The sequence below is a fragment of the Chitinilyticum litopenaei DSM 21440 genome, assembly GCF_000428145.1.
Classification (GTDB): Bacteria; Pseudomonadota; Gammaproteobacteria; order Burkholderiales; family Chitinibacteraceae; genus Chitinilyticum; species Chitinilyticum litopenaei.
Map to the genome: position 1 here is coordinate 1 of NZ_KE386630.1, position 52,435 is coordinate 52,435.

Below are 52,435 nucleotides of genomic sequence, written 5' to 3' on the forward strand. Positions count from 1 at the left end.
ATCCGGGCGCGGGCAATCCCCAGCTCCCGGCGGCGTCCCGAAAGCCCATGCTGTCGAGCATCTGCTTGAAGAGCACCAATCCGCCCCAGGCGGTGACCTCGCGGTTGCTGAAACTGATCGAAAACCCATCTCCCTGCAGCGGCAGCCCGGCCATGTCTACCTCTTATGTGGCTGATTCATGAAGGTTATTGCTAATGGAATCCATTAGAAATGCCCCGGCTTGATGCCGTAGCGAAGACCCACTGCCTTGCCGCAAGCTTGCCTCAAATGCTTGGGAAATGGCTAATGGATAATCTGGGTTCAATGTTTTCTGTGGTTTCCAGCTCCTGGCGCAGTTGATCGATCTGCTCCAGCACGTAATCCTCGACCTGTCGCCATGTGGCGTCTCTGGTGATCAAATCCCGCTCCCCATCTGCGCTTTCGTCAGTAGCTCCGCATTGAAGCGCTGATTCGCGGCATCCTCTTTGACCTTGAGCTCGCCCATGCGCGCCGTGGCATCAAACCGTCTGAGCTGCAGATCCGTGCCAAGCTTGCTTTGCGCAATGGCTGCGGTCAGTTGCTGGTTGCTCAGGCTGGTGGACGCGGCCAGTTCTGCACGGCGCAAGTCGTTCTCGCTGTCTTGGGCGGCGACTTGTAACTTGCCCTGCTCCACGGCCAGCCGCTGCTGATCCAGTTGCTGACGGGCCTGCAGCTCAGCCTGGGCCAGCTGCAGCTTGGCCTGCTCGATCTGCAGCTTCATCTGCTCGACGCTCGGCTGCTGCGGCTGATTCTGCTGTGCCTCGGCCTCGGCCTGCATTTCTTCTTCCGTTTTGGTCACGCCATCGGCATTCAAGCCCTGGCTGGCCACGATCTGGCGGAACAATTCCGGCCACTTCACCAGTTGCGCAAACGGCTGCATGCTGCCGGCCAACTGCGCCAGCTGCACCAGACCTTGCGTCTGCTGCTCGCGCACCAGCAGGGATACCGAGCCAAGCGGCACAATGTCGTAGTCGCCCTTCGCTTCGTCATCGTCCGAAAACTCCATGTTCCAGGCGTACAGGGCGCGAATCACCGGGCGGGTAATGTTGTCATCGAAGGCGCGCACCAGTCGGCGCAGGCCGCTGCTGGCGCTATTCATCAGCATCGCCGTACCAGTGGCGGTTTGCGTCACCTGTGGCTCGTCGCCAGTCTGCGCCAGCGTCGGCAGGCCGGATTCGTCTTCCATGCGCTGCACGGCTTTTTCGAACTGCGCCTGCAGATCGCCAATCATGGCCGGGATCGTCACCGCGACAATTGGCGCGCCCTGCAAAGGCATGTCCGACAGCCACAGCTTACCCGGCGCCAGCTCCATGCCGCCACTGGCCGGCCGCAACCCTTTCATGTGCGCCACGTACTGTGGCAGCGCGGCCATTGCGGCGTGATCCAGTCGCAGTCGCAACAGGCTATTGGCCTCGCGCTGGCTACCACGAATACGGCGCGGCAGGCCAGAGCCAAAGATGCCGTGCTCGTCCTCGTCCCAGCAGATCACCGCATAGCGCAGATGGCCGTCAGCCGGGGCGGCCTTCAAGATTTCGTTGTCGCAGAACCAGATTGTTACTTCGGTGGCGTTGCAGCCGCACAGGGTTTGCCCTTCGCTCTCCGGCACCACGCCGTGGAATTCCCACACCTGGTATTTGTTGAGCTCCGTGCTGTCCTGGTAGTCGGCGCTGCGCGCCTTATTCACCGAGCCATCCGCACGCCAGCCGGGCTTGCGCGACAGCACACGCTCCAGCGCCTCGCTATCAAAGCCCGGCAGCTTTGCCAGCTCGCGCAATTGCTTGCGGTTCAACCGATGGCGCTGCAGATTGCTTTCGCTGTGCTCGATCCGATCGGCAGAATCATCGGGGAAGAAATCCCACGGGCTCACGCGCTCGACCGTCGGCGCAAACTGCGTTTCTGCAATCCGCGCCGCCTGAGTAACGCCAGGAAAAATCTGCTGCTGCTGGTAACGGGGGACCGACTTGCTGGTGACTACCGGCCCCTTTAGGATGCCAGTTCCAAGACGCACAGCATCGGCAATCACGCGGCGCAGAATGCGGTTGTAATCAGCCTCGGCCAGCTGGTCGTCGATGATGCGCTGCATCTTCAGTGCGCGCTTTTTGGCCTCGGCCTGCAGCTGCTTGGCGTCCAAGCCGGGAATATCCGGGATCGGCGTCGGCTGGATCGACCAGTTGCGATCATCCGTTGGCAGCACCATTTCACCCCAACGCGCCTCGGCCAGATTGCAGAGCTTGCGCGTGCCGTTGTAGAACGCACGAGACTTGCCCTTGGCGATGCCGCTGGAAATATCCGGATCGTATTCGCCGTTGTGCTGGCGGGTATCCTCCAGCCAGCGCTGCTCCAGCGAGCTGCGCGATGCAACTCGCTTATCGGCCAGCGACTGCAGGCGCGTGGCAATGCCATCCAGCAGGCGTGACTGTTCCTCGACCTGCTCGGGGTCGATCATCATCAGGTCTGTGGTCATCAATATCCTGCGTAGCTGTCGCCAGTGTGCACCGGCAAGGTGGCGTAATGATTCGTGTAGCTCAGGCTGTCCGCGTTCACGGCCAGATAGCGGAAGGCGTCCGAGCTATGGCTGGCCCAGTCGTGCACCGGCAGTGGCTTGAATTCGCCGGCCTTGTCGGAAAACTCGCGGCGGTAGCTGCGCAGGCACTCAATGCCGCGCGCGCACTTCTCCGCATCAAACCAGACTCGCGGAAAAGCCAGCCGCGCCGCGTTGATGCCGTCCTCAATACTCAGTCGCGGCGTGATCTGCACCGTGCGCCCCATGCCGCGCATCACCTCTTCGATGCTCTTGCCGGTGCCTAGCTCGCGGGCACGGGCATCGTGCGGTAGCCAGTCCGTACCCCACACATAGCGGCGCGTGGTCAGCTCCTGCAGATGGCTGGCGATGCTCAACCCATTGGCCTCGTAGTGGTCAATGCAGCGCAGCTCATTGCGCACGGACTGCACCATCCAGACGGCAGTCGCATCGCTGATGCCAATATCCCAAACGGTGTGGACAGGTAGTGCCGGATCGTAGGGCACATGGCCAATACGCCCTTCACTAGCCGCAGCCAGCAGTTCGCTGGTGTAGATCGCGCCGTCGATGATCGTTTTCGGCTTGCCGTTCCAGATGTTTTCGTAGCCGACCGGGTCGCGGGCCAGCGTATCCAGCCGCTCAGCTTCAAGCTCAGGCGGGAACCACGGGTTGTCCGACCAGTTCACCTCCTGCACCCATGCGCCGGCAGGCGGATTCGCCACGAACCGTTGCCAAGTTTCGTCAGTCGGCAAGGCCGGGTTGAACGTGATCCAGATTTCGCTGCCAGGCTTCCGGATGGTCGGCTGCAGCACCTCCCAGCTTTTCTTGCTGACGCTCTGCGCCTCTTCCACCCAGCAGATGTCGCAACCCTCAAACGACTTGATCGAGTCAACCGTGTGGCTCATCAGGCCGGCGAAAAGAAATTGCGTACCGTTCGGGCCGCGAATCTCTGTCTCAAGGATCTGGTACACGCCGCCCAGGCCGAGCGCATTGATCTGGTCTTTCAGCAGCGCATGCACCGAGTCCTTGATCGATTTCTGCACTTCCCGCGCACACAGCACGCGGATCGGCTTCTGGGCGCCCAGCATCACCAACGCACGCGCCACGCTCCAGCTCTTGGCACTGCCACGCCCGCCATACATCACCTTGTAGCGGTTCGGCTTGAACAAGCCCTGCAGCTTGCGCGGAAACTGGACGTCCATCACTTCGGATCAACGAAGCTCACGTTGAGGCTGATCTTCTCGCCGCCAGTTGTGATGTCCGTCTGTTGCTTGTCGGTAAACATCGCCAAGTGCCGACCAATCAGCTCCAATGCCTTCAGCTTGTCGTTCGTCTTGAGCTTCATGCTGCCGCCGGCAGCGGTAAGCGTTTCCGATACCTCCGACACCAGCGCCGCCTGGTCGGCAGTCAGTTCGTCGCTTGGCTTGAGCTTCAACCCATCCGGCCCCCAGCTCATCACATCACGCGCATCGCCAAAAGCAATCTTGGCCAGCTCATTCAGCACGCGATCCTGCGTAATCTCGGTGCGCTCTTCGCGCTTCTTCATCGCCTCTTTGATGGCCTTGCCGACACCAACATTCGCTAACAGCCTACTGCCCTGCTCGTTGGCCGTCTTCTCGCTGTACCCGGCGCGAATAGCCGCTTGCGTCGCGTTCAAGTCCTTCAGGTACTCGGCAACGAAAGCAGCTTGTTTAGGCGTAAGGCTCATGGCTCCAGAAACGACAAAGCCCCGCGCATGGCAGGGCTGAAAATGACGAAAGCCCCGCAACCGCAGGGCTTCTGATGCTGTTTCCGCGCCTGGCGGATCAGTCTAGGCGCACTTATTCACAGTACAGGTTTCTTATACATGAACGCCGGTCAGGTGTCAAGCTGCAGTAGCGCCAAGCGCTCTCAGCCAATAGCGATCAGTCCAATACCAATCATGCGTCCTGTGCGTCAGCAGCATCTTGTCTGCACACTCTGCGCTGATCCCCATGCGTGCGGCGGCTTGCTGGATGGCTGGTGATGGTGGACTGGCGCGCGTGATGATGCGCAGCGGCTCAAATTGCCCGACTTCACATTCTACGTCAACATGGACATAAGGCTGCGCCCGTAGCATCTTATTCAACTCAACAAGCTCCCAAAATCGCTCCTTAATCAACTCCATTGACACCCTCCCACAACTGATCATCGTATGGATTGACGTGTCGCTTGGCCTCGTCGCACGGATGACGCGGCACGCTGTCAACCCACTCCGATCCGTCATGCCAGGCCGGGAAGTACACCCTGCGCTCTGTCCATGCGGTAAACGGTTTGCCTTCGACAGGGCCATATCCGGCATAAAACAGCGCGTCCAACTCTTCGTCGCTCAACGTGCATTGCAGAATGTCCGTCATGGACTCGCCCTGCTTGGTCAGCTCTGCGGTCAGTAGTTCGCGCCAGCTGCTCAGATCCTCAGTTGACATTGATCCATCCTTTTGTGTGCATGGCTGATTCTACCTTTGCCAACCCTCGCTGCTCTATCGCATCCAGCATCAGCTCGGCCTGCTCAACCATGCGCCTGAACGCATTGCGCGGAATGCCATAGTCTTTGCCGATGGCATCAACGTTGATCGCGCCCTGGCCGTCGATGCGCAGCTGCCGCATCACGTAATCCCGATCATGCGGGCGCAGCAGCCACCGGTGGCAGACTTCGATTGCCGGCGCCTGCCCCATATCGTCCACGTTGATTTGATCGTAGAGCGTGCGCGCCGTGGCCTGGCGCTCGATGCTGTCCAGTGTGCGCCGGCCCATCACCACCAATCGCGCCACCGGATCACCACGCAATGCCTCCTCGGCCACGCGGTAGATCATCTGAGCCTGCGCCCGCAGCGATGCAGCCCGGTCGCCGGGCAGTCCGCCACGCGCATCTTTCATGCGTCCGAGCTGTGACTTGGTTGACTCATCGCCAGCCAGTGATTGCGCGGCGAACGCCCAGTGCAGCGCATGCTCGGCGCTCATCCAATTCTCCCGCAGTCTCATCGCTTCACCTCGTCACTCTGGTTGTTCTGGAAAACCGTCAGATCGGTGATGGTCACCACGGCGCACGGCGTGGCCGCATAGCGCTTGCGAAACACCAGGTCCACAGCCTGGGCGTCGTCCTTCCATGCGATCCCGTTCAGCGCATCGCTGATGGCCTTGGCCACATTGTCGGCATCGGGCTTGCCCGTCGGCATGATCTCGCCGGCCAGGGCGGCGGCCTGCTTCTTCTTGCTCCAGCTGGCCGGGATCTGCACGAAGGCATCAATGCGCAGCTGCACCGGACCAATCAACAGCGCTTGGTCACCAATGGCCTGGCGCGCAAACAGCGCGACGCGGTTTTCGTAGCTCGCCGTCTTTTCGTCAGTGTGCATGCGGATGCCGGCGCCAACCCGGACCGCGCGTGGCCTGCCCTTGCCACGGACTTCGCCGGGCACCGTAAACTGCATCATTGGCTTCCCTCCTTGCATTCAATCAGGCCGCGACGGAACAGCTCGCGCAGCGTCAGCACAATCGCCCGATCCATCAGCGCTCGGCGCTGCTCGCGATCCAGCTGTTTGCCGTTGTCAATTTCGTGGTGGCATTCGGAGCAGATGGCTGCAGCCAGCGCATCATCCGTCTTCTGCCCGCGCCCCTTGCCCTCGTTGCGGTGCGCTGCCTGGACGCCATAGCGCCCACAGAGCACGCAGTTTTCGATTGCATGGACAGCCGATAGCCATGTCGAGGATTTGCGCGGCATGGTCTTGGGTATTGCCTTGTGAGTAGCAGTTTTGCTAGCTTGCACGGCAATACCCTTAGCACTACATGCCTGCTGCCAGGCCGGGCGCGGAACAATCTTGCTCGGCGCGCTCATGGACCCACCTCGAACAGCACGCCCAGCTCGCTCGCCGCATCGGCCTCGACCCGCTGCATGTACTCGCTGAACTCGGCCACGGTCATTTCCGTGGTGCTCTTGCGCCGGGTCACCACTTCGCCATTCGGCAGGGTCATGTCCTCGCACACGCCGAACTTGCGCGCGTAATGCTCGTGCCAGACCTCGGCGCTGTACTGCCGGCCAGCCACCCAGGCTTGCTGCGCGATCGGCTGCAACACGGCCTTCCAGTAGCGCCGGTTCTGCTCGTTGTTGCGCTTCTTGTCGGCGGTCGTGACGATCAGCATCAGCGGCTTTCCGGATGCGATGGCCGCTTTCGCGTTCTGCCGGATGAACGCCATAAAGGCCTGCCACACGCTGGGCTGGTTCAGGATGAATTCACGCTGCATTGTTTGCCCCCTCTTCCCATCCATCCGGCTGATACCGGCCATCCTGTTCATCGCACCACTGCTGGCACGCCGCTTCGCTGCGCCACTTCTTGGCCTGATCGCGGCAGCTGGTCAGCGGGTAGCGGGTGTACTTCCCCGCCCACCAGGCGCACCGCGTTGACCGGGCCAGCCAGATCATGCGGCGCGACCCTGCCGCTCATTGGCTGCCTGCACGCCCTGAATCTGCTTGAGCGCCAATTGCGCGGCCGGCTGCAGGCGCAGCATGGCCGATGGCTCAACGCCACCGCTGTACGTCAGTCGGCATTTCGCGGTATCGCCAATCGGGATTGGTGGTGCGATGCGCTGGCCGGCGCCGGCATTCGCTACCTCGAACGCACCAGTCAGCACCTTCGGCCACTCGGCGGGCGGCGTGAACACCATCGCCTGATAGCGCTTCTCAAAGCGCCCCTGCAGAAAGGTGAGCTCGTCAACCGGCGTGGCGCACAGCTCCGGCCATGAGCCGAGTCCGTCCAGCGCGGCATGGATCAAGGGGTCATCGAACACCACGGAATCACCGCCGCCGACACAGCGCATGGCCTTGTCCACCTTCGCCCAGGCTTTAGCAGCGCGGGTCTGGCTGCCGCCATCGACGTAGCGCACTACGTCTGCCGGCTTCGGCATGAACTGGCCGGTGTCCGGGTTGAGCGCATGGGCGTTGAAAGCGCGGCGAATGTCGGCCAGCTCGTACTGCTGCAGGGCGCTCCAGTAAATCGCCATGAATTGCGGGCTGGCAACCTTGCCGTACAGCTCGCAGATGCCGCCCATCAGCTCGAAAAAATGGGCCTGGTCATGTGGGGTCATGCAGGAACTCCGGCCTGGTTGATCAAGCGCATCGCCTCTTGGGCAGATGCCATGTTGTGGTCGTACAGCGAGGGCTTGCCATGTCGCGACATGGCAGCAGGGGAAGCCCTCGGCTGCACCGGCAGTCGCATGTCGGCCATGATCGGCAGCAGGTAGCCAAGGCCAATGCGTTCGCCAGGCTTGCGATCCTTCGCAGTCTGCACGGCAGCCAACCAGTCGGCATCCGGCTGCTGCATGGCTTCGGCGGCGCTTTGCATTCGGCATTGGGCGGCAGTCGCCTCGATGCCGTTTTCTCGCAGCAGCTTGCAGACGACGATTTCGCGGTCAGGCGGCGCGGCAGCGCTTTCCGATTCGCACAACACTGGTTCAGGTTGCCACTGCGCTTCTGGAGATGGAGATGGAGATGGAGATGGAGATGGAGATGGAGCAGAGCTAGTAGCATGCTGCTGGTCTGCTGCTAGCATGCTACTAGCAGAATCTGCACTTTCCACAGTGAGATGCTCAGCAGAAGTGTCGCCTGCTGTGCCATTGCTGTAGCCAAGCTGTGCGGCATAGTCCGGCATGCGCTCAGCAGCACCGGCCCTGCCGTGATGTTTCACCAGTGCATTCCAGCGCGCCTTTTCCTTGCGGCTGTGCGCGTCCGATGCCCACGGGTTGTGCTCACGCCAATCATGAATACTGCGCGCCCCTTCCTCGCCCTCAAGGAAGCCAACCTCGACCAGCGCGGCGACGAACGCACCTTCGGCGCCAGACCAGTCGATGGCCAGCTCAATATCCTCATCGCTCAGGCCCGTCAGTTCGCCAGTGCTGCGGTGCTCGGCAGCCCATAAAAACAGGCAGACCAGACGCCACGCGCCTTCATAGCCGACGCGGCGGATCAGCTTCTTGGTTTTGGGGTGAGCGGCAATGCCGGTGCAGATGCGGGCATCATTCATCTCGCCACTCCGGGCAAACAGACGCGCGCATCTTCTTTGCCCCCGCGCAAAACGCGTGACACGCATCGTTACTGCCGACGAACAGCACCATTTCCAGGCGATTGGCATAGGCAACCCGATCCCCTTCAAGGTGGGCTGCAAATGCGCGGCGATGCTCTTTCTGCAACTGCGCAACCGGGATAACCGAAAAGACGCCGCTCAATCCAGTGGCATCCGGGATGAAGGTGGTTGCCCACAATTCATGCTTCATAATCAGGCTCCGAGATAGCGCAACAGCAGAGCCGTGCCGCGCAACGTAATTTCATGTTGATAAATTCCATCAACCTTTCCGGTGTACTGCAGCAACCCGCGACGAGTCAGGCCACTCAAAGGGAGTGGCGATGCCAGGCAGGCCCGTCGCCGATCAGCCTGGTGTGCAAGCAGCAGCCAGTTCCGGGCCGCAGAAAAGCGACAATTCGGCGTTGCGCCGGCGAATGCCTCAACCAAACGCAAATCAGCAGCAGCGTTGTTCGGCGTCGCATTGATCAAGGTCAGCTTGAGTTCTCTAAAAAGCTTGCGTAGCATTTGGATTGGCTCCTACCTAGCCAGATTGCTCTGAGTGCCTGCCAGCGCTCAGGCCGGAACCCCGCCCAGTGCGGGGTTTTGTGTTTGCAGAAAGCGGATCAGCCCACTCAGGACGGATAGCCGATCAGTAAGCGCCTCGGACGGTTCGGCTGCCAGCCGCGCTCGCGTTTCCTCTGCGATGCTTTCCAGCTCCACCACGGCGCGCTCAACGTGCGCATGACTCAGCAGCCGGCCCGCGCGGGCCAGCGCTTCAAGCTCATCGAATTCACCCGGGCAGCTCACAGCATCCCCTCCAGCGCTGCCCAACAAATCCCGCCCTCCTCATCGCCGGCACGGTAATGCGGTCGGCCAAGCAGCTCTGTGGCTTGCTGCGCGCGCAGCATGACCGGCGCGTCCAGCGTGACTGACTCACCGCGCTGCAGCTGAGCCAGCTGCTGCTGCGCACTGAAGATTTCCAGCGTCACCAGCGCGGCTTTCACATCACCGGCTTTCGTGTCGTTCTGCCGCGCCGCCTCGGCGCCGTAGCGGGCCAGCCGCAGCAGTGCCCGAAACACCTCCTCATCAACGATGCGCAGCGCATGATGACGAGCCATCGTGTCGACCTGATCCAGCCGGAGCCCGCGCTCAAGATCGTAGATTTTCGATACGGTCACCTCTGCCACATCCAGATCCAGCGCCAGGGCTTTGCTGGACACGGACTGACTGCGCTCGATGACGCCACGGTGAAACTGGCCTGCGCTGGCTGGCAGGCTGTGCGTGCGTTCTTTTTTGCTCATGGGAAGAGGGTTCCGTGGGTTTGTCGGGGTCGCTTGGTTACGCTATGGGTGTCGGGCTTTGAGTCCGGCGTTACGAGATCAGGGGCGGGGTGGTTTGGAGGCAACGATTAGCTCCCGCCCGATTTGCGCAAGAAGGCCACGGCCTCAGCCCAGTCGGGTCGCAACTCTTCTACCCGAGGCCCGCCCGCCTGCTCGATTGCAACGAGCAGCGGAAGGTCTCGTGATCGTTTCCGCTTGTGAATGAGGTCAGACAAGAAACTGGCGTGCTTGCCTGTCGCGGCCGCGATTGCTGATGGCGAAAATGAGGTCTTCATGAACACCATGATAACACCATTCGGTGTTGCTTCAACCACCACACGGGGAATTCACTTTTTGGTGAACAAGTCGCACATTTCTGGGATGGACACTTCAGAAATCAGACGCCTGCGACTTCGCAGCCTCGTCGGCGATCAATTCCCTACGGCTCGGGCCCTCGCTGCTGCGATTGACAGAAAGGAACAGCAGGTAAATGACATGCTCGCTGGGCGCAAATCCTTTGGCGAACGGATAGCGCGCGACATTGAGGAAAAGCTCGGGCTTGTGCGCGGCTGGCTCGACTCAAGCGTCGATCAACTCCACCCGAGCATCCCCCCGCAGCAGGAAGCACAGCCTGCCAGCGAGGAGGTGTACGCCATGATTCCGCAGTTCAGTACGCGCGGATCGTGCGGGAGCGGCTATTACAACGACCACGTCGAAGTAGCCGGCGGAATGGCGTTCAAGAAGGATTGGCTTGCACGCAAAGGCCTGGACGAGCACAGCGCCTGCGTGATCTATGCCGATGGTGACAGCATGATGCCGACGATTGGCGACGGCGATGTGTTGCTGCTGGATCGCCGGGAAACCACGCCAGCCAACGGCCAGGTATATGCCCTGCTGGTCGACGAGGAAGTGCTGGTGAAGCGCGTGCAACGCGGCTTCGGCATGATGACGCTCCTGTCCGACAACCCAGACAAGACACGCTTCCGCGACATCATGGTGCCCGCAAATGCTGAGCTCATCGTGATCGGCAAGGTGGTGTGGCGCGGGGGTGGGTTGTAACCGCCGAGACAAATGGAACGAATATGTACGACTTAGATAATGTGATTAATGGCGTCTTGCGAGAAAGGCGATCAGAGATTGAACGACTTTTTACCTGTTCTGTTTTGGGGTACTACGCAGATATTCGTCCGGAATATTTGACCTGGTTTCGTGGCACGCTTGAGATGTGCCACAGAGCAAGCCCAGATCAAAAAACACTCGCAATTATCCTGAATACACCGGGCGGTAGCGTCGAAACCGTCGAACAGATGGTGGTAATGGTTAGGCATTTTTATGAAAAGGTAATTTTCATTGTCCCTAACATGGCCATGTCTGCCGGCACCATTTTTTGCATGTCTGGCGATGCCATCCACATGGACTATTCGTCAGCTCTCGGCCCTATTGATCCACAAGTACAATCAAGGGAAGGCCATTGGGTGCCAGCGCTTGGCTATTTGGATAAATACGAAGAAATCCTTCAAAAGTCAGCCGATGATAAATTGACAGGTGTCGAGTTCGCTATTGCTCAGAATCAGGACATGGCGTTGCTACGTAGATATGAACAGGCAAGAGACCTGTCCGTCTCTTTACTCGAAGAATGGTTAGTTAAATATAAGTTCAAAAGTTGGCAGACACATTCTTCAAGTGGCGAGGCTGTCACTGATGACGAACGAAACAGGCGCGCTCATGAAATCGCCGCCCAACTCGGCGACAACAAAATATGGCACTCCCACGCCCGCCGCCTTGGGATTGACGTTCTGCGAAGCAAGTTGCGTCTTGAGATTAATGACTATAGTGAACAAGATGATGTTAGGGGTGCGATAAACGCGTATCATGACCTGATCGCGGACTACATGGCTCAGAAAAACTGGTCGGCCTATATGGACTGCACGGGTAGATAAGAGGGAATGATCATGAGTATCAGTGAAAATTTGGAGAAAATGCTGTCTAGCCATCACTCTCTGACACCCGAGATGCAGAAAATGCAAGATCAGTACAGGCAAATGCTCAGTAGCGGCCTCATCCAGAAGCAGGTTTACGATCTACCCTTAGCCAATGGCCTTGGCCCGTCTCATTTTCAACAAACCAATGCGTTTCATGGTCGATAAGACCCTTTGCTCCCTTGCCCAAACCCGCCTCGGCGGGTTTTTCTTTATCTGCACAAGCTCTCGCACGGCACGCCATCCCCGGTAGACTTGCCGTGTGTAAACAATCTGTATACACTCTCAGCATGATCCTGTCCTTCCAGCACAAAGGTCTGCAACGCTTTTTCGACAGCGGCAGCGTCGCTGGCATCCAGCCGCACCACGCCGGCAAGCTGCGCGAACTGCTCACCGCCCTGCACGCCGCCAACAGCCCGGACGATCTGGCGCGCCCCAGTTGGCGCTACCATCGGCTCAAGGGCGAACTGGGCGAATACGCCTCACTCACGATCAACGGCAACTGGCGGCTGATTTTTCGCTGGCATGGGCAGGATGTCGAGCTGCTCGATTACCTCGACTACCACTAGGAGACCCTCATGGACATGCACAACCCCGCCCACCCCGGTGAATTGCTGGCTGGCTGGCTCACCGACCTGCATCAGACCATCAGCGGCTTTGCCCTGCACATCGGCCTGTCGCGCGTACTGCTGTCGCGCATCATCCACGGCCACGCCGGCGTCAGCGCCGATCTCGATCTGCGCCTGGCCGCCGCGCTCGGCACCACCCCCGGCTACTGGCTGCGCCTGCAAGTCCAGCACGACCTGTGGCAAGCCCGCCAGCGCGAACGCCCGCCCATCCAGCGCCTCGCGGCCTGATGCGGAGATCGCGCCATGACCGACGCGCCATCCAGCAAGACACTTGTTCCAGTACGACCGGCGATGATCGACAATGAGAGCCTGGTTTCCCGCTCACAGGCGCGCCGGCTGGCGGCCCGCTTCGAGGGATTCAAGATGGTCGTACTGGACTTCGATCAAGTTGAAGAAATTGGGCAGGCCTTTGCCGATGAGATTTTTCGCGTGTTTGCCAGTGACCATCCGGATGTGCGACTGCATACCCTGAATGCCAATACGGCGGTGCAGCGCATGATTGGCAGAGCATTAACCTAGCGCGCCGCCCTTAACCCCCAAACCAACCCGCCTACACGGCGGGTTTTTTGTTGCCCTCAGGCAGCTCAACACAACTTTAAAAATCAATAACTTATGCAAACAACACCAAAAATAACACTATTGAGTGTTGCATTTACCAACACCATTTGGTGTAATTCAACCACACCGCAGCAACACACCGCTGCCCCGCTCTTTACCACCGACACACGGAAACAAACTCTCGCCCCGCTACCTGGATGCGCGGCATGCACGGCCTACGAGTGGCACGGCATGCCGATGGCAACGGCCTTAAATCGCAGAGGAAGGGCAAGGACGAGACGGCGCCAGCCTGGGGCGCGAGATACCGGGACGAGATGGCAGGCATCCGTGATGCCTGTGTCCCGGTTCTGGACACGATCAGAACCCTTCGCTCTTGGTGCTCACGGCTAACGCTGCGGGATGGGCCTGCAGAGAGCATCAAGATCGAAGTGCCGCCACATCATTCCCCTGCGCAGGGCGGCTCTGGGCGGGAAAACGGAGCCGGTTAAACCGCCGGGGCGTGGCCCGGTCGCGCATTCCACGAAACCGCGCAGCCAGCGCGCCAGCTGATCGGCGTGTAGTCGGATGGTTGCAGCAGCGAGAGCTGGCCGTGATCCGCAGCGGTAGCGCAGTGCGGCAGAGGCTGATGAGGCTGGAGCCGTTTCAAGCACGGCAAGGTGACTGCGACCTGAAAGGCGGACTTGGCCCGCTGGGAGCCTATCCCAGCGCCAACACGCAGCACAGTTCTGGCCCGCTCCGGACGGGAGGCATGATCTGCCGAGCTGTGCGCCGTGTTGGTCAGCCGTACGCCGGGGGTTCTCGGCGGGCAACATCGTGAAGCGCAGTAGCAGGAAGGGTGGAGGTGCACCGAAGCCCGGAGGCTCGTGATCTGCGCGTGCTGGGGTAGAGTCCAGCGGCCAGCAAGCGCTACCCGGCGCGTTACCAACGGGCGCGGCGCCAACCGCGTTACCAACCACGCTGCTCGCAGCGTCCTGCCTGCTCACCGTAGATGGTCAGCCGATTGCAATCGCTGACGAGTAGGCAGGACGGTGCGTGCAGCACCAGTGAGTTATCAACTCCTCATCCTCCTGTGCCCTGCCCCGGTTCGCCCGCGGCGGGGCTTCTTTTTGGAGAAGCGCCATGAACGCACCACTCCCCGGGCAGGCCTTGTTCGACCTGGCCGCGCCGCCCGATTTCAGCAGCCCCGCCGCCGATGCCGCGTATTGCCAGCAGGCCGACGAGTACCAAGCCGACCCGCTGGCCGGTGCCGGCTTCATCGCTGGCGAATTCACCGCCGAGTGCGAGCGCATCCTCACCCTGCTCGACACCGACCCGGCCTGTGCCGCGGCGGAATGGGCTGCACTCAAAGACCGTGCTTTCACCACCTGGAGCGAGCGATGCACGCACTGATCAGCCTCTGGCACAACGACGGCCCGCTGGCCGACTTCACCGCCGCCGCGCGCGCCGCCGGCTACCGCGTCACGGCCGATTACGACCGCATCAACCACATGCCGCGCCTTGCGCGCATCCACTAAGGAGCAACGAAATGGACAAGCAAGAACTGGAAGAGCTGCTGGTCACGCTGTTTCTGTGCGCACTGGTGCTGCTCGGCTACCTGGCCGTGAGCTGGCTGGACTGGCAAGCGAAGGAAGCGGCGCTGCAGCAGGCCGCGCAGGCGCAGGCGAACGGTTCGCGGGGTGGGAAATGAGCGACCAACAACACACGCCGGAGCCTTGGATTGGAATGACCGATGGGAAATTCAGCCATGCGCATGAATGGGAACTGGAATGTCTTAGCGAATTTGCACTATCGACTGGCACAGCCCCAATTACCGCAAATGGCAAAGTGATTGCATTCGTCGTTACCGAAAACTATTTCAGCGGCGGCAAGGAAGAACTGATTGCCAACGCACGCCGCATCGTGGCCTGCGTGAATGCGTGCGCTGGCCTGGGCACGGACAACCTTGAGAACAACATACCCCTCAAGGAGGGGCTGCATGGCTTGAATCAGCGTATCCGCGATGCAGAGGCGCAGAGCGACACACTGCTAGCGGCGTTGAGGAGAATTGCCGATGGCAGCTTTCATGATCAATTTGAGGTTGCGGAGCTTGCACCGTACATGCGCGAGATAGCCCGCGCCGCAATCGCCAGCGTGGAGGGTAAATCGTGACCCGCCCGCTCACCCTGCAGCAGCGCCTGCACTTCCATGCCGCCATCGCCAGCGACAAGGCCAAGCGCGAATCGCTGAAAGTGACAACGACACGGCAGGATCGCGCCAATGCAGCCGCCCGGCGCGAGCTGGAGTATCAGCGGGACCTGCGCCGGGGCGGCCATGCCTGAGCGCCACCACTTCCACCTCGACGGCTGGCCAATCTCCGCCTCCGGCCCCTACCCCGAAGCGCTCGCGATTGCCGAGCGCTTTTTTCTGATCAAGTTTGGCCGGCTGCCGCGCGTTGTGGCGCCGGCTTAGGAGGATGCGATGAACGCACCTTTAGTGGGATGGCAAGGCGCATCAGTAAAGCATGACGCCAAAATGCACCCGACTTTGCGCGGGCACCTGAATGTGCCGCACGAGCAATACCACGGCGGCCCTGGCATTTCCAAATCCAAGCTGGATGAATTTGCAGTTTCCCCGCGGCATTTCTGGCTGCGTTACGAGCAAGAACAGCCGGCGCCCGAAGAAAAGAGTGAGGCGCTTGTTATTGGCGCGGCATCGCACTGCGCGGTGCTTGAGCCTGACCTTTTTGCTGCTCGCTACATTGCCGAGCCTGAGAATGCGCCCAAGCGACCAACCAAGGCGCAACTGGACGCAAAGAAGCCGAGCGATACCGCGCTGTACTCCATCGAATACTGGCGTGAACTTGCAGACGCGCACATCGACAAAATCATCCTGACAGCAAGCCAATATCAAGAATGCCTGCAGCTGCGCGACTGCGTGTGGAATGAGCCATCTGCTGCCAGTCTGCTCAAGTATGGAGTGGCCGAACAGTCATTCTATGCCGAGGACCCGCTGACCGGATTGCTGCTCAAGTGCCGGCCTGATTTTTTGACCGATGGCGGCATGTTTCTTGACCTGAAGTTTGTGCGTGACGCATCGCCAGGCGGTTTTGGCCGCGCGTGCGCGAATGATCGCTATGACGTGCAATCCGCGTTTTACCCCGAAGTGGCGCAGATGGCCGATGCACCAGTAGACCCTGACGTATTCGCTTTTATCGCCGTAGAAAAAAACCCTTACGGCCCGGTCTGCGCAATTTATGTTGCCGATGTGGAAATGCGAACGTCTGGCAGCAACAAATGGCGGAGCGAAGTATCCCGCCTTGCTGAGTGTTACCACTCCGGAAACTGGCCAGCCTATACCCCGGAGCCAATGCCGATCCGTTTCCCTAATTATGCAAAGGTGCTTTGACATGACGACCGAACAAGCCCTGAAATCCGTAGCAGGAAGCCGCGACAAACCTAAATCGCTCAAGGAGCAACTGGTAAGCCCCCAATTCAAGACCCAGTTGGCCCTGGCGCTACCCAAGCACATGAACAGCGAACGCATGGCGCGCATCGCTTTGACCGAGATTCGCAAGGTGCCGAAGCTGGCCGAATGCAATCAGGCGTCTTTTATGGGCGCCATTATGGTTTGCGCCCAGCTTGGACTTGAACCAGGCTCCGCCCTTGGTCACGCCTACATTTTGCCGTTCGACAAACGGCAGAGAGTCGGCGGGCAATGGACAACCGTCGATACCGAGGCCCAGCTGATTATCGGCTATCGCGGGATGATCGACCTGGCGCGTCGCTCCGGACAGATTCTGTCTCTGGAGGCGCGCGCAGTCTTTTCCCGTGACAAATTCGAAGTGCGGTTTGGCCTCGACTCGACGCTGATCCACGAGCCTGACTGGGAAACCGCAGATCGTGGGGAGCTGCGCTTTGTATATGCGGTGGCCAAGCTCAAGGATGGTGGCGTGCAGTTTGAAGTGATGAGCCGGGCAGATGTGGAGAAGATTCGCGCCCAGTCCAAGGCCAAAGATAACGGCCCGTGGGTGACACACTTCGAAGAAATGGCGAAGAAAACAGTGATTCGCCGTCTGTTCAAATACCTGCCTGTGTCTATCGAGCTGCAAACTGCAGTAGGCATTGATGAGCGCGCAGACGAAGGCATTGGGCAAGACCTTGGCGATTTTCTGCAGGGCGAATATGCCGTTGTTGATCCCGTAGAAGTAACCGAGCCCATCAGCCAGAGCGAACAGCCCCAGCAGGCCGTGCGCGATTTTGTTGATGAAATGGAGCAACAACAATGACCACCGAAATCGCAGAAGTGCAGGAAAAAGAACAGACCGCCCTTGTGGTTATTGAGTCGCTGGCAATTCGTGATGTGCTCAAGGATGCAGAAAAAACAGCACAGCTGATCGATGAAGTTCGCAGGCTGGCAACCAGCTACGTTGCTGATGTAACAACAGCTGACGGACGCAAGACTCTTCGCTCGCTGGCGGTCAAAGTTGCACGCACAAAAACATACCTTGATGACATGGGCAAGGAATACGTGGCGGAGCTCAAGGACTTGCCGCGCCTGATTGACGGCAACCGCAAGGCGATACGGGAGTCGCTGGACTTGCTCAAAGAGGAAGTGCGCAAACCACTGACCGAATGGGAGGCCGAGCAAGAGCGAATCGCCGCTGAGAAGAAAGCCGCCGAAGAGGCTGCGGCCCTGGCCGAGCGTATCGAGCTGGATTGGGAGCTGGCCGATCTGATGAACCGCGAATTTGACCGGCAGCGCGCCGAGGCCGAAGAACGCGCCGAGCAAGAGCGAAAAGAGCGCGAGGCGCGCATTGCCGCCGAAGCGGCGGAACGTGCAAAGCGCGAAGCAGAAGAGAAGGCTGCACGTGAGAAGGCAGAGGCAGAGCAACGAGCTGCCGAGGCCAGACTTGCCCAAGAGCGCGCCGAGCGTGAGGCGGAAGAAGCAAACAAACGCGCAGCCGAAGCCGAGCAGCGAGCGGCGCGCGAAGCCGAAGAGGCTGCGCGAAAAGCCTGTGAAAAGGCCGAGGCCGAAACGGCAGAAAGACAGCGGCGCGAGGCGGCGGAAGCCCAGGCGCGCGAACAAGACAAGCAGCGTCGGGCGACTGTGCATAACGACATGCTGGCCGACTTGCAAGACTACGCGAACTTGTCCGAGGCTCAGGCAAAAGAGGTTGTTGTTGCGCTCGCTCGAAAGCAAGTCCGTCACGCCTCGATTGCCTACTAACCCACCAGCCCCGCTCACGCAGCGGGGTTTTTCATGGAGAACCACATGCAACAACTTCAACTTCCGCCGCTCAACGAGGGCGAAATCTACGTCGGCGCCATCGGCGATCAGTCCGGCGATGTCTACCACCTGATCCTTTTGCCCGGCGACCACGACGAGGACGATTGGCAGGCCCAGATGGACTGGGCCAAGTCCATCGGCGGCGATCTGCCCAACCGCATCGAGCAGGCCATGTTGTGGGCCAGGCTCCGCGATCAGTTCCAGGAAAACTGGTACTGGAGCAACGAAACACATCATCGCGACGCCGGCTGCGCCTGGTATCAGTACTTCCACGGCGGCTACCAGAGCAGCCTCCACAAGGGCTACGCGCTCCGCGCGCGTGCCGTCCGCAGATTGCCCATTTAACCCTTCATCCATTTGAGGTGTGCAATGCCCATCACGCTCGAAAGTATTCAGGCCAAGCAAGACGAACTGGCCGCCATGATTGCAGCCCTTCAGGGGCAGGTGAAATTCGAAGCCATGTTCCCGATCGAGGTTTCGGCTCCGCAGCTCCCGATAACAATCTAGTGGTCGTGCACGTTGCTGTGCGAGGACGGCAAAACCAAGTACCACCTGATCTTGCTTCCCGGCGACAGCGATAGCGCCGAGTGGCAGGAGCAGATGGACTGGGCCAAGTCCATCGGCGGCGATCTGCCCAACCGCATCGAGCAGGCCATGTTGTGGGCCAGGCTCCGCGATCAGTTCCAGGAAAACTGGTACTGGAGCAACGAAACACATCATCGCGACGCCGGCTACGCCTGGTCTCAGGACTTCAGCTACGGCCACCAGGGCAACGACCGCAAGAGCAGCGCGCTCCGCGCGCGTGCCGTCCGCAGATTGCCCATTTAACCCTTCATCCATTTGAGGTGTGCAATGCCCATCACGCTCGAAAGTATTCAGGCCAAGCAAGACGAACTGGCCGCCATGATTGCAGCCCTTCAGGGGCAGGTGAAATTCGAAGCCATGTTCCCGATCGAGGTTTCGGCTCCGCAGCTCCAGCCCGGCGAGAAGTGGGCGTGCACGTTGCTGTGCGAGGACGGCAAAACCAAGTACCACCTGATCTTGCTTCCCGGCGACAGCGATAGCGCCGAGTGGCAGGAGCAGATGGACTGGGCTGTCGAACAAGGCGGCGATCTGCCGGACTGCGTCGAACAGGCTGTGCTGTTCAAGTACCTGCCCGACGAGTTCAAGAAGGAGGCGTACTGGAGCAATACGCAGCACGCCACAGACGCCGGCTACGCCTGGTATCAGAACTTCAGCTACGGCACCCAGGGCATCAACCGCAAGTTCACCGCGCTCCGCGCGCGTGCCGTCCGCCGCATCCCGGTGAGCGACCGTCATGGCAACGATTGAAAGCCTGCTGCGAAAAACCACCCCGGCTGGCGACTGCCAGGAGTGGGCCGGCTACATTGCCAAATCAGGCTATGGCCTGGTTTGGCATTCCGGCAAAACGCGGCAAGTCCACAGGGTTAGCTATGAGTTGCACAAGGGGCCGATTACCGACGGACTGCACGTCATGCACATCTGCGACAACCGGAAGTGCATCAACCCTGGCCATTTGGTTCTTGGCACGCGGGCCGACAATATGGCCGACATGATTGCCAAGAAACGCGATGTCAAAGCAAAGGGGGTCAGCCATCCCAATGCCAAGCTTAGCCCTGAGATTGCGGCGGAAATTCGAAGGCGCTACATCCCCTATGACCGCACCAACGGCTCGTCCGCCCTGAGCAGAGAGTTTGGCGTATCGCAGGGAGCCGTGTACGCGTGCATTCGCGGTGTAACGTGGCAACCGCCCGTGAGTGCGCCTCTTGTCGGCGTGACGCAATTGGCCTATGCTCCTTTCGTTGCGGTCAATCCCGCAACCGGGCGTGGAAACCCGGATTTAGCAAAGGCGCACCAGCGCCGCACGGCGCTTTTTTGTCGCCGTTGATTTGGCAATGGTGCGCGCATGGCTCTCCAATGGGTGGGCTGTGTGGGCAGCTTCGGCTGGCCGGTTCCTTTGCTCCGGTATTTCCACCCCGCACAGTCCCGCCCCCCTTCCGTGGAAAGAAGGGGGCGGGTTAAACCCAGCAAAGGAGTATTGCCATGAACACCACGCAACTCGTTCCCGTTTTCACCGCCGAACTGAACGGCACCCCCGAACAGCTCTGCAACGCCCGCGACCTGCACGCCACGCTGCAAGTTGGGCGTGACTTTTCCAACTGGATTAAAGACCGCATTGAGCAGTATGGCTTTGTCGAAGGCGAGGACTATTCGCCGGTTTTGGCGAATAGGTCTGACGGCAAGCCCGGCAAGGGGCGCACTGACTACCACATCACCCTCGACATGGCGAAGGAACTGGCCATGGTCGAAAACAATGAGATGGGCCGGCAAGTGCGGCGCTATTTCATTCAGATCGAGCGCGAGGCAAAGAAAGCCGGCGTCGAGCTGCCGCTGTTCATCACCCCCGCCCAGCAACGCCAGTTGCAGGACGCCATCGCCGCCCGCTTCCCGGACGGCAAGCAGCGCCCGTATGCCTGGAGCCGCTTCAACAAGCACTTCCAGCTGGGCAGCTACAAGCAACTGCCCGCCGACCAGTGCGACGAAGCCCTGGCCTACATCGCCCAGATGCCCAACAGCGACGGCAGCCCGCGCCCCGGCGAACTGAACGAGTACGCCATGGCGCAGCTGCAGAGCGCCCGCTTCTGCCTGCACTTCAACGAACAGGGCCGCATGCTGCTGATGGACATCCCCGCTGACGCCGTGATGGTGACGGCGCAGCAACTGCCCAAGCTGCTGGCCGACCCCGGCTGCGCCGCGTTCCGCAGTGCCGACATGCCCGACATCATTGCCGCCGCTGCAACCCGGCTCAAAAAAGCCGCCTGATACACACAACCCTATCGCCATGCAGGCTTTTATTATCAAAGCCTGCAGTCGCATACCCAACCAAGCCCGCCACATCGCGGGCTTTTTCACGCCCACGATAATGAGGACTCCCCATGCTCTGGTTCCGCAACCTGCAAATCTACCGCCTCAATCCCGACCACGGCATGAGCGCCGACAGCATCCGCGCCAGTCTGGAGAAAAAGCCCTTCGTCCCCTGCGGGAGCATGGACATGAACAGCGCCGGCTGGATCGCGCCGGCCAAGCACCGCCCGGACGATCTGATCTACACCCAGCAGGACGCCGTGCTGGTTGCGCTCAAGACCGAAACCAAGCTGCTGCCCGCCATCGTCATTCGCCAGGAAGCCGACGAGCGCATCCGCCACATCGAGGAAGAGGAAGCGCGCAAGGTCGGCCGCAAGGAAACCCGCGAAATCCGCGAGCGCGTCGCCGAGGAGCTGCTGCCGCGGGCCTTTGCCAGGCAGGGCGTACAGCGCGCGATCATCGACCTGCAGAACAATCTGGTGCTGGTGGAAAGCGCCTCCGCCAGCCGCGCCGAGAACCTGCTGTCCGACCTGCGTGAAGCGCTGGGCAGCCTGCCGACACGCCTGCTGCAGACCAATACCACGCCACAGACGGCCATGACGATCTGGCTCGAGCACGGCGCACCGGATGGGTTCACCCTCGACGCAGACGGCGAGCTGCGTTTCCCGGGTGACGGCGGCGCGGTCATCAGCGTGAAGCGCCAGGATCTGAATGCCGACGAGGTGCGCAAGCACCTGGAGAGCGGCAAGCTCGTGACCAAGCTGGGCATGAGCTGGGACGAGCGCATCAGCTTCCAGCTCACCGAGAAACTGGAGCTCAAGCGCCTGGCCATGCTCGACGTGCTGCAGGACGACCTGAAAAACGCCGACGCCGACAGCCAGGACGCGCTGTTCGAATCGAGCTTCGCGCTGACCGTGGGCGAGCTGCGCCAGCTGGTGCCGGCGGTGATAGAAGTGCTGGGCGGGGAGTTGCCGTCATGACCACGATCAGAATTGACGTCAATATTGATGAGGTTCTCGATGAAATTGACACCGAAGACCTGATCCAAGAGTTGGAGCACCGCGCAAGACGCGGCGGGCGCGATTATCCAGGCAGCTTTGACATTGCCAGCGATGAAGAGGTTGACCGCGCGCTTGAGCTGCTGCGCCGTGCAGCCGAGCTTAATGATGCCCATTTGCTTCACGAAGCCGCGCGCGATGTCCTTTGGTGCACAAAAGGACAGCTGATCAACTGATGACCCGCCGCACCCTTATCCGAACCATCCAACGCCAGCGCCGCGCAAGCACGCTGGCGTTTTTACGAGGTAAACGCCATGAACGAACTAGATCAAGCCAAAATCCGAATTCAGCAGCTGGAAGCCCTGAATCAGGCACTGGCAGACGCGAACAAGCGCCTGTCTAACCGTGTGGTGACCATGGCCCACGATCTGCAGGAAGCCAATAACCAGCTCGACGACCTGCAACGCAGGGCGGCCTGACCGTGCCCGCACCCAAGCCCATCCCCTGCCCGGACTGTGGCGAACGCATGGAGCGCTACCGCCGGATCGACCCCGCGAACAGCCCACCGGGCTCACTGGTCCGCTGCAGCTGTGGACTGCACGCCTACGCCTGGGACAGCGGCGAGCTGGAGCGTCGCGAGCCGGGCAGCAAGAAGCGCCACCGCACCGCGGCCAAGCGCCAGAAGATGCTGGCCCTGCTCGCTACCCATCCCAAGGGCCTGACGCTGGAAGAGCTGGCGGGGCTGATGCACCGCGAGCGCGCTGGCTTCGATGGCGACATGCAAGAGCTGCACGCCGCCGGGCTGGTCCACATCAGCGACTGGCGCAGCAATGCCCAGTCCGGCATGGGCCGGCGCGCTGCAGTGTGGTCAGCCGGCGCCGGCAAGGACAAGGCCTGGCAACCGATCAAGCAAACCTACCGCCGGCACAGCGAGCACATGCGATATGGCCACGCGCTGGCCAATGCCGTGCGCCGTGCCCGCCAGGACGGAGCCAGCCGCCTGATTGTCGACGGCACGCTGATCTGGGACCGGCAGACGAAGTGGAACCCTGATTTGAGGAAAGCAGCATGACACCTGAAGAGATCAACGAGCTGCGCGAGATGGCGCAACAAGCGACGCCTCAAGCGTTCGACACCGCGAACCCGCAAGCCATCCTCGCCCTGCTGGACGAGCTGGAACGGCTGCAGTCCGAGCTGCGTGATTCGACAACGCTTGTTTTTGATCTGACCGCAGAGCGCGACGATCTGGCTGCGAAGCTGGCCGCGCTGGAGCAGCAGGAGCCGGTGGCATATGTGTCTGATGCTGTAGCGTTCACACTAAAACTGAAATCCAACCATGCCACCGCAATCAGCACGCTTATTTCATGCAATGCGCGAGGAGATGCAACTGTCCCACTCTACGCCGCCCCCATCCCCGCGCCCGTGGCCGACGAGCGCGAGGCGTTTCTGCTTGGTGGACGCCGCTTCAAAGTCAGCCGGCATAGCCCGGTTGACTACGGGATCAGCGGTCTACCGGCGTCGCTTAACGGCCAGTGGATTGCGCTTGTTGACGCCACCAACGACGTACACATGCAAGCCCGCGCCGCCCTGCAACCGGCGCAGAGTGCGTAGACGCTGACCTCCGGGTACTTCGCGTATGACAGTGACAACGGTTTCGAGCTTTTTGATACCTCCGAAAAGCAAAAAGCTGGGCGCAAACGACACTGGACGACTTCCGCAACGATGCGCGAAGTGACGGCGAATGGCATGACGATGTGGATAGCATCCGATGGGGTGTTGTACTTGGCAAGATCGAAGAAATCGAGCTGCCGGATGATGGATATGACGGCAGCCAAGGCTTAGCGGGATACAGCAAGCCGGTTGATTACATGCTGGTCGATTGTGCGCAGCCTGCGCAACCGGCTGCCGTGCCTGTTGATGAACAAGAGCCTGCTGCGTATCTGCACCGCATGGAAAAAACCACGGAGCTATCATTCTGGGGTGAGGACGCAGAATGCACAGGGCGCAAGGACTGGATTGGATGTGCCCCGCTATTCCTTCACCGCGACAAAGGCTATCTAGCCTCATTCGCGCAACCGTCTGCCGTGCCGGATGGGTGGCAGATTGTGCCGAAAGAGCCGACGCCAGAAATGGTGCGCGCCGCCGACGATGTGAACGAATGCGAGCGCAAGGAATTCAAGGCGAATGCTGTACCGGGCGACGCTTGGGGGCACATCACATTCGCCTGCGCATACCGCGCCATGCTCGCCGCCGCACCGCAGCCCGACAACAAGGAGAACGGCAATGCTGAGTGATGAACAAATTTGCCAAATCGCGAAGCATTGCCGTGCCGTGGAGGGCGAGAATTTTCTTCCTGTAACCTTCGCCCGCGCCATCGAAGCAGCCGCCCGCCGTGAGCGCGTCGCGCGCGTCACTAGCAAGGCTGCCCCATGAGCTTGCTTTTCCCCCGTTGCTTGGGCTACAGTGCCGGTGTCACGTTCAATAGCGTGACCGGGCGTGGAAACCCGGATTTAGCACAGGCGCACCAGCGCCGCACGGCGCTTTTTTGTCGCCGTTGATTTGGCGCAAGTGCGCGCATGGCTCTCCGATGGGCGGGCTGTGTGGGCAGCTTCGGCTGGCCGGTTCCTGTGCTCCGGTATTTCCACCCCATGCAGTCCCGCCCCCCTTCCGTGGAAAGAAGGGCGCGGGTCAATCCCAGCCAGGAGTATTGCCATGACCACTTCCGCACCCGCTGTTCCCGCTGTATTCAACTTTGCCGACAACCTGCCGTTGCGCGTTACCACTGACGAGCACGGCGAGCTGTGGTTTGTTGCCGCCGATGTTTGCGCGGCAATAGAAATTCAGAACGTCACTCAGGCCGTGGCTCGGCTTGATGAAGATGAGCGGTCTATGTTCAACATAGGTCGTCAGGGTGACGCCATTCACGTCAACGAATCAGGCTTGTACTCGCTGATTCTCGGCAGCCGCAAGGCCGAAGCCAAGAAGTTCAAGAGGTGGGTTACATCTGAAGTCCTGCCCACCATCCGCAAGACCGGCAAGTACGAAGTCCCGCAGGCGCCGACCATCACCCCCGCCCAGCAACGCCAGTTGCAGGACGCCATCGCCGCCCGCTTCCCGGACGGCAAGCAGCGCCCGTATGCGTGGAGCCGCTTCAACAAGCACTTCCAGCTCGGCAGCTACAAACAACTGCCCGCCGACCAGACCGACGAAGCGCTGGCCTACATCGCCCAGATGCCCAACAGCGACGGCAGCCCGCGCCCCGGCGAACTGAACGAGTACGCCATGGCGCAGCTGCAGAGCGCCCGCTTCTGCCTGCACTTCAACGAACAGGGCCGCATGCTGCTGATGGACATCCCCGCTGACGCCGTGATGGTGACGGCGCAGCAACTGCCCAAGCTGCTGGCCGACCCCGGCTGCGCTGCGTTCCGCCGCGCCGACATGCCCGACATCATCGCCGCCGCCGCAACCCGGCTCAAAAAAGCGGCGTAATACCCAGCACCCCACCAGCCTGCAGCCTTTCCAGTGAAATGGCTACAGGCGGATACCCACCACCCCGCCGCGCGCGGGGATTTTTACGCCCGGAGCGTCCATGACCACCCACACCCACCAAGCCCGCGTCTATCTGGCGCAGGCCCGGCACGTTCGCATCAAGCAGCCACAGCATCAGGACTGGTACTGGACGCTGATCGGCTGGGCGGCGAAGTGCCGGCGGGCGGCGATGACGCCTGAACCTTCCGGAATTTCCGGAGAGTTGCCCGCGCAGCTCGAACTGTTTTGAACACCAGCCCGCAGCAGCGGGCTTTCTCTTGGAGGCAGCAATGCGAATCACCCTGACTGAATGGGCGCGGCGCAACTTCGACCCGCCGCCGACGCGGCAGACGCTCTACAACTGGCGCGAGGCTGGGTTGATCAACCCGGCGCCCAAGTTCATCGGCCGCAGCTACTGGGTGGAAGAGGATGCGCAAGTCATCGGAGCGCGTACCTGCGCCCCGAAAAAGAAACGTAAACTGGAGGGCAAGGCAACTCGCCTTGTTGATCGGATTGGCTGAAATGGTTGGAAGGCGGCAGAGGGCCCGACGCAATTGGCCGGACTACCTCATTGCAAGGAAGAAGGCGCAAGGGCTGTACTACTACTGGCGCGACCCGCGCACCGGCAGGGAGTACGGCCTTGGCTATGACTTTGCCGAGGCCGCCAGCCAGGCGCGCGAAGCAAACAGCGCCATTCTGGCTGAGCGCCAGGCTCCCGTTGCCAGACTGGCGGACCGGCTGTCCGGCCAGAACGGGCAGACAATGGCGGAGTGGCTGGACAAGTTCGATGCCATCCTGCTGCGCAGACCCGGCAAGCGCGGCATGGAGCGCAGCCCCAACACACTCAAGACCGACCGCAGTCGCATCAAGCACCTGCGCGAGCACTTCGGCGAGGCCCTGCTTGCCGGCATCACCACCAAGCACTGCAACGACCTGATCGAGCGCTTCATCGCAGAGGGGAAGCAGCGACAGGCGCAGTCGATGCGCTCATTCATGATCGACTGCTTCAGTGAGGCTGAGGCGGCAGGCTGGATCCCGCGCGACAGCAATCCCGCATCCATCACCCGGGCCCCGCAGGTCAACGTCAAGCGCGCGCGGCTCACGCTCGAGCAATTCATGGCGTATCTGGACCAGGCGAAGTCAGGCTATCCGTGGCTGGTTCACGCCCTGCAGCTCGCAATCCTGACCGGACAGCGCATCGGTGATGTGAGCAACATCAAATACAGCGATGCACATGACGGCTTCCTCCATGTTGTGCAGGACAAGGAGGGTCACAAGCTACGCATCCCGTTGGCTCTTGGGCTGCCGCAGATCGGGCTGACCATCGAGCAGGTTATCCAGTCCAGCAGGCGCTTCGGAGTCGTCGGCAGCAAGTACGTCCTGCACCATACCGTGGCGCGCACGCTCTGCAAGCGCGGTGATCGAGTGCATGAACAGGCCATCAGCAAGGCCTTCTTGCGGCTCACGCAGAAGATCAGTGACGAGCAGCGAAAAGCCTGGTGGGGCGACAAAGACCCGCCGACCTTCCACGAACTGCGCTCGCTGTCGAAGCGGCTCTACGACGAAATCGGGGTGGACACCAAGACCTTGCTGGGTCACTCGTCCGAGGAAATGGCTGCCAAGTATCGGGACATGCGCGGCGACTGGATGACGGTCAAATTGCCAGAAATCAAACAGGCATAAGTGACATCATCATTGACACGCTGAGTGACACGCCAGCATTTATGCGGGTTTGCGGCTAGTTGCAAATGCTGCCGGTGCAGACCATCAAAACGCGGTAAGGCTTGCTCATTGCTCAAACTCCCGGGCAGGAAAACGCCGATTGTAACGAAATTTCCAGCGGCACATTTGATCAGGGCCAGATTCTGCCGCAGCCGGCACGACCATGCGGGCCGGGAAGCTGCGCACGGAGATAATCCACCCGGCAGACCGGTACGCGCCTATACTCGGCATCCGACATCCCGTTTGGGCGTGTCATCAAGGAGTAAGGTCGTGGGCAAGCTGAAACAAAGCAACAAGGAAGCCAAGAAACAACCCCTTCTCACCCAGAAAGAAAAAAAGCACGCCAAGCAGGTCAAGAAGCTGGCTGCCGGCATTACGCCACTCCTGCCCCACTAGGCACAGCCAGCGGCCAGCAACGCGCCGCCACTGCTGATCCAAGCCCCGCCCGATCGCGGGGCTTTGCTTTGCAGCCAACAGAGAGGGTATACGGCTGAAGCCCTTCGCCCAAGTAGGACTGTGAGACAATACCCCCAAAGCCAACTGCCCGCAGGCAGGCTCAGCCCTCGCTGCGGCGCACCAGCAGAATCACCGGCAACAGGCCGGCCAGCACGATGAAGAGACTGGGCAGCGCCGCGCGCTCCCACATGCCTTCCGAGGTCATTTCAAACACGCGGACCGCCAGCGTGTCCCAGCCGAAGGGCCGCGTCATCAGCGTGATCGGCATTTCCTTCATCACGTCGACAAACACCATCAAGAGCGCGGTAAACAGGCCGCCGCGCAAGAGCGGCACATAGAGGCGCCACAAGAGCGCACGGCCACTGCAGCCAGCCAATCGGGCAGCGTCTTCCTGATTGCGGGTGATGCGCTGCATCGCGCTTTCCACCGGCTGATGGCCGACCACCAGAAAGCGCGCGGCCAGCGCCAGCAAGAGCACGGCCAGCGAGCCCTTGAGCACCTCGACACCGCTGAAACCCAGCGGTTGCAGCCAGGCCAGCAGCAGGCCGTCCAGCCAGGCCACCGGAATGAAGACGCCAACCGCCAGCACAGTACCCGGCACCGCATAGCCCAGCACCGCCAATCTGCCCATGAGCTGTACGAGCATACCCCCGGAAACGCCGCGATAACGCCGCTGGACAAAGCCCAGCCACAGCGCCATCAGCGTGATGACCAGCGCAGCCAGCGCGCCCAGCAAAAGGCTGCGGCCGATAAAGCCCGGATAGCGGTCATCGAAATCCTCGGCCCAGACGCCCTTCACCCACAGCAGCAACTGCAGCAACGGGATCAGGAAAGCCACCAGCAGCACCAGCCAGCAGCAGCCGGCAGCCAGCGCGCCACGCCAGCCCTTGAGCGCAATGCGCGCCCGGCCGGCTGCGCGGGCGTGATACTGGCGCCGGCCGCGGCTCTTCTGCTCCACGACCGCCAGCACCAGCACCAGCAACACCAGCAGCGAGGCCAGCTGCGCGGCGGCGGGCAGGTTGAAGAGCGCAAACCACGATTTGTAGATGGCGGTGGTAAAGGTGTCGTAGTTGAACACCGACACCGTGCCGAAATCGGCCAGCGTTTCCATCAGCGCCAGCATCACGCCGCCGACGATCCACGGCCGCGCCAGCGGCAGCGCCACGCGCCAGAAGGCCTGCCAGCGATTCAGCCCCAGCGTCTGCGCGGCCTCAAGCGCACGCACGCCCTGGGTCACGAAGGCATTGCGCGCCAGCAGATACACATAGGGATAGAAGGACAGCGAGAGCACGAGAATGACGCCGCCGGTCGAGCGTATCGGCGGAAACCAGACCGGCCCGCCGAACCAGGCGCGCAATTGCGTCTGCACGGGGCCGGTGAAATCGAGCAGGCCCACCTGCACGAAGGCCAGCACATAGGCCGGCATCGCCAGCGGCAGCATCAGCGCCCAGCCAAAGAAGCGCCGACCCGGGAACTCGCACACGGCAGTCAGCCAGGCCAGCGGCACGCCCAGCAGCAGCACGCCGGCCGAGACGCCAATCACCAGCCACAGCGTGTTGAGCAGCACGCGCGGCAGCACGTACTCGCTCAGGTGCGCCCAGATTTCCGGTTGCGGATTGAGAAAGGAAGCCAGCACCACCAGCAGCGGCACAACGGTGAGCAAGGCAATCGGCAAAAGGTAAAGCGGCCCCTTCAGGGCGGAAAGTCGGGACATGCGGCAGAAGTTCGGGCGTGTTGCGGTGCGTGGTCACAGGGGCTTGAGCTGTTCGTCAGCCAGCCCGGCCAGAAGGCTGCGGCCTTCCTTGGAGACGCGCAGTATCGCATAGCGCGCCCTGCTGTAGCGCTCCGCCTCGCCTTCGCCAAAGAAATAGGCATGGCTGGGCAGCATGATGCGGTAGCCGTTGACAATCTTCACGCGCAGGCGCAGCTCGTCATGGCCCGGCTCGGGCGCGCCGGTCCCCACCCAGACCGGCGTGCCGACCCGGCGTGCATCCAGACGCAGCAGCACTTGCAGGGTGCCGTAATCCGGCCAGTGCCGACCGGCGTGCTGCTGCAGGCTGCGATCGACATCCCGCACCAGCGCATAATTCAGCGCCATATAGTCGCCCTGCAGCAGGGAGCGCGGATCGACCGGCGCCAAAGGCAGGTATACGACGCTACCCTTTTGCAGCAATTGCTCGTGGCGATATACCCCAATATTCAGTACCAGCAGCGTGGCGATGATGGCCAGTACGGGAAGCAGCATCCGGTTCATTGCAGCGACTCCTTGCGCAGCAGTCCCGCCAGACCAAGCAGGACGAAGCCGACGACGATCAGCACCAGTCCCTTGTAGAGCAGCGGCCAGTCCAGCAGGTAATAGAAACGACTGAATGCATAGACGGCGCCGCCGCCACCAAGGAGGGCCAGCAGGCGCTGCCGCCCCGGCACCAGCATCGCCAGCCACATGAGCAGCACCGGGTAGAGAAACAGCTCGCTCATCAGCAACAGCGGCAGCACGGCCAGCCAGGGCAAGGCCCAGCGCAGCGGCACCCGCTCGCGCCGCAGACCGTGACAAACGGCAAGCACCAGCGCCAGCACCGGCAGCGCCTGCTGCTGCACCACGCCAGCCATATGACCCGCACCCTGCCAGGGCAGATTGGCGCTCATCCACAGGTAATGGCGCTCGGCCAGCGCCAGCCCCAACGCAACGACCGCCAGCGCCAGCCGCAAGGCTGGCAGGCGTTCGCCCCAGGGCGGCGGCGCCAGCCACCACCATGACAGGAGCAGCACCAGCAGTGTTTGCCGCAGGATGGCGCCGAAATACGATACCCACGCTCCCTCGTCCAGCCAGCTCACGTCCAGCCCCAGCCAGTACCAGACGATGGCGGCCAGCACCAGCGCGGCGGCAAAGCGCAGCGCTGGATTGCGGGAAAACCACCAGATGGCTGCCGCCGGCAGCACGTACACCAGATCGAGGTATTGCCACCAGCGGTAGCTGCCATCCTGCAGGGCGTCGATGGCCAGCGGCAGCAACCCTGCCCCCGCCATGCACAGCGGCACGCCCATATCGGCCAGAAAACTGCCGGACTGCCGCCCGGCCAGCCAGTAACCGCTCAGGCCAAACAGCGGCGCCAGCAGCAGGGCGCTGGCCTCGCCGGAGAACGATAGCGGGCCGATGGCCACGGCGATGATCAGCAAGATGGCGCAAAACCAGGCCCCCAGCGCCTGCAGCATGCGCACCGTCAGTGGCAGCGTAGCAGCGGCCCCTCCAGAAGCATCACGATCAGTCATGGTGCGGCTCCCTGCGCCCGGTCATTCTCAGCCAGTAGCCCAGCCCCGCGAAACTGCCGACTGCCAGCAAGGCCAGCAGCAGCAGACCGCCACGGGAGTCGAGCGCGCGCCCGAGCGCGATCAGCCCGCCCACCCACAGCGAATAAGCGGGACAGGCCAGCCACAGCAGCGGGGCACGCTGGCGAAAACGCCACAGCGCAGCGACGTTGAGGCCGAGCCAGAACAGGATGGACAAGCCCGGATGGATGGCCAGCCAGGCTCGCAGCGGCACGGCATCGCCCCGCCAGTCGAGCACGGCGGCCCAGGCGGGAATGGCGAGCACAAAGGACGCCACCAGCAGCACACCATGCGCAAACGGCCCCGGCTGCCCGGCCCGGAACACCAAGTACCAGCAGGCTGCCAGCCAGAGCAGCAACAGTGGCCAGAGCCCGGCCTGCGGCCAGTAGGCCTGCCAGCCCGCCGTCTGGTTGTTGAACAGGATGATCGCCGTGCTGGCCAGCAGCAACCAGAATCCCCATAGCGGCTCATGGCGCGCCCAGAGCGTCCAGGGCAGCGCCAGCAGGGCCCAGGCAGCAAAGAGCTCCCAGGCGTCGGCGCCGGTCTGATAGGTTTGCCCGATCACCGCCAGCCAGGCGCCGGTCAGCACCACCACGGCCAGCGCAGCCCAGGCGCCGGCCGGTCGCTGGCGCAGCACAAACCAGGCCAGCACCGCCAGCAGCCAGACCCCCTGCGCCAGCGCGACGCGCGCCAGTGCTGGCCAGGTCCACCAGTTGGCGGCAAACACCATGATGATGCCCGCCAGCACGCACAGGAGCCCGCCGACGGCAGGTGTGCGCCACAGCCAGCGCCGCCAGCCGGCCAGATCGGGCAGCTCGCCTGCCGCACGGGCAGCAGCCAGGTAGTCATCCTGGCTCAGCTGACCAGCCAGTACAGCCTGCTCGGCAGCAGTTACGTCGGAAGCCTGCATGATCACTCCATCCCCAATCCGGTATGTGCAGCCTACGCCGCCTGGCAGGCAAGCAAAAGCCCGGCATGGCCGGGCTCATTGCGTGCACCTGTCGGGTGCGGAAAGTGCACTGCCTACGGTTGCGCAACCGGGCGCATGTCTCTGGCATGAAACACGCTTGCCCGGCGCTGCGGCCGCTCAGCGGTAACCGGCGCGATCCATCAGCTTGGTGGCTTCAGCCTGCAGTTCACCCGCCTTGGCCACATTGATGGTGTCCTGCTTGAACGGGCCCCAGGACTTGATGACCGAATCAGGCTGGATCTTCGGGTTGGCCGGGTATTCCAGGTCGCGGTCGGTATAGATGAATTGCGCCTTGTCGGACGACAGCCATTCGATCAGCTTCTGCGCACCGGCAGCATTCTTGGCATGGCGGGTCACGCCGGCGCCGGATACGTTGACGTGCGCGCCCTCTTCCTTCTGGTTGGCCCAGAACACGGTAACCGGGAAATCCTTTTCCTTGTCGATGATGCGGCCCAGATAGTAGGTGTTGGCGATGCCCACCTGGCACTGGCCGGCGGCAATGGCCTTCAGGAGCGCGGTGTCGTCGGCGAACACATCGGTCGCCAGATTGGCCACCCAGCCGCGCACGATGGATTCGGTCTTTTTCTCGCCCAGCTCGGCCATCATGGTGGCAACCAGCGACTGGTTGTAGACCTTCTTGCTGGTACGCAGGCAGAGTTTGCCCTTCCACTTCGGATCTGCCAGATCGGCATAGGTGGAAAGCTGCTCGGGCTTCACCAGCGTCTTGTTGTAAACGATGGTGCGTGCCCGCACGGACAGGCCGAACCATTCATTCTTCGGGTCGCGCAGGTGGGCCGGGATATTCGCTTCCAGCACCGGCGACTTGATGGCGCGCAACAGGCCCATGTTCGACGCCTGCCAGAGGTTGCCGGCATCAACGGTAATCAGCACATCGGCGGGGGTATTCGCACCTTCGGCCTTCAGGCGCTCCATCAGCGGGCCTTCCTTGTCGCTGCGCAGCTTGATTTCGACGCCGGTTTCCTTGGTGAAGGCATCGAACAGCGGCTTGATCAGCTGCTCGTTGCGGGCGGAATAAACGGTAACGGTTTCGGCCGAAGCGGCGCCGGCCAGGGCCGCGAACAGCAGGGAAGCAAGAAGACGGGATTTCATGAAATGCCTCGCGCAAGGAAGAAGGAGTAAGAGTCGGCCGCAATGATAATCCAAACAATAGCCATTCTCAAATCGGCACATGCTGCCGCAGCGGCCGCCCGGTACTGACTGCACGCCCCGGCGACCAGACTGCCGTGGCGTGCGGCAGGACTGCTGAGCCGGCACTGCGCACGCCGCCCGAACACCACAGCGAATTGCCGCTCCGGCCTGTCCTCGCACCGGCGCTGCGGCTACAATCTGCGGCCATTGTTTTCGCATTACCGAAAGGACATCTCATGCTGTGGTTCCGCAACCTGCAAATCTACCGCCTCAATCCCGACCACGGCATGAGCGCCGACAGCATCCGCGCCAGTCTGGAGAAAAAGCCCTTCGTCCCCTGCGGGAGCATGGACATGAACAGCGCCGGCTGGATAGCCCCGGCCAAGCACCGCCCGGACGATCTGATCTACACCCAGCAGGACGCCGTGCTGGTGCAACTGAAAACCGAAACCAAGCTGCTGCCGGCCATCGTCATCCGCCAGGAAGCCGACGAGCGCATCCGCCACATCGAGGAAGAGGAAGCGCGCAAGGTCGGCCGCAAGGAGACCAAGGAAATCCGCGAGCGCGTGGCCGAAGAGCTGCTGCCGCGCGCCTTTGCCAAACAGGGCGTGCAGCGCGCCATCATCGACCTGCAGAGCAACCTGGTGCTGGTGGAAAGCGCGTCCGCCAGTCGGGCCGAAAACCTGCTGTCCGACCTGCGTGACGCACTGGGCAGCCTGCCCACGCGCCTGCTGCAGACCAGCACCACCCCGCAAACTGCAATGACCGTCTGGCTGGAACAGGGCGCACCCGATGCCTTTACGCTTGATGCCGACTGCGAGCTGCGTTTCCCGGGCGACGATGGCGCGGTTGCCCGCTTTTCGCGCCAGGATCTGAACGCCGACGAGGTGCGCAAGCATCTGGAGAGCGGCAAGCTCGTGACCAAGATGGGCCTGTCCTGGGATGAGCGCATCAGCTTCCAGCTCACCGAAAAGCTGGAACTCAAGCGTCTGGCCATGCTCGATGTGCTGCAGGATGACCTGAAAAATGCCGACGCCGACAGCCAGGACGCGCTGTTCGAATCGAGCTTCGCGCTGACCGTGGGTGAGCTGCGCCAGTTCGTTCCCGCCATCATCGCAGCGCTGGGTGGCGAACTGCCGGCCTGAGGCTGGCAGGACGCCGGACATACACACACCCCTATTGGCATGCAGCCCTTTACCATAATGGGCTGCAAAGCCATACCCAAGCAGGAAGCAAGTACATGGAATTCTGGAGCAGCCTTAGCGTCGTCGGCGCCATTGTGTTCAGCCTGGGCGCCGCGATGGTGCTTTACGCCACCTTCAGCGCCATCCTGATGCTGGCCGGACGCAAGGAGAAACGCTGGCTGACCGGCATTGGCCTCTTGGGTGTCCTGATCGGCCTGGCCATCGCCATTCCGGCCCCGGCACGCCATGCCGACAAGGCCTGGCTGGGCGGCGTGGTACTGACCTTCGCGCTCATCGCCCCCGTCTACGCCTTCCGCCAGCGGGCGACGGAAGGCTGGCTGTGGACGCTGTTCTGGCGCGGCTGGTTGCTGACACTGATCAGCCTGCCGATGATCTTCGGCTGGCTGCTGCAGGCCGGCCGGGCGCTGGCGGCCTGAACGCCATTCAGCTTCGGCAAGGCAAGATTACTCGCCCGGCTTGGCCGGGGTATCCAGCGGCAGCACGGCCACTTCGTCCTTGTTGTCGGCGAGGATGTTGAGCGTCACCCGGCGATTCTTGGCGCGGCCTTCGATGCCGTCGTTGCTGTCGATGGGCCGGTATTCGCCATAGCCGATGGCAACCATGCGCTGCGGGGCGACGCCGGCCTGCACGAAGACGCGCACCACGCTGGCCGCGCGCGCGGCCGACAGCTCCCAGTTCGACGGAAATTGCGCCGAATTGATCGGCGCATTGTCGGTGTGGCCCTCGATCTGGATCAGATTGTCGGTGTCCTTCACCATTTCGGCGACGCGCGACAGACCGGCCACCGACTGTGGCTGCAGGTCGGCGCGGCCGGTGTCGAAGAGCACCGAATCGCTGATTTCGACGGCGATACCGCGCTTGGATTGCGTGACGCGCACCTTGCCCTCGTCGATCAGCTGATCGAGCGAGCTTTTGATCTTGCTCGCCATGTCCTGCATCTTCTTCGCCTGCTCTTCGGTCGCCTTGTTCGGCACCGGCGGCGCGGGCAGCGCGATGGGCTTGGCTGGCGCCCCCATCACCGTCTGGTTGCCGATCTGGATCACCTTGGTCGACGTTGGCGGCTGCTTGAAGGCCTGCACCAGCGAATCCGACAGGACACGATACTTGCCCTCGTTGACCGAGGAAATCGCGTACATCACCACGAAAAAGGCGAACAGCAGCGTGATGAAGTCGGCGTAGGACACCAGCCAGCGCTCATGGTTGTCATGATCGTCGTGCCTGAGCCTGTCCCTGGCCATGCCCGTCTCCTGGTGCCCGCCTCAGCGCAGCTGGAACTGCAGCTGCGTGCCGAGGTGGTTTGCCGCGCTCACGCCGATCTGGCGGGCGATACGGTCAGCAAAGCTGGCCTGCGGGGTAAAGTCCACCAGTTTTTCGACCTTCACGACGTCGCGCGCGACGCTGGCGACCGAACCCATGCCGTCGACGAGGCCCAGCTTCTGGCCGGCTTCGCCGCTCCAGACCATGCCACTGTAAAGATCCGGATCATCGACGAGCTTCTTGCCGCGGCCGTTCTTCACCGCATTGATGAATTGCGTGTGAATTTCGTTGAGCATCACCTGCGCCTTGGCCTTCTGGCTGTCATCCAGCGGCGAGAACGGGTCGAGGAAGCCCTTGTTGCTGCCGGCGGTGAGCAGGCGCCGGTCGACGCCAAGCTTTTCCATGGTGCCGGTAAAGCCGAAACCGTCCATCAGTACGCCGATCGAACCGACAATCGACGCCTTGTCGGCGTAGATCTTGTCGGCGGCGGCAGCGACGTAGTAGCAACCGGACGCGCAGACATCCTCGACCACGACATACAGCGGCACCTTGGGGTGCGCCTTGCGCAGCCGCTGCATCTCGTCATAAATGATGCCGGACTGCACCGGGCTGCCACCCGGGCTATTGGCCTGGATGACGACGGCGCGGGTATTCTTGTCGTCGAAGGCGGCATTCAGCCCGTCAACGATCAGCTGGCTGTCGACATTGTCACCCCCAGCGGCAATCACGCCGTCCAGCCTCACGAGCGCAGTGTGCGGCTCGGTACTGAGGTTTTCGCTTTCGCGCGCGCCGATGGCGGCAAACACGCCCAGCACCAGCACGCTCAGATAGGCAAAGGTCAGCAGCTTGAAGAAGATGCCCCAGCGCCGCGCGCGGCGCTGCTCTTTCAGCGAGGCGGTCAGCAGATCCTGCAGCGCCTGGCGTTCCCAGTTTTCACTCATTGGTACAATCCTTCCTTCAGCCACAGCTGGCCATCACGTTCTTCGACCGGCAAGCCGTGCAGGCGCCGCCCCGGGCAGGGGCCGCCGACGCACAGGCCGGTATGCGGAAGATAGTATGCGCCGTGGGTGGAACATACAAGGTATTCGCGGCTGAGGTCGAAAACGTCGCCGGGGTTGAAATCGAGCTCGATCGGCACATGCGCACACTCGTTCAGATAGGCATACACCCTGCCTTCGAAACGCAGCGCGATGGCCTGGTGCTCGACGCCCTTGTGGTCGGTGACGGTGAATTTCAGCGCCAGCCCGCGCTCGAGCAGCTGCGCAGCGTCGCCAAGGCAGCGCTCACTCATGCGCCAGAATCCAGTCGGCCAGCGCCGGGAAGTCGTCGAAGATCGCCAGCGGCTTGAGTTCCTGCAGCGCGCCGACGTCATGCGCGCCGTAGGTGAGTGCGGCGCTCGCGGTGCCGGCGTTGATCGCCAGCTGCAGGTCGTGCGTGGTGTCACCGATCATCAGCGCGCGCTGCGGCGCGACGCCGGCGAACTCCAGCAGGTATTCGAGCATGGCCGGGTGCGGCTTGGAAAACGACTCGTCGGCAGTGCGCGTGGCAAGGAAATAGCGGCCCAGGCCGGTGGCCTCCAGCACGCGCTTGAGCCCCGCGCGCGACTTGCCGGTGGCGACGCACATCGTATAACCAGCCGACGCAAAGCGCTCCAGCGCATCGAGCACGCCGTCGAACAGCACCAGCTGCTGGTCGCGCGCCAGATAGTAATGCCGGTAGGCATCGACGACGCGGCGGATTTCGTCGGCACTGGCCTCGGGCGCCAGGTGCTGCATCGCCTCGTTCAGCCCGTAGCCGATCACGTAGCGCGCGTCGCGCTCGCTCGGCACGGGCAGGCCGACATCCTCAAAAGCCTGGCGGATCGCGTAGGTGATCGTCGCTGTCGAATCCATCAGCGTGCCGTCCCAGTCGAAGACCAGCAGGTCAAAGCGTTTGTTCATTGCCGTTTCCGTATTCATTGATTTGATCAAGTCGGGAGCATGCGCAATACATACACCCCTATCAGACCGCAGCCCATCATCATATTGGGCTGCAACAGTATACCCGGCAGCACATCAAGGGCTTATGCCTGCACCCAGACTGTCGACATAGGCCTGCAGCTCGGCAGGCAGCGGCGCCTCGATGGCGAGCGGCGCATCGGTCAGCGGGTGCCTGAACGCCAGCTTCCAGGCGTGCAGGAACATGCGCTTGAGCCCGGCGCGCTGCAGCGACTTGTTCAGTGCGAAGTCGCCGTATTTTTCGTCGCCGAGAATCGGGTGGCCACTGGACGCCAGATGCACGCGGATCTGGTGCGTGCGGCCGGTTTTCAGTTCGCACTCGAGCAGCGAACAATCGCCCCATTTGCGCAGGCGGTTCACCACCGTGTGCGCGTCGGTGCCATCCGCGGTGACGCGCACCCGGCGCTCGCCGTCCGGCGTCGTGTATTTGAAGAGTTTCAGACGCACATGGCTGCGCGGCTCGGGCCACACATCCTGAACCAGCGCCAGATAGCGCTTGTCGAGCCGGTGATGGTCGCGGAACATCTCATGCAGTTTCACCAGCGCGCTGCGCTTTTTGGCCACCAGCAGGATGCCCGAGGTTTCGCGGTCGAGCCGGTGCACGAGCTCAAGGTATTTGGCCTGCGGGCGCTGCGCGCGCAAAAGCTCGATCACGCCAAACGACACGCCCGAGCCGCCATGCACGGCAATGCCGGCCGGCTTGTTGATGATCAGCAGCGCGTCGTCCTCGAACAGCACTTCCAGCTCCACGCGCTGGCTGGCCGCCTGCGCCGGTGCCGAACTCGGAACCGCCGCCACGCGCACCGGCGGCACGCGCACCACGTCACCGGCTTCAAGACGGCGCGTGACGTCCGCCCTGCCCTTGTTCACGCGCACTTCACCGGCGCGCACGATGCGATAGACGTGGCTTTTAGGCACCCCTTTCAGGCGCTTGAGCAGGAAGTTGTCCAGCCGCTGGCCCGCCTCTTCCTCGCCCACCGTCACCCATTCAACGGATGCTTTGCTTGTTTGTGACATCTTGACATATACTCGCTGTTGCACTGCAGCCAAGATGCTGCGGTCGATTTTCAGTTTTTGCGGCCCGGATTCCATTGGGCCGCGCGGACCAGATGCTGCATGCCGAACGGGCACACCGCAGCGGTTCGCCACCGCAGGCAAGCCTTGCCTGCCGGTTTTCCCGCTCTTTACCGCTGCACACCCTTTCGGTGATGAACAACCCGCCGTGACGCTTTGGTCACTGGCCGCCCATCAGGCTGGCCTCTTGTGCGCGGGACTCACCAGGCCGGTGGGCATCGGTCAGGCAGGGAAGCGGTTAATGATGCTCACCGCGCGCCTCTGAAGCGCGAAAGCAGCGATGGTAATTGATTTAGATTGTCAGCGCACTTCCCGGATTTCCGCGCCAGCCTTGAACGAGCAAACTTGCCGCAAGGATGGCTTGAATACAGCAAACTACTTTTAAACCCTGATCGCTCACTGGCAAGCGTGATGACGACAAGGTGACCGGCGTGACCATTTTCGCCGCAGCAAGAACTCCCTGGCATGACCATGGATGACCGGCTGGCGATGAAAATGACCGCGCAGCACCCGTTGGCGCCCGCACTGGCTCGCAGAGCCGGCCAAATGAATGACCCGGGGATGACCGAACACTGGAGCTTTTTTTCGCCAAGCCGGACTGATATCGCCTGAATTGATCCATCGCCCTGCCCGTGCGCGGACAGCGGCCATGCCCAGACCCGATCTCCGGAACTAGCGGAACCCCAGTGGTTTGCCGCGGACATCCTGCAGTGCGTTTGCAGGAGCCCCGATACATGAAACGCATGTTGTTCAATGCAACGCAGGCCGAAGAGCTGCGCGTTGCGATTGTGGATGGCCAGAAGCTGATCGACCTCGATATCGAAACGGTCGGCAAGGAACAGCGCAAATCCAATATCTACAAGGGTGTCATCACCCGCATCGAGCCCAGCCTCGAAGCCTGCTTCGTGGACTACGGCTGTGACCGCCACGGCTTTCTCCCCTTCAAGGAAATCTCCCGCGCCTATCTGGGTGACGGTGAGGGCAATGGTCGCGGCCGCGTGCTCGACGCCCTCAAGGAAGGCCAGGAACTGATCGTCCAGGTCGAAAAGGACGAGCGCGGCAACAAGGGCGCTGCCCTGACCACCTACATCAGCCTCGCCGGCCGCTATCTGGTGCTGATGCCGAACAACCCGCGCGGCGGCGGCGTTTCGCGCCGTATCGAGGGTGAAGAGCGCAACGAACTGCGCGCCGCGATGGACCAGCTCGACACCCCGTCCGGCATGAGTCTGATCGCGCGCACCGCCGCCATCGGCCGTGCCGTCGAAGAACTGCAGTGGGATTTCAACTACCTGCTGCAACTGTGGCGCGCCATCGAGGGTGCCGCCACCTCGCAGACCGGCGCCTTCCTGATCTACCAGGAATCCAGCCTGGTGATCCGCGCGATCCGCGATTACTTCCAGCCGGAAATCGGCGAAATCCTGATCGACAAGGTCGACATCTTCGAACAAGCCCGCCAGTTCATGAGCCACGTGATGCCGGGCAATGTGAACCGCGTCAAGCTGTATCAGGACGACGTCCCGCTGTTCTCGCGTTTCCAGATCGAGCACCAGATTGAAACCGCCTTCGCGCGCGACGTGATCCTGCCCTCGGGCGGCGCCATTGTCATCGACAAGACCGAAGCGCTGTACTCCATCGACGTGAACTCGGCGCGTGCCACCAAGGGCAGCGACATCGAGGAAACCGCACTGCGCACCAATCTGGAAGCGGCCGACGAAATCGCCCGCCAGATGCGCCTGCGCGACATCGGCGGCCTGATCGTCATCGACTTCATCGACATGGAAAACCCGAAGAGCCAGCGCGACGTGGAAAACCGCCTGCGCGAGGCCCTTCATCATGACCGCGCCCGCGTGCAGACTGGCAAGATCAGCCGCTTCGGCCTGATGGAACTCTCCCGCCAGCGTCTGCAGCCGTCGCTGGAAGAAACCACGCACATCGCCTGCCCGCGCTGTCATGGTACCGGCTTCATCCGCGGCATCGAGTCGTCCGCACTGCACATCCTGCGGATCATCCAGGAAGACGCGATGAAGGAAAACACCGGCGCCGTGCACGCGCAGGTGCCGGTTGACGTGGCCACCTTCCTGCTCAACGAGAAGCGTCACGAACTGTTCGCGCTGGAAGCACGCCTCAAGGTCAGCATTGTGCTGATCCCGAACATGCACATGGAAACGCCGAATTACAGCGTGACCCGCCTGCGCCATGACGAAATGAACCACATCGATGATGCTCTGCCGTCCTATCGCATGGTGGAAAGTCCGGCCGAAGAAGGCTACCAGCCGCAAAAGGCCAAGGACGAACAGGCCAAGCGCCAGGAAGCCGCCGTCAAGGGCATTACTCCGGCGCAACCCGCACCGGTTGCCGCCGAGCCGCGCCCGGTCAAGAGCAGGCCAGCCGCCGCAACGCCGGAAGCAGCCCCCTCGCTGTGGAGCCGCATCATCAGCTGGTTCAAAGGCGAAGCAGCAGCCGAGGAAAGCGCACCGGCAGCACGCAGCAACACCCGTCGCAACGAACCGCGCCGCCGCGGTGAGCGCAGTGACCGTGGCGAGCGCGGCGAACGCAATGCCGATCGCAAGGGCGGTGATGACAATCGCCGCAATGGCGGCGGCAAACCGCGCATCGAGGAAGACCAGAAGCCGGCACGCGAGAACCGCAATGAGCGCGGCAATCGTGACCGTGGCGAACGCGGTGAACGCAACGAGCGCAGCGAAAACCGCGAGGCGCGCGACACGGCAAGTGCAGCAATCGAAGCGCCGGCCAAGCAGGAAGGCCGTCGCGAGCGTCAGCCGCGCGGCGAACGCCAGCCGCGAGGCGAGCGCCAGGCCCAGCAAGCCAAGCAGGAAGAATTGCTGCAAGCCGCCACCGTCGCCGAGACCGAACTCCCCGCAATTGAAAGCACGGCGGGCGCGGAAACCGCGCAAAACGCCGAGCAGGGCGAAGGTCGCAGCCGTCGTCGTCGCGGCCGCCGTGGTGGCGAACGCCGCGGTGAGCGCAATGCGCCGGTAGAAGCCCTGGAAAATGCCGAGAGTGAACGCAGCACCGGCCCGGTCGGCGCCGAGAGCGAGCCCGCCCCTGCCGTAGCACTTCCAGTGGCCAATGTCGCAGCGGATGCTGTTGCAGTCACGACGGAGGCGGCCAGTGCCGAGCCGGCGCAAACCGTCGCAGAGCCCGCAACGGTGGCGCCCATCGTGCACGCAGCACCTGCACCGGCCACGCCCGACGAAGAATCGCTTGCCGGCAAGGAAGCACCTGCAGAGACGCCCGCAGAGACTGTCGTGGCTGCAGCAACTCCGGCAGAAGCAACTCCGACTGAAGCCGTGACCGAGGAAGCAATCAGCAACGACGTGGCAGACAGCACCGACAATACCGGGCAGCTCGCCAGCCAGCAGGCCGAGGAAGCAAGCGCCAGCAGCACTCCGGTTGCGACCCAGCCGGCCGAACCGCTGGATGTGGCAAGCATTGCAGCCGAAGCAGGCCTCGTGCTGGTCAATACCAGCGCAGCGCCGGCCGTAGCGGCAGAGACCGCTGAAGAAGCGGCGCTGCAATCGTCCCGTCGCCGTCGCCGTGACCTGCGCAATGAAGCGCCGGCGCACAGCGGCAGCAACGCCGAACCGCTGCAACTGGTGCAAACCAGCCAGGCGGCGGCGGCCCCGGCGGAAGACATCATCGTTGCCGTGCCGCAACGCCGTCGCCGTCGCGACGTCCTGGCTGACAATGGCCAGGCCGCCGAAGCGAGCGCCCCGCTGGCGCAGGTGGAGACCGGCCTCAAGGCGCAGGACGACGCCCAGCAGTAAGCAGTACCCGGCAGCAGAAAAAGAACTCCGTCACGACGGAGTTCTTTTTCATTGGCCGACCGAAAGACCAGAACCGACCTTAAGGCATCTTGCGGGCGCGGGCTCAGTGGCCACTGCACACCAGCCCACCGACTCAGAGCCGAACGCAGCCGAGAAAAGATCGCGAACAGGTTCTAAGATACAAACGCAGTCCCACCGGAGAACACCATGAAGCTGGATGATGTGTTCGAGCAGACGCACCGTCTGCCAACCATCCCGAAGATCGTCCAGGAACTGATCGACAGTTTTAATGACGATAGTGTCGACATCGGGCGCATTGCCCAGAAAATCGCGCTGGACCAGGTGATTACCGCCAAGGTGCTGCGCCTGGCCAATTCGGTACACTTTGGCGCCACCCGCCGCATCGGCACCGTGCAGGAAGCCGTGGTGGTGCTGGGTTTCAACACCGTCCGCACGCTGGTGATCGCCTCGGGCATCACCGGTGCCTTCATTGCCACACCGGGCTTCGACCGCAAGCGCTTCTGGCAGCGCAGCCTGATCGTCGCTTCGGATGCCCGCTGGCTGGCCACCCAGGCCCGCATTCCGCCCGAAATGGCGTTTACCTGCGGCATTTTGCACAATATCGGCGAAATGCTGATCCATGTGGTATCCCCCGACATCGCCAGCAAACTGGACCGCTGCCTGCAAGAAGGCGGCAACCTGCAGGCACTTGCCAGTGACGGCATTGATTTTGACTACACCTCGGCCGGGGTCGAACTGGTTCGGCGCTGGAACTTTCCGGGCGCCATCGTCGATGCCCTGCGCTTTCAGCACGCACCGACCGAACAGATCCCGCCCGATCCGCTCAGCGCCATCCTGAACCTGGCCATCCGCATGCGCGATTGCGCCAACGAAGCAGCGGCCCTCGAAGAAGTGCTGGCCGGCATACCCGACGCGCTGCTGACGCTGGCGCGACTGGAGCGCGGCAGCCTGCAGGAAGCCCTGCCGGAATTGCTGTCGCTGCGCGGCGCCCTTGACGAACTGGTGAATTGAAGCGGGGCCATTGGCGCCAGCCGCGCTCAAGCGATCGAATCCTAGGTTCTGTTGACGTTTTGTTTGCGTTCCCGCTGGCGCACTTTTTGCGCCGAATCAAGGCGTTGCGAGCGCCGCATAACCGGTTATGTCAGCGAAGCAACAACGCAGAGTCGGCGCAAAAAGCGCCCAGCCCTCCGGGTTTGGCTGTTTTTGGCCTGACACGGCGTTGCAAAGCCCTTGCATAGAATGACTATGCGGCGGGCTTCGCGCCTTGTTTCAGGCCAAAAACAGCACAAACGGGCAGCGCACACAAAACGTCAACAGAACCTAGGGAAAAACCTGATTACCCGCCCAGTGGCTGCAGACCTAGGATGCGTTACGGGTGGCCAGTCTGCCCACTGAGAGGAGAAAACAATGAAAGCAGCATGGATCGTTGCAGCGCTTGCCGGAGGCCTCATGCTGGCCTCGGGCGCCCAGGCCGCCAAGGTCTACCAGGTTGGCACCGACGCCGCCTATGCCCCCTTTGAATCGGTCAACGAGAAAAAGGAAGTGGTCGGCTTTGACATCGAAGTCCTGTCGGCGATCGCCGCCAAGGCCGGCATCGAAGTGAAATTCATCAACACCCCGTGGGAAGGCATTTTCGCCACGCTGGCCAATGGTGAGCGCGACATCGTGATCTCGGCCGTCACCATCACGCCCGAACGCCGGCAAACCATGGATTTCAGCGAGCCCTATTTCGAGGCCAAGCAGCTGATCGCCGTGGGACCGAACAGCAAGATCAGCAAATTCGCCGATCTGAAAACGCTGAAAGTGGGCGTGCAGACGGGCACTACCGGTGACGAGGTCGTGCAGAAGCTGCAAGGCAAGACCAGCGCCAACATCAAGCGCTACGAATCCACCCCGCTGGCACTGAAAGAGCTGCTCAATGGCGGCGTCGATGCCGTGGTCGCCGACAATGGCGTCGTGGTGAACTTCATTGCCAACAACAAGGGCAGCAAGCTGAAAACCATCGATGACTCCTCGTTTGCCAAGGAGTATTACGGCATTGCCGTCAAGAAGGGCAACAAGGACCTGCTGGCCAAGCTGAACAAGGGCCTGGCCGCCATCAAGGCTGACGGTACCTACGACAAGATCTACAAGAAGTATTTCGGCAAGTAAGCCTGCTCCGGGCAGCACGCGAAGCGCAAACGGCACGCCGTTTGCGCTTCTTTTTGACTCATCTGGCGCAATCGCATGGATTTCAATTCTTTCTGGTCATCCGCACAGGATGCCGTTCCCCTGCTGCAGAATTTCCAGCTGCAAATCGTCTGGGAATACCGCGACCTGTTTTTCGGCGGCATGAAGATGACGGTCGGCATCACGCTGATCGCCGTCGTGCTTGGCACCCTGATCGGCCTCTTTGGCGGCATGGCGCGGCTTGCCGAGGTGAAGCACGGGCCATGGAAATACCCGGTGCTGCTGCTGATCCGCTGGCCGGCCACCGCCTATGTTACGTTTTTCCGAGGTACGCCACTCTTTGTGCAGATCCTGCTGACCCACTTCGCCGTCATGCCGCTGCTTGTCCACCCCGAGGGCGGACTCTTGATCAGTGGCGATTATGCGGGCGAACTGCGTTCGGAATACGGGGCCTTCATGTCGGGCCTGGTGGCGCTGACGCTGAATGCCGGCGCCTACATCACGGAAATCTTCCGCGCCGGCATCCAGTCCATCCACAAGGGACAGTTTGAAGCCTCGCGCTCGCTGGGCATGAGCTATGGCCAGACGATGCGCTTTGTCATCATTCCGCAGGCGTTTCGCCGCATGCTGCCGCCGCTGGGCAACGAGGCCATCATGCTGGTGAAGGACAGCTCGCTGGTGTCGGCCATCGGTCTGGCCGAAATCGCCTATGCTGCACGCACCGTGGCTGGCGCCTATTCGCGCTACTGGGAACCCTATCTGACCATCTCGCTGATCTATCTGGTGCTGACGCTGGTGCTTGCGGCCGGGGTCAATCATCTGGAAAAACGCTTCAAGGAAAGCGGCGGGATACACTAACCCCCCCACCCTATTGCCCTGCAGCCATTTATCATGATTGGTTGCAGGGCAATACCCCGGCCTTAGCAAGCAACAACAACCCCAAAGATCCGGACTTGCCCGGCCCCCGCCAGTCTCGTCCCTGCCCGGCAGGCTTACAGCACGAAGGCCCACCAGTCGGCGGCAAACCACAAGAGCACCAGATCCTTGCTGGCGCCGCTGTCCTGCTCCAGCCGCACGCGCAGCACGGCGGGAACGTGCCTGGCCCTGTCGCTGACCCGGCTGCTGATGTCCACCACCCAGGCCCGCCCTTGCGGCAGCTCGAAACGCCGCGGTTCCGGGCTGGGCTGATAGCCGGCCAGAAAGGCCAGCGGGTATTGCGAGCGATAGGCTTCCTGCAGCGCGATGTGGCAGTAGCTCATCAGCTTTTGCTCGTAATGCCCCTTGTAATCGCAGAGCTGGGCATGCAAAGCCCGGCCGCGCAGGGGATGCTGCCCTTCCGGCAGCGCATGGTATTGCCACATGCCGGCCAGCTGGCGCTCGCTGGCGACCGGGCTGCGGCGCTTGGCCTCGCGCAGAAAGGCCTGCTCGTCCTCGCTGGCGGGCGCCGGGCCGGCCAGCGCCAGCAGCGCCAGACCCAACCCTGCCCATTGCTGTTTGTTCACTGCGCATGCTCCGCGTGGCCGGCATGCCGACCGGGTTGACTGCTTACTTACGGAAACAAGTGTAACACGCGAGCGCACGCCACCCGGGCGTACACTGGCGCTTCAGGAGAATCGCATGTCCCCCGCCCTAGCCGGCCACCTGCTGGCCCTGTTTGCCGTGTCCGTCTGGGGCACGACCTTTGTCTCGACCAAGCTGCTGCTGACTCAGCTGGGCCCGGTTGAAATCCTCTTCGACCGCTTTCTGCTGGCCTGGCTGGTGCTCTGGCTGATCCACCCGGTCTGGCGCCGCCCGGAAGGCTGGCGGCGCGAGCTGCACTATCTGGCGCTGGGCGCCTTCGGTGTCACCCTGTATTTCCTGACCGAAAACTATGCGCTGACGATGACGCAGGCCAGCAATGTCGGCCTGCTGGTGTCCTCCGCACCACTGCTCACCGCCCTGTTTGCCCACTTCTTCACCCGGGATGAGCGCCTGTCGCGCACGCTGCTTGCCGGCAGCCTGATTGCCTTTGCCGGCGTGGGCCTGGTGATGTTCAATGGCAGCGTGGTCTTGCGGCTCAACCCGCTGGGCGATCTGCTGGCGCTCTGCGCCGGTGCGATGTGGGCCGTGTATTCCATCCTGCTGCGCCGCATGAACCAGCCGCACGGCCTGCTCTACCTGACGCGCAAGGTGTTTTTCTACGGCCTGCTGACCATGCTGCCGGCGCTGTGGCTGAGCGGCTACCGGCTCGCCGGGCCGGTGCTGGCCAGCACGGCGGTCTGGCCGCAACTGCTGTTTCTCGGCCTGATTGCCTCGGCCCTGTGCTACGTGGTCTGGAATGCCGCCGTGCAGCGCATCGGCGCGGTAAAGGCCAGCAATTACATCTACCTGATTCCGGCGATCACCATGCTGACCGCCGTGCTGGTGCTGGGCGAGCGCATCACGCCGCTGAGCATGGCTGGCGCCGCGCTGATTGTGCTGGGTGTGTATGTTGCCGAACACGGCTTGCCGAAATGGCTGCGGCTGCGCGCAGCTGAATAGCATGTATCTAGATGCAGCCCTTTACCAGCAATGCTCTCAGGGATATACCCATGGAAAACCTCATGACGGACACACAGAGATGCAAAGCAAATCACTCGCATCTGGGGGCTTTTCTCAGCGCCTCAGCGCCTCTGCGTTGAAGCCATTGATCCTTGCGTCGCCAGACCGACGCGAGTGAGGCGACACCAGCCAGCAGCCAGCAGCCAGCAGCCAGCAGCCATCTGATTGGAAGTCCTTCGCAGCAAACCACAAGAACCATTTGAACAAAACCCATTTGAACCACAGAGACACAGAGGTCACAGAGAAAGCAAAACCCTGAGAAATGCCGATGACGTGCTCCCGATTTTCTCTGTGTTCTCTGTGTCTCTGTGGTTGATTTGGGGTTTGCCGAGAAGTCTTACCAATAAGGTGCGGCCATGAGGTGGCTGGCATGGCGTGCAGGCTTGATCCAGATCGAAGCGAGCCACCGGCGCGCTGGCGATACTGCCCGCATGCGTCCCGCCACTCCCTTTGACTGCCGTGCCGGCCAGTTGCCGCTGGCCTGCCACGCCCTGAAAAGCTGCGCGCCCTGTGACTGCAGCGATGCCGAAATCGCCATGCGCCATTACGCCAGCCCGCGGCATGCGCTGCCGCCGATGAGCGAGGCGCAGCGCCAGTGGTGCATCGTGGAAATCCGTCGTCAGCCGGCCAGCGCTCAGCCCGACCCGACTGCCCTGCCCGACGACGCACTGGCAAGGCAGGTGCTGAAAGCCTGGAGCAGGGCGGTGCGCTTTTAGCTTCCCTGCTGCCGCGCCTGATGAGGTCCTTTTGCGCTCAGTCCAGCAATGCGCGATAGCGGCGCACCGTTTCTTCCAGCCCCAGATACAGCGCATCGGCAATCAGCGCGTGGCCGATCGACACTTCCTTGAGCCCCGGCACCTGCTGGGCGAAATAGCCGAGGTTTTCCAGGCTCAGGTCGTGGCCAGCGTTGAGTGCCAGCCCCACTTCCTGCGCGGCGCGCGCGGCAGCGACGAAGGGCGCGATGGCCGCGGCGCGGTCTTCCGCGTAATGCGCGGCATAGGGCTCAGTGTATAGCTCGATACGATCGGTACCTGTTTGGCTGGCGGCGTATACCTGCTGCACTTCGGCATTCAGGAAGATCGAGGTGCGAATGCCGGCCGCCTTGAAGCGCGCAATCACCAGCTGCAGATAGGCATGATGCGTCACGCAATCCCAGCCGGTATTGCTGGTCAGCGCCTCCGGCGGATCGGGCACCAGCGTCACCTGCTCCGGCCGCACCTCCAGCACCAGTGCGATGAACTCCTCGTTCGGATAGCCCTCGATATTGAACTCGGTATTCACCACCGGGCGCAGTTCGCGCACGTCGGCGTACTTGATGTGGCGCTCGTCGGGGCGCGGGTGCACGGTGATGCCCTGCGCGCCGAATTGCTGGATGCGGATCGCCGCCTCGACCACGTTCGGATTGTCCCCGCCGCGCGCATTGCGCAGCGTGGCGATCTTGTTGATGTTTACTGAGAGCTTGCAGCCGCTCATGCCAGGATCTCCTTCAGCGCCGTCACCAGTGCCGCGCATTCCTCGGGCGTGCCGATGGTGATGCGCAGGAATTGCGCGATGCGCTCGGGGCGCTTGAAATGGCGCACGATGATGCTGCGCTCGCGCAGAAGAGCGGCCAGCTCGGCAGCATCGCGCTGCGGGTGACGGGTAAACACGAAATTGGCCTGTGAGGGCAGCGTCTCGAAGCCCAGTTGCGCCAGCTCATTGGTAAACCACTCGCGAGTAGTGATCACCTTGTTGCGAGTCTCGTCGAACCAGGCCACATCCTCGAACGCCGCCACCGCGCCCGCTTGCGCGACGCGGTCGAGCGGATAGGAATTGAAGCTGTCCTTCACGCGCACCAGCGCCTCGATGAGGTGCGGCTGGCCGATGGCCAGGCCGACGCGCAGCCCCGCCAGCGAGCGCGACTTGGACAGCGTCTGCACCACCAGCAGATTGGGGTAATTCGCGACCAGAGTGACGGCCGTCGCGCCACCGAAGTCGATATAGGCCTCGTCGACCACCACCACGCAATCGGCGTGACGCTTGAGGAATTCCTCGATCGTGGCCAGCGGCAGGCCGACGCCGGTCGGCGCATTCGGATTCGGGAAGATGATGCCGCCGCAGGGCCGGTCATAATCGGCCACATCAATTTCGAAGCGTGCATTCAGCGGCACGGTCTGGTAATTGATTTCGTACAAGCCGCAATACACCGGGTAAAAGCTGTAGGTGATATCGGGAAACAGCAGCGGGGCATCGTGTTTCAGCAGCGCCGGGAACAGCAGGGCCAGCACTTCATCCGAGCCATTGCCCACGAACACATGATCCACCGGCACCCCGTAATGCTGCGCAATGGTCTGCAGCAGCGGCGTGCTGGCGGCATCCGGATACAATTTGAGTGTGTCCGCGATCTGCGCCTGCATGGCGGCCAGCGCTTTCGGCGACGGGCCGTAGGGGTTTTCGTTGGTGTTCAGCTTGATCAGATTGGTCAGCTTGGGCTGTTCGCCAGGCACATACGGGGTCAGCGTGTGTACGATCTTGCTCCAGAACTGGCTCATGGGCGGCTCTCGCGGCTTGGGGTTAGAATCGCGCCTATCTTACCAAGAAAGCCCTGTTCACCGGGCAACACCAGGTGATGAACCCCGCCACCCTGCCTGACTATATCGAATGCATTGAAACCGGCCTGCTGCCCGCCTGGCAGCTCCTGAGCGTGCACGAGCACGAACCGGTGCAGGTGCTCGCCCTGCCCGCGCCCTGGCAGCTGCTGGGCTGCGGCAACTATGCCGCGGTGGTGGTCCACCCGGACTATCCGGACTGGGTGGTGAAGCGCTATGCACCGGGCCGGCCGGGCCATGCGCAGGAAGCCGATGTCTACCGCCGGCTGGGCGAACATCCGGCGTTTTCCAGCTGCCTGCATGCCGGCGCCGATTACCTTGTCCTGCGCCGCATCCGTGGCAAGACACTCTGGCAATGCTGTCTGACGGGCGAGAGCATCACGGCCCGGACCATCGCCGACATCGATGCGGCCATGGTCTGGGCGACAGCCCGCGGGCTAACGCCGCACGACGTGCATGCCAAAAACGTGATGCAGCACGAGGGCCGCGGCTACATCGTCGACATTTCGGATTTCTACAAGACCCAGCCCTGCGCGCGCTGGCAGGATTTCAAGCGGATTTACGACTGGCTCTACGTGCCCCTGCTGCGTGACGACCCGGTGCCGCTGCCAGTTTGGCTGATGGATGGCTTGCGGCGCTGCTACCGGCGCTGGCGCCGCCATAAACGTCACACCGTATAGCCCTGCAAGCCATTATTAAAATAGGCTTCATCCATATACCCCTCTTGACGTTGCATAGCAATCGCACCGTTGCTCCTACTCCAGCCAGGCCCCCGGCATGCCCGGCTGCGGATCGCCGCAGGCGCGATGAACGGCACTGTAACCGCAGTGCAGCAGTTTCTTACATTTCCATACGCCATGTTGCCGGGCCCGCTGGATGACTGCAGCCCGGCAGGCCAGCCCGGCCCAGCCGAATGTTGCATCCAGACGACAAATCCTGGCGTTGCGAGACGCCCCGGACTGCGGGCAAGGCCAGCAAATCCGCTGGCTGCCGGGCATCCCAAGTGCATACTGCCGAAACACCCTAGCGGATAGACCCTACTAGCCACTTCGACAAGGCAGCAGGAATAATTCTTCCAAAATCATTGGCTTGACTGGTATCAACCGGCAGGAAGCAGCAGTGCTCTTGCAGGCAGTCAGGCCAGCCGGTCTTGCCGCAGGCGGCCGGAAAGCACTTAATCAATCAGCATTACCAAATATTTGAATTTGCTTTTTGACGCATCGCAACAACCGGAACGGGCGCACCGTCACAAGCGGCCAGCGCCCCGAAAAGCTTACAAATTACTGATAAAACCCATGAAAACCGCCACGCGTCCCCGCACTCTTGCTCTTGGTGTTGCTCTCGCCTTTGGCGGCCAGCCCGGCCTGGCCGCCTCGCCCTATCCGGCCCTGCCGCCGACGCTGTCGACCTCGGTACCCCCCAACGTGGTGCTGTTCATCGACAACTCGGGCAGCATGCTGCAGGACCGCAACAACAACTGGCTGCGCAGCGATCTGTGCAACTTTGCGAACAACTGGTCCAACTGCGTCAACAACAACGTCAACAATGCGCGCCATGTGCTGGACGATGAAAACCAGTCGCCCAACACCAAGATGAATATCGCCAAGCGCGTGTCGCGCCGGCTGATCGACAGCAATCCGTCCTTGCGCTGGGGGGTGTTTTCCTTTCACGTGGGCAATGAAAATACCGTCGGCGGCAACGAGCGCGGGCAATCCGGCGTGCTGCAGGCCGGCGTGGGTCAGGGCAATGCCGCCGCGCAGGCGGCCATTTCGCGGCTGAAGGCGCGCACGGCCACGCCGCTGGGCGAAGCACTGCTGGAAATCAGCCGCTATTACGAGGGCAAGCCATCGCTGTATGGCAAGAGCAGCAACAGCTACACGAGCCCGATCCAGTACCGTTGCCAGAAGAATTTCGCCATCGTGCTCACCGACGGCGACGCCACCGACGACGACGACCTTCCCGGCAGCGGCAAGGGCGCACTGCCCTACACCTACATCGATCGCAACAACAGCAGCCAGACCGGCAATTTTTCGGTCTGCACCACCAGCGATAACGGGTTTTGCCCGGCCAAACTCGAAGGCAGCAACAACAGCCCCGGGTTTGGCGACAGCAAGAACCGCTTTCGCGCGCTGCGCGATGTGGCGAAGTACGCCAACGAGATGGACATGCGCAGCGGCGGCACCGACCTGGACGGCAAATCGTTCGACGATCCGCGCTTCCGGCAGCAGAACATGCAGACCTACACCATCGGTTTCTCGGTCAACAACGAGGTGCTGCCGGCAGCGGCCAAGGCAGGCGGCGGCAAGTACTACACGGCCGACAGTGAAGCGGCGCTGAACCAGGCGCTGACCAATGCGGTG

73 protein-coding genes (1 of these 73 cut by a window edge) are annotated in these 52,435 nt (G+C 62.0%); 44 read left to right on the forward strand and 29 right to left on the reverse strand.

Features of this window, described 5'->3' with window-relative positions; genetic code table 11:
• Positions 1-394: 394 nt before the first annotated feature.
• The 16 genes from C515_RS0117350 to C515_RS0117420 form a co-directional block, all read right to left on the reverse strand.
• Complete coding sequence (locus C515_RS0117350) at positions 395-2,482, reverse strand: portal protein (protein WP_028456531.1); 2,088 nt, start codon at positions 2,480-2,482, stop codon at positions 395-397.
• Positions 2,482-3,741, reverse strand: coding sequence for a PBSX family phage terminase large subunit (locus C515_RS21795; RefSeq protein WP_051305067.1), 1,260 nt, complete (start codon positions 3,739-3,741; stop codon positions 2,482-2,484). Before C515_RS21795 ends, C515_RS0117350 begins: the two co-directional genes overlap by 1 nt.
• On the reverse strand, positions 3,741-4,247 hold the full coding sequence (locus tag C515_RS0117360; protein WP_028456532.1) for a terminase small subunit: 507 nt from the start codon (positions 4,245-4,247) through the stop codon (positions 3,741-3,743). The genes C515_RS21795 and C515_RS0117360 overlap by 1 nt, the downstream gene beginning before the upstream one ends.
• A 156-nt stretch (positions 4,248-4,403) precedes the next feature.
• Entirely contained in the window at positions 4,404-4,685 is a 282-nt protein-coding gene (locus C515_RS23820; protein ID WP_028456533.1) for a hypothetical protein, read from the reverse strand.
• A complete protein-coding gene (locus tag C515_RS21800; protein ID WP_051305068.1) occupies positions 4,672-4,983 on the reverse strand; it encodes a hypothetical protein in 312 nt (103 codons plus the stop codon). The genes C515_RS23820 and C515_RS21800 overlap by 14 nt, the downstream gene beginning before the upstream one ends.
• On the reverse strand, positions 4,973-5,518 hold the full coding sequence (locus tag C515_RS0117375) for a hypothetical protein (RefSeq protein WP_028456534.1): 546 nt from the start codon (positions 5,516-5,518) through the stop codon (positions 4,973-4,975). Before C515_RS0117375 ends, C515_RS21800 begins: the two co-directional genes overlap by 11 nt.
• Positions 5,519-5,535: 17 nt before the next feature.
• On the reverse strand, positions 5,536-5,988 hold the full coding sequence (locus C515_RS0117380; RefSeq protein ID WP_051305069.1) for a RusA family crossover junction endodeoxyribonuclease: 453 nt from the start codon (positions 5,986-5,988) through the stop codon (positions 5,536-5,538).
• Positions 5,985-6,389 (reverse strand): DUF1364 domain-containing protein, encoded by a 405-nt coding sequence (locus C515_RS0117385; protein ID WP_245575058.1) that lies wholly within the window; start codon positions 6,387-6,389, stop codon positions 5,985-5,987. Before C515_RS0117385 ends, C515_RS0117380 begins: the two co-directional genes overlap by 4 nt.
• Positions 6,386-6,796 (reverse strand): recombination protein NinB, encoded by a 411-nt coding sequence (locus C515_RS0117390; RefSeq protein WP_211234106.1) that lies wholly within the window; start codon positions 6,794-6,796, stop codon positions 6,386-6,388. Before C515_RS0117390 ends, C515_RS0117385 begins: the two co-directional genes overlap by 4 nt.
• On the reverse strand, positions 6,786-6,974 hold the full coding sequence (locus C515_RS24290; protein WP_169719584.1) for a hypothetical protein: 189 nt from the start codon (positions 6,972-6,974) through the stop codon (positions 6,786-6,788). The genes C515_RS0117390 and C515_RS24290 overlap by 11 nt, the downstream gene beginning before the upstream one ends.
• Positions 6,971-7,636, reverse strand: coding sequence for a DUF6475 domain-containing protein (locus C515_RS21805; protein ID WP_051305070.1), 666 nt, complete (start codon positions 7,634-7,636; stop codon positions 6,971-6,973). Before C515_RS21805 ends, C515_RS24290 begins: the two co-directional genes overlap by 4 nt.
• Positions 7,633-8,571 carry a hypothetical protein gene (locus tag C515_RS23825; RefSeq protein WP_144290537.1) on the reverse strand — a complete coding sequence of 313 codons (939 nt, stop codon included), beginning with the start codon at positions 8,569-8,571 and terminating at the stop codon, positions 7,633-7,635. Before C515_RS23825 ends, C515_RS21805 begins: the two co-directional genes overlap by 4 nt.
• Positions 8,564-8,821 (reverse strand): hypothetical protein, encoded by a 258-nt coding sequence (locus C515_RS0117410; protein WP_028456540.1) that lies wholly within the window; start codon positions 8,819-8,821, stop codon positions 8,564-8,566. Before C515_RS0117410 ends, C515_RS23825 begins: the two co-directional genes overlap by 8 nt.
• A 2-nt stretch (positions 8,822-8,823) precedes the next feature.
• Positions 8,824-9,135 (reverse strand): hypothetical protein, encoded by a 312-nt coding sequence (locus tag C515_RS23830; RefSeq protein WP_144290538.1) that lies wholly within the window; start codon positions 9,133-9,135, stop codon positions 8,824-8,826.
• 48 nt (positions 9,136-9,183) lie between these two features.
• Positions 9,184-9,417 carry a hypothetical protein gene (locus tag C515_RS0117415; RefSeq protein WP_028456541.1) on the reverse strand — a complete coding sequence of 78 codons (234 nt, stop codon included), beginning with the start codon at positions 9,415-9,417 and terminating at the stop codon, positions 9,184-9,186.
• Positions 9,414-9,911, reverse strand: coding sequence for a hypothetical protein (locus C515_RS0117420; protein WP_028456542.1), 498 nt, complete (start codon positions 9,909-9,911; stop codon positions 9,414-9,416). The genes C515_RS0117415 and C515_RS0117420 overlap by 4 nt, the downstream gene beginning before the upstream one ends.
• 312 nt (positions 9,912-10,223) lie before the next feature.
• Between C515_RS0117420 and C515_RS21810 the strand changes: the two genes are divergently transcribed.
• The 33 genes from C515_RS21810 to C515_RS24840 all read left to right on the forward strand — a co-directional run bounded on the left by C515_RS21810 (position 10,224) and on the right by C515_RS24840 (position 27,890).
• Positions 10,224-10,988, forward strand: a complete 765-nt coding sequence (locus tag C515_RS21810; RefSeq protein WP_158380868.1) for a S24 family peptidase — start codon at positions 10,224-10,226, stop codon at positions 10,986-10,988.
• 23 nt (positions 10,989-11,011) lie between these two features.
• Positions 11,012-11,869 (forward strand): SDH family Clp fold serine proteinase, encoded by an 858-nt coding sequence (locus tag C515_RS0117435; protein WP_028456544.1) that lies wholly within the window; start codon positions 11,012-11,014, stop codon positions 11,867-11,869.
• Between the two features lie 12 nt (positions 11,870-11,881).
• Complete coding sequence (locus C515_RS24165; protein WP_158380869.1) at positions 11,882-12,076, forward strand: hypothetical protein; 195 nt, start codon at positions 11,882-11,884, stop codon at positions 12,074-12,076.
• Positions 12,077-12,198: 122 nt separating this feature from the next.
• Entirely contained in the window at positions 12,199-12,477 is a 279-nt protein-coding gene (locus tag C515_RS0117445; RefSeq protein ID WP_028456546.1) for a type II toxin-antitoxin system RelE/ParE family toxin, read from the forward strand.
• A 9-nt stretch (positions 12,478-12,486) separates the two neighbouring features.
• The gene (locus tag C515_RS0117450) at positions 12,487-12,765 is read left to right on the forward strand and encodes a HigA family addiction module antitoxin (RefSeq protein ID WP_028456547.1); all 279 of its coding nucleotides are present in this window, start codon (positions 12,487-12,489) and stop codon (positions 12,763-12,765) included.
• Positions 12,766-12,780: 15 nt separating this feature from the next.
• Complete coding sequence (locus tag C515_RS0117455; RefSeq protein WP_081687044.1) at positions 12,781-13,056, forward strand: STAS-like domain-containing protein; 276 nt, start codon at positions 12,781-12,783, stop codon at positions 13,054-13,056.
• Positions 13,057-14,214: 1,158 nt separating this feature from the next.
• Entirely contained in the window at positions 14,215-14,484 is a 270-nt protein-coding gene (locus C515_RS0117460) for a hypothetical protein (RefSeq protein ID WP_028456549.1), read from the forward strand.
• A complete protein-coding gene (locus C515_RS24170) occupies positions 14,472-14,609 on the forward strand; it encodes a hypothetical protein (protein ID WP_158380870.1) in 138 nt (45 codons plus the stop codon). The genes C515_RS0117460 and C515_RS24170 overlap by 13 nt, the downstream gene beginning before the upstream one ends.
• A gap of 11 nt (positions 14,610-14,620) precedes the next feature.
• Positions 14,621-14,782 carry a hypothetical protein gene (locus C515_RS24175; RefSeq protein WP_158380871.1) on the forward strand — a complete coding sequence of 54 codons (162 nt, stop codon included), beginning with the start codon at positions 14,621-14,623 and terminating at the stop codon, positions 14,780-14,782.
• On the forward strand, positions 14,779-15,243 hold the full coding sequence (locus C515_RS0117475) for a hypothetical protein (RefSeq protein ID WP_144290539.1): 465 nt from the start codon (positions 14,779-14,781) through the stop codon (positions 15,241-15,243). Before C515_RS24175 ends, C515_RS0117475 begins: the two co-directional genes overlap by 4 nt.
• Complete coding sequence (locus C515_RS24180) at positions 15,240-15,413, forward strand: hypothetical protein (RefSeq protein WP_158380872.1); 174 nt, start codon at positions 15,240-15,242, stop codon at positions 15,411-15,413. Before C515_RS0117475 ends, C515_RS24180 begins: the two co-directional genes overlap by 4 nt.
• Positions 15,406-15,543 carry a hypothetical protein gene (locus C515_RS24185; protein ID WP_158380873.1) on the forward strand — a complete coding sequence of 46 codons (138 nt, stop codon included), beginning with the start codon at positions 15,406-15,408 and terminating at the stop codon, positions 15,541-15,543. The genes C515_RS24180 and C515_RS24185 overlap by 8 nt, the downstream gene beginning before the upstream one ends.
• A 9-nt stretch (positions 15,544-15,552) precedes the next feature.
• Positions 15,553-16,479, forward strand: coding sequence for a PD-(D/E)XK nuclease-like domain-containing protein (locus C515_RS0117490; protein ID WP_211234107.1), 927 nt, complete (start codon positions 15,553-15,555; stop codon positions 16,477-16,479).
• Between the two features lies 1 nt (position 16,480).
• Positions 16,481-17,359, forward strand: coding sequence for a recombination protein RecT (recT, locus tag C515_RS21815; protein WP_081687045.1), 879 nt, complete (start codon positions 16,481-16,483; stop codon positions 17,357-17,359).
• Positions 17,356-18,300: a hypothetical protein gene (locus tag C515_RS0117500; protein WP_028456552.1), complete on the forward strand. Its 945-nt coding sequence runs from the start codon at positions 17,356-17,358 to the stop codon at positions 18,298-18,300. The genes recT and C515_RS0117500 overlap by 4 nt, the downstream gene beginning before the upstream one ends.
• A 45-nt stretch (positions 18,301-18,345) precedes the next feature.
• Entirely contained in the window at positions 18,346-18,705 is a 360-nt protein-coding gene (locus C515_RS0117505) for an Lcl C-terminal domain-containing protein (RefSeq protein WP_028456553.1), read from the forward strand.
• A gap of 24 nt (positions 18,706-18,729) precedes the next feature.
• Positions 18,730-18,867, forward strand: a complete 138-nt coding sequence (locus C515_RS24190; RefSeq protein WP_158380874.1) for a hypothetical protein — start codon at positions 18,730-18,732, stop codon at positions 18,865-18,867.
• Positions 18,868-18,879: 12 nt separating this feature from the next.
• Entirely contained in the window at positions 18,880-19,188 is a 309-nt protein-coding gene (locus C515_RS21820) for an Lcl C-terminal domain-containing protein (protein ID WP_051305072.1), read from the forward strand.
• 24 nt (positions 19,189-19,212) lie between these two features.
• Entirely contained in the window at positions 19,213-19,692 is a 480-nt protein-coding gene (locus tag C515_RS24430; RefSeq protein ID WP_028456554.1) for an Lcl C-terminal domain-containing protein, read from the forward strand.
• Entirely contained in the window at positions 19,679-20,269 is a 591-nt protein-coding gene (locus C515_RS22795) for an HNH endonuclease signature motif containing protein (protein WP_051305073.1), read from the forward strand. The genes C515_RS24430 and C515_RS22795 overlap by 14 nt, the downstream gene beginning before the upstream one ends.
• Before the next feature lie 155 nt (positions 20,270-20,424).
• Complete coding sequence (locus tag C515_RS22800) at positions 20,425-21,204, forward strand: antA/AntB antirepressor family protein (protein WP_051305074.1); 780 nt, start codon at positions 20,425-20,427, stop codon at positions 21,202-21,204.
• A gap of 113 nt (positions 21,205-21,317) precedes the next feature.
• Positions 21,318-22,226, forward strand: a complete 909-nt coding sequence (locus C515_RS0117540; RefSeq protein ID WP_028456555.1) for a recombination-associated protein RdgC — start codon at positions 21,318-21,320, stop codon at positions 22,224-22,226.
• A complete protein-coding gene (locus C515_RS0117545) occupies positions 22,223-22,480 on the forward strand; it encodes a hypothetical protein (protein WP_028456556.1) in 258 nt (85 codons plus the stop codon). The genes C515_RS0117540 and C515_RS0117545 overlap by 4 nt, the downstream gene beginning before the upstream one ends.
• 78 nt (positions 22,481-22,558) lie before the next feature.
• A complete protein-coding gene (locus C515_RS24200; RefSeq protein WP_158380875.1) occupies positions 22,559-22,723 on the forward strand; it encodes a hypothetical protein in 165 nt (54 codons plus the stop codon).
• A 2-nt stretch (positions 22,724-22,725) separates the two neighbouring features.
• On the forward strand, positions 22,726-23,316 hold the full coding sequence (locus tag C515_RS0117555) for a hypothetical protein (RefSeq protein WP_144290541.1): 591 nt from the start codon (positions 22,726-22,728) through the stop codon (positions 23,314-23,316).
• The gene (locus C515_RS0117560) at positions 23,313-23,855 is read left to right on the forward strand and encodes an ead/Ea22-like family protein (RefSeq protein WP_028456558.1); all 543 of its coding nucleotides are present in this window, start codon (positions 23,313-23,315) and stop codon (positions 23,853-23,855) included. Before C515_RS0117555 ends, C515_RS0117560 begins: the two co-directional genes overlap by 4 nt.
• 143 nt (positions 23,856-23,998) lie before the next feature.
• Complete coding sequence (locus C515_RS21840) at positions 23,999-24,538, forward strand: hypothetical protein (RefSeq protein WP_043650305.1); 540 nt, start codon at positions 23,999-24,001, stop codon at positions 24,536-24,538.
• A complete protein-coding gene (locus C515_RS24205; protein ID WP_158380876.1) occupies positions 24,528-24,677 on the forward strand; it encodes a hypothetical protein in 150 nt (49 codons plus the stop codon). Before C515_RS21840 ends, C515_RS24205 begins: the two co-directional genes overlap by 11 nt.
• A 279-nt stretch (positions 24,678-24,956) precedes the next feature.
• A complete protein-coding gene (locus tag C515_RS22805) occupies positions 24,957-25,733 on the forward strand; it encodes a BRO family protein (RefSeq protein ID WP_051305075.1) in 777 nt (258 codons plus the stop codon).
• 100 nt (positions 25,734-25,833) lie between these two features.
• Positions 25,834-26,022 (forward strand): hypothetical protein, encoded by a 189-nt coding sequence (locus C515_RS0117575; protein WP_028456559.1) that lies wholly within the window; start codon positions 25,834-25,836, stop codon positions 26,020-26,022.
• Positions 26,023-26,062: 40 nt separating this feature from the next.
• Positions 26,063-26,293, forward strand: coding sequence for an excisionase (locus C515_RS21850; RefSeq protein ID WP_043650308.1), 231 nt, complete (start codon positions 26,063-26,065; stop codon positions 26,291-26,293).
• Positions 26,274-27,455, forward strand: coding sequence for a tyrosine-type recombinase/integrase (locus C515_RS0117585; protein ID WP_158380877.1), 1,182 nt, complete (start codon positions 26,274-26,276; stop codon positions 27,453-27,455). Before C515_RS21850 ends, C515_RS0117585 begins: the two co-directional genes overlap by 20 nt.
• A gap of 309 nt (positions 27,456-27,764) precedes the next feature.
• Entirely contained in the window at positions 27,765-27,890 is a 126-nt protein-coding gene (locus tag C515_RS24840) for a hypothetical protein (protein WP_281170881.1), read from the forward strand.
• A gap of 160 nt (positions 27,891-28,050) precedes the next feature.
• Here the strand turns inward: C515_RS24840 and C515_RS0117595 are convergent, their stop codons facing one another.
• The 5 genes from C515_RS0117595 to C515_RS0117615 form a co-directional block, all read right to left on the reverse strand.
• A complete protein-coding gene (locus C515_RS0117595) occupies positions 28,051-29,664 on the reverse strand; it encodes an ABC transporter permease (protein WP_043650310.1) in 1,614 nt (537 codons plus the stop codon).
• 33 nt (positions 29,665-29,697) lie between these two features.
• Positions 29,698-30,204 carry a GDYXXLXY domain-containing protein gene (locus C515_RS0117600; protein WP_028456562.1) on the reverse strand — a complete coding sequence of 169 codons (507 nt, stop codon included), beginning with the start codon at positions 30,202-30,204 and terminating at the stop codon, positions 29,698-29,700.
• Positions 30,201-31,220, reverse strand: coding sequence for a DUF4401 domain-containing protein (locus C515_RS0117605; protein WP_081687047.1), 1,020 nt, complete (start codon positions 31,218-31,220; stop codon positions 30,201-30,203). Before C515_RS0117605 ends, C515_RS0117600 begins: the two co-directional genes overlap by 4 nt.
• The gene (locus tag C515_RS22810; protein WP_051305076.1) at positions 31,213-32,187 is read right to left on the reverse strand and encodes a DUF2157 domain-containing protein; all 975 of its coding nucleotides are present in this window, start codon (positions 32,185-32,187) and stop codon (positions 31,213-31,215) included. The genes C515_RS0117605 and C515_RS22810 overlap by 8 nt, the downstream gene beginning before the upstream one ends.
• Before the next feature lie 177 nt (positions 32,188-32,364).
• A complete protein-coding gene (locus C515_RS0117615; RefSeq protein WP_028456564.1) occupies positions 32,365-33,357 on the reverse strand; it encodes a Fe(3+) ABC transporter substrate-binding protein in 993 nt (330 codons plus the stop codon).
• Between the two features lie 275 nt (positions 33,358-33,632).
• Here C515_RS0117615 and C515_RS0117620 point away from each other — a divergent pair, with 275 nt between their 5' ends.
• The gene (locus C515_RS0117620) at positions 33,633-34,541 is read left to right on the forward strand and encodes a recombination-associated protein RdgC (protein WP_051305077.1); all 909 of its coding nucleotides are present in this window, start codon (positions 33,633-33,635) and stop codon (positions 34,539-34,541) included.
• A 95-nt stretch (positions 34,542-34,636) separates the two neighbouring features.
• Positions 34,637-35,017: a hypothetical protein gene (locus C515_RS0117625; RefSeq protein ID WP_028456566.1), complete on the forward strand. Its 381-nt coding sequence runs from the start codon at positions 34,637-34,639 to the stop codon at positions 35,015-35,017.
• Between the two features lie 27 nt (positions 35,018-35,044).
• Here C515_RS0117625 and motD read toward each other — a convergent pair whose 3' ends face one another.
• The 5 genes from motD to C515_RS0117650 form a co-directional block, all read right to left on the reverse strand.
• Complete coding sequence (gene motD / locus C515_RS0117630; protein ID WP_028456567.1) at positions 35,045-35,839, reverse strand: flagellar motor protein MotD; 795 nt, start codon at positions 35,837-35,839, stop codon at positions 35,045-35,047.
• A gap of 21 nt (positions 35,840-35,860) precedes the next feature.
• Complete coding sequence (locus C515_RS0117635) at positions 35,861-36,799, reverse strand: S49 family peptidase (protein WP_028456568.1); 939 nt, start codon at positions 36,797-36,799, stop codon at positions 35,861-35,863.
• Positions 36,796-37,149 carry a Rieske (2Fe-2S) protein gene (locus C515_RS0117640; protein ID WP_028456569.1) on the reverse strand — a complete coding sequence of 118 codons (354 nt, stop codon included), beginning with the start codon at positions 37,147-37,149 and terminating at the stop codon, positions 36,796-36,798. Before C515_RS0117640 ends, C515_RS0117635 begins: the two co-directional genes overlap by 4 nt.
• A complete protein-coding gene (locus C515_RS0117645; protein WP_028456570.1) occupies positions 37,142-37,798 on the reverse strand; it encodes an HAD-IA family hydrolase in 657 nt (218 codons plus the stop codon). The genes C515_RS0117640 and C515_RS0117645 overlap by 8 nt, the downstream gene beginning before the upstream one ends.
• Positions 37,799-37,912: 114 nt before the next feature.
• Positions 37,913-38,872, reverse strand: coding sequence for an RluA family pseudouridine synthase (locus C515_RS0117650; protein WP_028456571.1), 960 nt, complete (start codon positions 38,870-38,872; stop codon positions 37,913-37,915).
• A gap of 522 nt (positions 38,873-39,394) precedes the next feature.
• Between C515_RS0117650 and C515_RS24210 the strand changes: the two genes are divergently transcribed.
• From C515_RS24210 to C515_RS0117675, 5 genes are all read left to right on the forward strand, one after another.
• Positions 39,395-39,541 carry a hypothetical protein gene (locus C515_RS24210; protein WP_158380878.1) on the forward strand — a complete coding sequence of 49 codons (147 nt, stop codon included), beginning with the start codon at positions 39,395-39,397 and terminating at the stop codon, positions 39,539-39,541.
• Positions 39,542-39,663: 122 nt separating this feature from the next.
• On the forward strand, positions 39,664-42,717 hold the full coding sequence (locus C515_RS0117660; RefSeq protein ID WP_028456572.1) for an Rne/Rng family ribonuclease: 3,054 nt from the start codon (positions 39,664-39,666) through the stop codon (positions 42,715-42,717).
• A gap of 207 nt (positions 42,718-42,924) precedes the next feature.
• Positions 42,925-43,749 carry an HDOD domain-containing protein gene (locus C515_RS21860; RefSeq protein WP_051305078.1) on the forward strand — a complete coding sequence of 275 codons (825 nt, stop codon included), beginning with the start codon at positions 42,925-42,927 and terminating at the stop codon, positions 43,747-43,749.
• A gap of 396 nt (positions 43,750-44,145) precedes the next feature.
• Positions 44,146-44,889, forward strand: coding sequence for a basic amino acid ABC transporter substrate-binding protein (locus C515_RS0117670; RefSeq protein WP_028456573.1), 744 nt, complete (start codon positions 44,146-44,148; stop codon positions 44,887-44,889).
• A 75-nt stretch (positions 44,890-44,964) separates the two neighbouring features.
• A complete protein-coding gene (locus C515_RS0117675) occupies positions 44,965-45,765 on the forward strand; it encodes an amino acid ABC transporter permease (RefSeq protein ID WP_051305079.1) in 801 nt (266 codons plus the stop codon).
• Between the two features lie 134 nt (positions 45,766-45,899).
• Here C515_RS0117675 and C515_RS0117680 read toward each other — a convergent pair whose 3' ends face one another.
• Positions 45,900-46,409 (reverse strand): hypothetical protein, encoded by a 510-nt coding sequence (locus C515_RS0117680; protein ID WP_144290543.1) that lies wholly within the window; start codon positions 46,407-46,409, stop codon positions 45,900-45,902.
• Between the two features lie 115 nt (positions 46,410-46,524).
• Here C515_RS0117680 and C515_RS0117685 point away from each other — a divergent pair, with 115 nt between their 5' ends.
• Together C515_RS0117685 and C515_RS0117690 are read left to right on the forward strand one after the other, a co-directional pair.
• A complete protein-coding gene (locus tag C515_RS0117685) occupies positions 46,525-47,427 on the forward strand; it encodes a DMT family transporter (RefSeq protein WP_028456576.1) in 903 nt (300 codons plus the stop codon).
• Positions 47,428-47,843: 416 nt separating this feature from the next.
• On the forward strand, positions 47,844-48,203 hold the full coding sequence (locus C515_RS0117690; protein ID WP_144290544.1) for a hypothetical protein: 360 nt from the start codon (positions 47,844-47,846) through the stop codon (positions 48,201-48,203).
• Between the two features lie 37 nt (positions 48,204-48,240).
• Here C515_RS0117690 and C515_RS0117695 read toward each other — a convergent pair whose 3' ends face one another.
• Together C515_RS0117695 and hisC are read right to left on the reverse strand one after the other, a co-directional pair.
• On the reverse strand, positions 48,241-48,960 hold the full coding sequence (locus C515_RS0117695; RefSeq protein ID WP_028456578.1) for a pyridoxine 5'-phosphate synthase: 720 nt from the start codon (positions 48,958-48,960) through the stop codon (positions 48,241-48,243).
• Entirely contained in the window at positions 48,957-50,018 is a 1,062-nt protein-coding gene (gene hisC, locus C515_RS0117700; protein ID WP_028456579.1) for a histidinol-phosphate transaminase, read from the reverse strand. The genes C515_RS0117695 and hisC overlap by 4 nt, the downstream gene beginning before the upstream one ends.
• Before the next feature lie 77 nt (positions 50,019-50,095).
• On the opposite strand from hisC, the gene C515_RS0117705 reads away from it, so the two are divergent.
• Both C515_RS0117705 and C515_RS0117710 read left to right on the forward strand, forming a co-directional pair.
• A complete protein-coding gene (locus C515_RS0117705) occupies positions 50,096-50,755 on the forward strand; it encodes a protein kinase family protein (protein WP_028456580.1) in 660 nt (219 codons plus the stop codon).
• 615 nt (positions 50,756-51,370) lie between these two features.
• Positions 51,371-52,435: the 5' portion of a pilus assembly protein gene (locus C515_RS0117710; RefSeq protein WP_028456581.1), read on the forward strand. 2,115 nt of this gene lie beyond the right edge of the window; only the first 1,065 of its 3,180 coding nucleotides appear in the window; it begins with the start codon at positions 51,371-51,373; the stop codon falls past the right edge of the window.

Excerpts from the sequence above, each read along its gene's own strand:
- C515_RS0117625 (WP_028456566.1), top strand. The coding sequence starts at position 34,637 with ATGGAATTCTGGAGCAGCCTTAGCGTCGTCGGCGCCATTGTGTTCAGC.
- C515_RS0117540 (WP_028456555.1), top strand. The coding sequence starts at position 21,318 with ATGCTCTGGTTCCGCAACCTGCAAATCTACCGCCTCAATCCCGACCAC.
- C515_RS0117545 (WP_028456556.1), top strand. The coding sequence starts at position 22,223 with ATGACCACGATCAGAATTGACGTCAATATTGATGAGGTTCTCGATGAA.
- C515_RS0117640 (WP_028456569.1), bottom strand. The coding sequence starts at position 37,149 with ATGAGTGAGCGCTGCCTTGGCGACGCTGCGCAGCTGCTCGAGCGCGGG.
- C515_RS0117620 (WP_051305077.1), top strand. The coding sequence starts at position 33,633 with ATGCTGTGGTTCCGCAACCTGCAAATCTACCGCCTCAATCCCGACCAC.
- C515_RS0117375 (WP_028456534.1), bottom strand. The coding sequence starts at position 5,518 with ATGAGCGCCGAGCATGCGCTGCACTGGGCGTTCGCCGCGCAATCACTG.
- C515_RS24290 (WP_169719584.1), bottom strand. The coding sequence starts at position 6,974 with ATGATCTGGCTGGCCCGGTCAACGCGGTGCGCCTGGTGGGCGGGGAAG.
- C515_RS0117705 (WP_028456580.1), top strand. The coding sequence starts at position 50,096 with ATGAACCCCGCCACCCTGCCTGACTATATCGAATGCATTGAAACCGGC.
- C515_RS24200 (WP_158380875.1), top strand. The coding sequence starts at position 22,559 with ATGAACGAACTAGATCAAGCCAAAATCCGAATTCAGCAGCTGGAAGCC.
- C515_RS21850 (WP_043650308.1), top strand. The coding sequence starts at position 26,063 with ATGCGAATCACCCTGACTGAATGGGCGCGGCGCAACTTCGACCCGCCG.
- C515_RS22810 (WP_051305076.1), bottom strand. The coding sequence starts at position 32,187 with ATGCAGGCTTCCGACGTAACTGCTGCCGAGCAGGCTGTACTGGCTGGT.
- C515_RS0117600 (WP_028456562.1), bottom strand. The coding sequence starts at position 30,204 with ATGAACCGGATGCTGCTTCCCGTACTGGCCATCATCGCCACGCTGCTG.
- C515_RS0117650 (WP_028456571.1), bottom strand. The coding sequence starts at position 38,872 with ATGTCACAAACAAGCAAAGCATCCGTTGAATGGGTGACGGTGGGCGAG.
- C515_RS21800 (WP_051305068.1), bottom strand. The coding sequence starts at position 4,983 with ATGTCAACTGAGGATCTGAGCAGCTGGCGCGAACTACTGACCGCAGAG.
- C515_RS0117670 (WP_028456573.1), top strand. The coding sequence starts at position 44,146 with ATGAAAGCAGCATGGATCGTTGCAGCGCTTGCCGGAGGCCTCATGCTG.
- C515_RS0117410 (WP_028456540.1), bottom strand. The coding sequence starts at position 8,821 with ATGAAGCATGAATTGTGGGCAACCACCTTCATCCCGGATGCCACTGGA.
- C515_RS0117360 (WP_028456532.1), bottom strand. The coding sequence starts at position 4,247 with ATGAGCCTTACGCCTAAACAAGCTGCTTTCGTTGCCGAGTACCTGAAG.
- C515_RS0117660 (WP_028456572.1), top strand. The coding sequence starts at position 39,664 with ATGAAACGCATGTTGTTCAATGCAACGCAGGCCGAAGAGCTGCGCGTT.
- C515_RS0117490 (WP_211234107.1), top strand. The coding sequence starts at position 15,553 with ATGAACGCACCTTTAGTGGGATGGCAAGGCGCATCAGTAAAGCATGAC.
- recT (WP_081687045.1), top strand. The coding sequence starts at position 16,481 with ATGACGACCGAACAAGCCCTGAAATCCGTAGCAGGAAGCCGCGACAAA.
- C515_RS0117380 (WP_051305069.1), bottom strand. The coding sequence starts at position 5,988 with ATGATGCAGTTTACGGTGCCCGGCGAAGTCCGTGGCAAGGGCAGGCCA.
- C515_RS24185 (WP_158380873.1), top strand. The coding sequence starts at position 15,406 with ATGCCTGAGCGCCACCACTTCCACCTCGACGGCTGGCCAATCTCCGCC.
- C515_RS0117595 (WP_043650310.1), bottom strand. The coding sequence starts at position 29,664 with ATGTCCCGACTTTCCGCCCTGAAGGGGCCGCTTTACCTTTTGCCGATT.
- C515_RS0117690 (WP_144290544.1), top strand. The coding sequence starts at position 47,844 with ATGAGGTGGCTGGCATGGCGTGCAGGCTTGATCCAGATCGAAGCGAGC.
- C515_RS24210 (WP_158380878.1), top strand. The coding sequence starts at position 39,395 with ATGACCATGGATGACCGGCTGGCGATGAAAATGACCGCGCAGCACCCG.
- C515_RS21805 (WP_051305070.1), bottom strand. The coding sequence starts at position 7,636 with ATGACCCCACATGACCAGGCCCATTTTTTCGAGCTGATGGGCGGCATC.
- hisC (WP_028456579.1), bottom strand. The coding sequence starts at position 50,018 with ATGAGCCAGTTCTGGAGCAAGATCGTACACACGCTGACCCCGTATGTG.
- C515_RS0117455 (WP_081687044.1), top strand. The coding sequence starts at position 12,781 with ATGACCGACGCGCCATCCAGCAAGACACTTGTTCCAGTACGACCGGCG.
- C515_RS22800 (WP_051305074.1), top strand. The coding sequence starts at position 20,425 with ATGAACACCACGCAACTCGTTCCCGTTTTCACCGCCGAACTGAACGGC.
- C515_RS24190 (WP_158380874.1), top strand. The coding sequence starts at position 18,730 with ATGCCCATCACGCTCGAAAGTATTCAGGCCAAGCAAGACGAACTGGCC.
- C515_RS24175 (WP_158380871.1), top strand. The coding sequence starts at position 14,621 with ATGGACAAGCAAGAACTGGAAGAGCTGCTGGTCACGCTGTTTCTGTGC.
- C515_RS23820 (WP_028456533.1), bottom strand. The coding sequence starts at position 4,685 with ATGGAGTTGATTAAGGAGCGATTTTGGGAGCTTGTTGAGTTGAATAAG.
- C515_RS0117435 (WP_028456544.1), top strand. The coding sequence starts at position 11,012 with ATGTACGACTTAGATAATGTGATTAATGGCGTCTTGCGAGAAAGGCGA.
- C515_RS0117635 (WP_028456568.1), bottom strand. The coding sequence starts at position 36,799 with ATGAGTGAAAACTGGGAACGCCAGGCGCTGCAGGATCTGCTGACCGCC.
- C515_RS23825 (WP_144290537.1), bottom strand. The coding sequence starts at position 8,571 with ATGAATGATGCCCGCATCTGCACCGGCATTGCCGCTCACCCCAAAACC.
- C515_RS0117675 (WP_051305079.1), top strand. The coding sequence starts at position 44,965 with ATGGATTTCAATTCTTTCTGGTCATCCGCACAGGATGCCGTTCCCCTG.
- C515_RS24170 (WP_158380870.1), top strand. The coding sequence starts at position 14,472 with ATGCACGCACTGATCAGCCTCTGGCACAACGACGGCCCGCTGGCCGAC.
- C515_RS22805 (WP_051305075.1), top strand. The coding sequence starts at position 24,957 with ATGACCACTTCCGCACCCGCTGTTCCCGCTGTATTCAACTTTGCCGAC.
- C515_RS24430 (WP_028456554.1), top strand. The coding sequence starts at position 19,213 with ATGCCCATCACGCTCGAAAGTATTCAGGCCAAGCAAGACGAACTGGCC.
- C515_RS21795 (WP_051305067.1), bottom strand. The coding sequence starts at position 3,741 with ATGGACGTCCAGTTTCCGCGCAAGCTGCAGGGCTTGTTCAAGCCGAAC.
- C515_RS0117350 (WP_028456531.1), bottom strand. The coding sequence starts at position 2,482 with ATGACCACAGACCTGATGATGATCGACCCCGAGCAGGTCGAGGAACAG.
- C515_RS24205 (WP_158380876.1), top strand. The coding sequence starts at position 24,528 with ATGCTGAGTGATGAACAAATTTGCCAAATCGCGAAGCATTGCCGTGCC.
- C515_RS0117390 (WP_211234106.1), bottom strand. The coding sequence starts at position 6,796 with ATGCAGCGTGAATTCATCCTGAACCAGCCCAGCGTGTGGCAGGCCTTT.
- C515_RS0117445 (WP_028456546.1), top strand. The coding sequence starts at position 12,199 with ATGATCCTGTCCTTCCAGCACAAAGGTCTGCAACGCTTTTTCGACAGC.
- C515_RS21810 (WP_158380868.1), top strand. The coding sequence starts at position 10,224 with ATGAACACCATGATAACACCATTCGGTGTTGCTTCAACCACCACACGG.
- C515_RS0117385 (WP_245575058.1), bottom strand. The coding sequence starts at position 6,389 with ATGAGCGCGCCGAGCAAGATTGTTCCGCGCCCGGCCTGGCAGCAGGCA.
- C515_RS0117420 (WP_028456542.1), bottom strand. The coding sequence starts at position 9,911 with ATGAGCAAAAAAGAACGCACGCACAGCCTGCCAGCCAGCGCAGGCCAG.
- C515_RS0117695 (WP_028456578.1), bottom strand. The coding sequence starts at position 48,960 with ATGAGCGGCTGCAAGCTCTCAGTAAACATCAACAAGATCGCCACGCTG.
- C515_RS0117475 (WP_144290539.1), top strand. The coding sequence starts at position 14,779 with ATGAGCGACCAACAACACACGCCGGAGCCTTGGATTGGAATGACCGAT.
- C515_RS0117560 (WP_028456558.1), top strand. The coding sequence starts at position 23,313 with ATGACACCTGAAGAGATCAACGAGCTGCGCGAGATGGCGCAACAAGCG.
- C515_RS0117460 (WP_028456549.1), top strand. The coding sequence starts at position 14,215 with ATGAACGCACCACTCCCCGGGCAGGCCTTGTTCGACCTGGCCGCGCCG.
- C515_RS0117575 (WP_028456559.1), top strand. The coding sequence starts at position 25,834 with ATGACCACCCACACCCACCAAGCCCGCGTCTATCTGGCGCAGGCCCGG.
- C515_RS22795 (WP_051305073.1), top strand. The coding sequence starts at position 19,679 with ATGGCAACGATTGAAAGCCTGCTGCGAAAAACCACCCCGGCTGGCGAC.
- C515_RS23830 (WP_144290538.1), bottom strand. The coding sequence starts at position 9,135 with ATGCTACGCAAGCTTTTTAGAGAACTCAAGCTGACCTTGATCAATGCG.
- C515_RS0117605 (WP_081687047.1), bottom strand. The coding sequence starts at position 31,220 with ATGACTGATCGTGATGCTTCTGGAGGGGCCGCTGCTACGCTGCCACTG.
- C515_RS0117615 (WP_028456564.1), bottom strand. The coding sequence starts at position 33,357 with ATGAAATCCCGTCTTCTTGCTTCCCTGCTGTTCGCGGCCCTGGCCGGC.
- C515_RS0117500 (WP_028456552.1), top strand. The coding sequence starts at position 17,356 with ATGACCACCGAAATCGCAGAAGTGCAGGAAAAAGAACAGACCGCCCTT.
- C515_RS0117685 (WP_028456576.1), top strand. The coding sequence starts at position 46,525 with ATGTCCCCCGCCCTAGCCGGCCACCTGCTGGCCCTGTTTGCCGTGTCC.
- C515_RS0117505 (WP_028456553.1), top strand. The coding sequence starts at position 18,346 with ATGCAACAACTTCAACTTCCGCCGCTCAACGAGGGCGAAATCTACGTC.
- C515_RS21860 (WP_051305078.1), top strand. The coding sequence starts at position 42,925 with ATGAAGCTGGATGATGTGTTCGAGCAGACGCACCGTCTGCCAACCATC.
- C515_RS0117450 (WP_028456547.1), top strand. The coding sequence starts at position 12,487 with ATGGACATGCACAACCCCGCCCACCCCGGTGAATTGCTGGCTGGCTGG.
- motD (WP_028456567.1), bottom strand. The coding sequence starts at position 35,839 with ATGGCCAGGGACAGGCTCAGGCACGACGATCATGACAACCATGAGCGC.
- C515_RS24165 (WP_158380869.1), top strand. The coding sequence starts at position 11,882 with ATGAGTATCAGTGAAAATTTGGAGAAAATGCTGTCTAGCCATCACTCT.
- C515_RS0117645 (WP_028456570.1), bottom strand. The coding sequence starts at position 37,798 with ATGAACAAACGCTTTGACCTGCTGGTCTTCGACTGGGACGGCACGCTG.